The following is a 57,671-nucleotide window of genomic DNA, read 5'->3' on the forward strand; positions in this document are numbered from 1 at the left end:
CGAACACAGTAGTTAAGCTCGTAAACGCCGAAAGTACTTGGCTGGAAACGGCCTGGGAGGATAGGAAGTCGCTGATTTGGATTAGCGAGGGCTAGCAAACGCTAGCCCAGCTAAATACCTTGGTTCTGCTACAAGAATCACTTGACAAAGTATCAACTTTACGTTATACTAATAAAGTCGTAAAGATAGGGGTATAGCTCAATTGGTAGAGTAGCGGTCTCCAAAACCGTTGGTTGTGGGTTCAAGTCCTACTGCCCCTGCCAACTAAATTACATATGACTCAGTAGCTCAGCTGGATAGAGTGTTTGACTACGAATCAAAAGGTCGGGGGTTCGAATCCCTCCTGGGTCACCATCTTATGCGGGAGTGGCGGAATTGGCAGACGCACCAGACTTAGGATCTGGCGCCATTGGCGTGGGGGTTCAAGTCCCTTCTCCCGCACCAATTTAGAAGATAAGCGAATAGTTATATTCGCTTTTTTTGTATATGTATTGTAAATATGGCAAGTACAAGTGTTGGTACAAGGAGGTTGCTATGAAAGTTACAGATTTAAGCTTTTTAGCATCTGCGGTTTCTGGTTTACGTGAAACTCGTTGGAACAAAGAAATATTCAAAGCCTTTTTCTTCGGTCTTACAGTAGGTGCGTATTTAATATATGCAGCCCTTCATTATATTGAAGAATCCACAAATACGGCGATTAAAGAAAACTTAGAATAATCATAAGGGCTATAGTTATCTATAGCCCTTTTCTTATATTTTTGATATATCTATATTACTGGATTCTTTTGTTCACAGTATAGTTTTCGAACTATATTTAGATAGTATTGAAAAATTAATTTTTAGACTTATATAATCCTGCCAAAGTAGATAGAATTCAAATGAAATAAGCTTTGTATTGTGGTTAAGAACTAAATAAGTTTACTAGTGTAGCAAGGGCTACAGTATTATAATTAATCGGAAAGGAAATGGTATATGTCGATGACATATAAACCTGTATTAGATATAGAAGGCACAATGAAAGATACCATAGATGCCTTTTATAAAAAAGGGGCTACGCAAATCTATGGGTTAGGAGCTTCGCAGAAATCGTTTATGTATAGCCAAGCTATGCTACAAGATACACAGCGACCTACTTTGATTGTGACTCATGATAAAGTACATAAGGACATGTGGGAGCGAGATATACAATGTCTGTTACCAGAGGTTAAGGTATTATCGTATCCCATAGTGGATCGAGCGCTTTCACAGTGGACTGCAAAGAGTTTAGATACACAGGCTAAACGTATGGAAGCCTTAGGAAACTTAGCGTTAGGTAAACCAGTGATTGTATTAGCTACTGTGGAAGAGGCAAGTCAGTTTGTAGGTGCACCATCTACTGTATTAGATCGTATGATACCTCTGCAGATAGAACAAGATATAGATCAACAACATCTATTGGAACAATTAGTACAAATTGGATATGAACGAGTGGACCAGGTGGAATATCGTGGTCATTTTAGTGTGCGTGGAGATATTGTAGATATATTCCCTATCCAAAGTGAATTCCCTTATCGTCTAGAGTTTTTTGGCGATACTATCGACACGATGCGCCAATTCAATGTGGATACACAGCGGTCTATAGGGGAAACTGAGGAATGTATGATCTTGCCTATCCATGCAGATAGTGATGAGGAGACCTATTCTATCCTTTCCTATTTAGATAAAAGTTTACTAATTTTAGATGAGCCAAAACGGTTAGAAGAAGCCTTAGGAAAAGTGCATAAAGAAGATTCGACGAATGAAGAGTTATATATGCTGTGGAAAGATTGGAAAGCATCGTCTAAGGCACATACAACTATTTTATTCAGTATGATGCAACGTTCTGCTGGATGGGGGAAGGTGCACACTATCGGTATGATGGGGAAATCCATCGCCTCTTATGAACGGCAGATTCCTATGCTCATGGATGATATTAAGTTTAATGCTTCTTTAGAACGACAAATTGTGTTGGTATTGCACAATCAGCAACGCCGTGAAGCCATAGAAAATGCCTTATTAGAGAATAAGATTTCTTATGTGCATCGTGAGCGATGGGAATGGACAGCACCGGCTGTGCTTATTGTGGACGGTATCCTTTCAGAGGGATTTGAATTACCTCATTCTAACCTGACTGTAATTACGGAAGGAAATATATTCGGCTTTCAGAAGAAAAAAATTCGGAAGAAAGTGGAAAAGGGGCAAGAAATTAAATATTTTACCGATATTAGTGTAGGCGATTATGTAGTGCATAGCATACATGGTATTGGCAAATATCGAGGACTCAAGACCATTGAAACGGAAGGCATTCATCGAGACTATATTGAAATCGACTATGCTGGTACGGATCGGCTCTTTTTGCCAGCAGACCATTTGGACCAATTGCAAAAATATATTGGTAATGAAGGGGTTACACCGAAATTACACAAAATGGGCGGTAAGGAATGGATTAAAACAAAAACGAAAGCTCAAAAATCCATTGATGATTTAGCGGATACCTTGGTGGAACTCTATGCAAAACGTGAGCTTATAGAGGGGTATGCATTCTTACCAGACCAACCTTGGCAACAAGAGTTTGAAGATCAATTCCCTTATGAAGAAACAGATGACCAGTTGCAGGCTATCCAAGAAATTAAAGAATCTATGGAATCTCCACGTCCAATGGACAGATTGTTATGCGGTGACGTAGGGTTTGGCAAAACAGAAGTGGCTATGCGGGCCATGTTCAAGGCTGTCATGAGTGGCAAGCAAGTGGCTATGCTAGTGCCCACAACGGTGCTTTCAGAGCAACATTTTAAAACATTCATGTATCGATTCTCACAATTTGGAGTTCGTGTAGAAGTATTAAACCGATTCCGTTCTGCCAAAGAAAAGAAGGATATCATCAAAGCCGTACAAGACGGACAGGTAGATATCTTAATCGGCACCCATGCCCTATTGAGTAAGCAAATACAGTTCAAAAAGCTAGGACTATTAGTGGTGGATGAAGAACAGCGATTTGGGGTAGCGCAAAAAGAAAAATGGAAACAGTGGGCTACGAATATTGATATTTTAACCCTCAGTGCCACACCGATTCCGCGGACCTTGCATATGTCTTTAGTTGGGGTTCGGGAAATGAGTGTCATTCATACACCGCCAATGGAACGGTTACCAGTACAAACTTATGTGGTAGAGTTTGATATGCAAGTGGTGACGGAAGCGATTCGTCGTGAGCTACAACGAGGTGGACAGGTGTATTTTGTATATAACAAGGTACAGTCCATTACGCATATGGAAGAGCAATTACAACGTGCCATGCCGGACTTACGCATTGCGGTGGCCCATGGACAAATGGCAGGGGCTATGATGGAACATGTGATGCAAGACTTTACAGAGGGGCAATATGATGTACTCTTATGTACCAGCATTATCGAAACGGGTTTAGATATTCCGAATGCGAATACCATTATTATCTACGATGCAGACCACTTGGGTCTTTCACAGTTGTACCAAATGCGGGGACGTGTGGGACGTTCTAGTCAGCGGGCCTATGCCTATTTCATGTATCGTCCCGATAAGGTGTTAAATGAAAGTGCCGAAAAACGGTTGAAAGCCATCCAAGAGTTGACTGAATTGGGGGCAGGATTTAAGCTAGCCATGCGAGATATGGAAATACGTGGAGCTGGCAATTTATTAGGGGCTCAACAACATGGTAATATTGCAGCGGTGGGTTTTGCTATGTATGCTGCCATGTTAGAAGAAGCCATCGCTAAAGCACAGAAAAAAGATATGCCAGAACGGTCATTGCCAGCACCAGTGGTGGATGTGGGCATCGATGCTTTCATTGACAGTGCTTACATTCATGATGAAGCTCGCAAAATTTCTGTGTACCAACGATTATTACAAATTGATACAAAAGATGGTTTAGACGATTTTGTAGATGAATTGATTGATCGTTTTGGATCTCCTACGAAACCAGTGGAACGCCTCATCAAGCTAGCAAGTATTAAAGAACGTGCTCGTGCTTTAGGCATGAAGAGCATCATTCGCAAAGATGGGAATATTCTATTCACTTGGCAAGATGAATCGAAAATGGAAGATTGGGATATGGGCGCCATCAGTGAAACTATTTGGAAACATATGAAACATCGTGGGTCGAATCCTACAGCCTGGGCCTATACGTTACAAACGGGTGATGTAATTCGCCAAGTAGAACAAGTAATGAGTGAGTTTGAACGAAAACTTCCAAAGGAGGGCTAATATGACAGGATTTATGAAAGGAGCTATGATCTTAACCGTAGCAGGGCTACTGGTGAAAGTCATAGGAGCCATTAGTAAGGTCATTGTAGCCCGTATTTTGGGCGGTGAAGGGGTAGGGCTCTACCAAATGGCCTATTCTCTGTATCAGCTTATCATTAGTATTGGCGCAGCGGGTTTGCCGGTGGCTATTTCCATTATGATCGCTCGTAAAGTAGGACAGGAGGACTTTCGAGGGGCACGACATATCTTTAAGGTTGCCTTGACCACTATGGGGATTATAGGTGTATTGCTAAGTATAGGGTTTTACCTAGCCATTCCTTATGTCATAGATGTGGGATTAATTACAGATAGTCGAGCAGAAGGTGCTTTATTAGCGGTAGCTCCTGCTATTGGGATTGTATCCTTGTTGGCGTGTTTTCGTGGCTACTTTCAGGGATTTCAAAATATGTTACCTACCGGTATATCCCAGGTGTGCGAACAGTTAGGTCGTGTCCTTGTGATGGTAGGGGCAGCTATCTATTTCTTGCCGCAAGGTATTGAGCTAGCATCCAGTCGAGCGGCCTTATCTTCTGTCATCGGTGTCGGTTTAGGGCTTGTGGTATTGCTGTATTATTATGGACGAGAATCTAAGCTAGAAGGGCAGGTATACGCTTTAGAATCACCGAGCAAAATCATACAAGAACTAATCGTATTGGCTCTTCCAGTGGCACTAGCTAATATTATGATACCTCTCATAGGAGCTATCGATTTGTGGTTAGTACCACAACAGCTAATGCTATCGGGATATGGCAAGGAAGAGGCGACTACAGCCTTTGGGTATTTAACGGGGATGGCTACTTCCTTGATTAGTTTACCTGTCATCGTGACTATGTCCTTAGCAACAAGCTTGGTACCTGCTATATCTAGACTACATAGAGAACGAGATCAAGAAGAAATTCATCATCGTATGAGGACGGCATTACGGATGACAAATATTGTAACCATCCCTGCCTTTGTAGGATTATGTGTATTGGCTACACCCATCTCTCAGATGATGTTCAACACGCCTAATGCAGGTGGTGCCATTGCGGTCCTTAGCGCTAGTATTTGGTTATTAGGGGTACAACAGGTTACCACAGGGGCCTTACAAGGCTTAGGACATACGGCAATCCCTATGTTTACATTGCTCTTAGGGGCTGTACTGAAAATCTTACTAAATCTCTATTTAACACCGCAATGGGGTATTGAAGGAGCTGCGTGGGCTACCAACGTAGATTTTGGCATAGCGGCAATAGCGAATGTATATATACTGTATCGCAGTACATCGTTTAAGATTTCTTTCATAGAAATTGGAAAAATACTATTCTCGTCCCTAGCCATGGGGGGAGGTACAGTGATGGTTTATAATTTTATAAGTACTATCCTATCGAATACAATGAGTGTGGCACTTTCCATCGTTTTGGGAATTCTATTTTATGTGGTGGCATTAGGTATTACGAAAACGATGGAGTTGAAAGAATTTAAAAGTTTGGCAAAACAAGCCATGAGGAAAGGAGGATCTAAATGAGTGAAAAAGAAATGAGTCCTTTTACATTGGATCCCTTAGTGGACGTATTAGCTGAATTGCGGGGACCTAATGGATGTTCCTGGGACAAATTACAAACTCATAGTTCTTTACGGAGATATTTATTAGAAGAAGTCTATGAAACTTTAGAGGCTATCGACGAAAAGAATATAGATCATTTACGAGAAGAGTTAGGCGATTTGTTGTTACAAATTGTATTTCATGCACGAGTGGCGGAAGAAAATGGACATTTTACTATGCAAGATGTGGTGGATGATATAACGGCAAAAATGATACGACGACATCCTCATGTGTTCCAAAGGGCAGACCGAAAAACTGTAGGAGATACATTAGCCACTTGGGAAGAATTGAAGGCAAAAGAAAAAGGGCATGAACGTACATCTATTTTGGATGGAATTTCTCCTGGCTTACCAGCTCTGTTACGAGCCCAAAAATTGCAAGAAAAAGCAAGTAAAGTAGGCTTTGATTGGCCTACGGAAGAAGGGGTATGGGCTAAGTTTTATGAAGAAATAGATGAATTTAAGCAAGAAATATTCAAAAAAGATGTAGAAAAAGCAGAAGAAGAGGGAGGAGATATACTTTTTTCCTTGATAAATCTGTTTAAATGGTATAAAATAGTCGGAGAAAATGCACTACACCGCACAAACACAAAGTTTATACGGCGTTTTTCATACGTGGAACAAGAGGTTCAACGGAGTGGAAAACAATGGGAGGATTTTACTCTCGAAGAGCTAGATACATTTTGGGAAGCGGCTAAGGTGAAACTTAACTCGAATGATTAAGTTAGAGGATACTATTTTTAAGGGAGGTTCAATCATGAACAAAACTGAATTAATTGCAAGCGTTGCAGCAAAAGCTGAATTGACAAAAAAAGATGCTGAAAAAGCAGTAAAAGCTTTATTCGACACAATTGGCGAAGCATTAGCGAAAGAAGAAAAAGTACAAGTTATCGGTTTCGGTACTTTCGAAGTTCGTACTCGTGCTGAACGTACTGGTCGCAACCCTCGTACAAAAGAAGAAATGATCATTCCAGCATCTAAATCCCCAGCTTTCAAAGCAGGTAAACAATTAAAAGATCTTGTTAATGGACCAGCTGCGCCAGTTCGCAAAAAATAATTCAGGTCATTCCTAAGAGATGTAAATAACGCCACGGTTCCATGCCTATATGGTTTGGAATAGTGGCGTTGTTTTGTATCTCTTTTAATTTGTGATAGAATAGACATAATGTAGTGTTCTAATGAATCCCATTAGGACCAGGTAAATCGTTACGACGCATCTAAAGAAAGGAGGTCTCATGGGACAACGTATTTTAATCGTATCTGCCTCAATTGGTACGGGCCATACGCAAGCAGCGCTAGCTATACAGGAATATTGGCAGCAGAAGGATCCGACTGCTGTGGTGCATCATGTGGACTTCCTTGGAACAGATACGTTCTCTTTTGATAATCTGTTGAAAGAAACGTATTTCAAAATGCTCGACTTTTTTCCCTTCCTCTATGACATCGTGTATCGATGGTCGGGGGCTGAATGGAAAGGTAGTGTAGCACAGACCGTAGTGTCTTGGATGCTGAAAAATCGAATGGAAAAGCTCATTGAAAAGGAAGCACCAGATTTAATTGTCTGTACCCATCCCTTTCCCTGCGGGGCTGCCAGTGTGTTGAAACGGCATCGAAAAATCGATATTCCTATTGCAGCTGTACTCACAGATTTTGCAGCTCATCAATTTTGGCGCTATGATGAAATCGATGCGTACCATGTGGCAACGCCATCCATGGTGTACGAAGTGCTAAATATGGGGGTGCCCTTGGAAAAAATCCATGTGACGGGCATTCCTATTATGCGCCATTTCTTTGAACCTTTAGAGGAACCCTATGGTAGCGATCAGTGTAAGCGTGTATTGCTCATGGGAGGTGGCCTTGGCTTAGGTTGTGTAGAAGAAGCGTTACAACGGTTGGACCATGTACCGGGTATCGATGAAATTCATGTAGTGGCTGGCTTGAATGATGGATTGTACAACTCGTTACACCATATGAAAGATTCCCTGCGTACACCGATTTCTATTTATGGATATACCAATGAGATTCCGCAGTTGATGCGTAAAGCAACCTTGCTCGTGACAAAGCCAGGGGCCCTGACTTGTATGGAAGGGGTCACCATCGGGGTGCCCATGGTATTCTTTAATGCCATTCCTGGGCAAGAAGAAGCCAATGCAGAACTGTTAGAACAAAAGGGCTGTGGTAAGTGGGCACGACACATTGAAAACTTGGATGATGTAGTCGGTGCTTTGTTACAAAATGAGGAACGGTTGCAGGCCATGCATGAAGCGGCCAAAGCTTGGAAAGTTGATGGGGCAGCGGAAATCGTAGCTGCTTGTGAAGAAATGATTGCACATAAGACAGAGAAAAATTAAATACAATAGGAAACTGTTGAGGCTAGAGTAGCAATATTCCCTTATTTATATAAGATGAATAAGAAAGGCTGTCACACCATGTACACAGTACATGGGATGACAGCCTTTTGCTGTATTACTCGCTATAGGAGTCCATTTCAGAATCGTAACGCTCGATGTTTTCATTGCGAATATCTTGCAATGTATCTAGCAGTTCTTCTGCACTTTCCACGCGCAGGAATAATTCTTTCAATTCTTCGCCATTCGGAAGTGTTACGCTCCATTGAAATGTATCATTATCATCATACACAGAAACAATAACTGGGGTATCCATTGAAACAGGAATACGTCCATCCTCATCGGAAACAATGGCATATTGACCGTCTTCTTCCTCGCTACCATCAGATAACTCGTACAATAGAACGTCCCGTTCGTCAACTTCTACAATTTCAAAACCAATATGTTCAAACTCTTGCTGAACCGTGTCAGTGTCCATGACAACCTCCTTATAAAATAATGAATAGATTACTTTCATTCTAATCCATGAAAGTAGGTGTGTCAATGGAGGAATGTGTGTTTACAAAGTGATAGATTTTAGATATGATAATAAAAAAGGAGGGATTACTATGGAAAAGGTATTAGATGTTGCTAAATATATTATTAATCGATATGAAGAAGTGGCAGGAGTCACTATTGATGAGTTAAAATTACATAAACTTCTTTATTTTGTGCAAAGAGAAGCAATAGCCATTACAGGTAATCCTATGTTTAAAGAAGACTTAGAAGGATGGAAGTATGGTCCAGTAAGCCCAGTAGTTAGAAATTATTTTACGGATGATGGCTTATCTTTTATAGATGAAAAAGAAATACAAGAAGAAAATAAATACATTGTTAATAATATCATTCATCAATATGGTGGTTTTGAATCCTGGAAATTGAGTGATTTATCACATCAAGAGTATTCTTGGAAACAGGCCCGTATAGGAGTAGCACCATTAGAAAATGGAAATCATATTATAAAAATTGAAGATATTTGCAAGGATGCTCAAAAAATTAGACCTTATGACTCAGTATATGATATGTATTATGATGAATTTGAGGATGCGGAGGGCATGTGATGGTTGGAGATTTTTGTTTAGCAATATTTCCATATTATGATGTGAGAGTCAAAAAAAATAAATTTAAATATCGTCCTATTCTTGTCATTGCAGAAGCTGGACAAAATGATTGGGTAACATTACCAGTATCTAAGATTTCTCATAAAGAATGTATTGATTTAGAATATGATATCAAAATAGAACCTATAAACTATCCGTTAATGAACTTGGCATGCGTTTCTTATATAAGAACACATAAACAAACCGTTACGCATCGTGCATCGATTACGAAGGTAATTATTAATGTAAAGAAAATGTATCCTGCCTTATATACTAGGGTAATAGATAAAGTTGAAGAGAAGTATAAAAGAAATATAATCGAAGCAAGAAGCTAACACTTTGCTATATTGATATATAAATTTTTAGTTTTAGGTACCAATTATTATTAATTGGTACCATTTTTTAATCTGTAAATATATAAGTTATTATCACAAGTATGATAATTGAAAGGAAACATATGAACATTTTAACATTACATAACATAGAAAAATCCTATGGCACACGGTTATTATTTAAAGAAGTAAATGTAACCATAGCATCGTATCATCGCATTGGCTTAATTGGTGTCAATGGGACAGGAAAAACAACTTTATTACAGGTCTTAGAAGGAACGCAAGAACCAGATAAGGGCAGTATAGAACGGAATGGGAAGGCTACCATCCATCGACTGGAGCAAGATCCGTATATCGATGAAACAAGCACATTGCTAGATAATGTATTATTAGGGGACCATCCTAAACTTTCATTAGTACGAGATTTTGAAAGAGCTTTACAAGATCCAGAATCACCGCAGTATATGAAATTATTAGCGCGCATGGATGAAGAAGATGGCTGGGTTGTAGAACAAGAAGCAAAAATGATATTGACACGCCTTGGCTTTCATGATGTACATGGGCCAGTAAACTCATTATCTGGGGGACAACGCCGAAGATTAGCATTAGCTAGAGCCTTGGTCTATCCTTGTGATTTATTATTGCTTGACGAACCTACGAATCATTTGGATGAGGCCACCATTGAATGGCTAGAACTATATTTAAAAGATAGAAAAGGGGCTGTATTATTGAGCACCCATGATAGATATTTCCTAGATGCCGTATGTAACACCATATGGGAACTATCGAATCAGACTATATATGAATTTCAAGAGACCTACGAAACCTATGTATCGTTGAAAGAAGAACGAGAAGCACAGTTAGATGCCATTGAGGAAAAGCGCAGAAAACTGATTGCCAGTGAATTACAATGGGTGCGCCGTGGTGCGAAGGCGCGTACCACGAAACAAAAGGCAAGATTGCAACGGTTCGAGCAATTGAAAGCTATGGAAAAACGACAAAAAGTAGGTACTGTGGATCCCGTAGTATTAGCCTCTCGTTTAGGAAATACCATTTTTGATATAGAGCATTTGTCCTTTGCGTATCCTACAGGACGAGAAGTGATTAAAGACTTTACGTACCATATGGTACGTCATGACCGAATTGGTGTGGTAGGACCTAATGGGATTGGTAAGACTACGTTGATGAAGCTATTCCAAGGGTCCCTAGAACCGACAGGTGGGACTATGGGGCGTGGAGAAACAGTTCGCATTGGATATTTCTCGCAACAATTGCCGACCTTTAAAGAGGACCAACGGGTGTTGGACTATATTCGAGAAAATCGCTCGTATTTGCACTTGCCCAATGGCAGTTCCTTAAGTGCAGGTCAATTATTGGAACGTTTTTTATTTTCTCCATCCCACCATGGTTTGCCAATCCGTAAACTGTCTGGTGGGGAAAAGCGAAGATTATTTTTACTTCGCATCTTAATGGATGCCCCCAATGTGCTACTCCTAGATGAGCCTACCAATGATTTAGATATTCCAACCTTAGAAGTCTTAGAAGAGTTCTTAGATTCTTATAGTGGTATTGTCATCACCGTGTGTCATGACCGGTACTTTTTGGACAGAGTGGTAGATAAACTCTTTGTATTCACTGGAGCAGGTCATATCGAGATATACCATGGTGGTTACTCTGATTATGAAGCGGATACGAATCTAACGAGCGGCATGGGTGGTGATACAAAACGTGGTGTCCTACGCCATGCAGTGCAGGTACAGGGTGGATCCGCTGGTTCTAGGGGGCAGAATGCGGAACAACATGCCAATGATGAGATGGTAGTAGATGCTGAAAGTGGAGGTGTACAAAACCTATCACGTGATACAGGCATAGATGTGAATACTAGTATAAATCCAGAAGCAATAGATACTACGGTGGATAACAACGAAGGTGGCAAAAAGAAACTGACATTAGGGGAGATGAAAGAACTTGAACAATTAGAATTTCGCATTGCGGAACTAGAAGGTCTAGTGAAAGCCTATGATGCTATGATTGCTCAAGGGGGTAGTGACTATGAAGCCATTGAAAGTACCATCAAAGAACGAGAACAAGTGGTAGAAGAGTTGGACATGAGTACTTTACGTTGGTTGGAATTGGAGGAGAGAAAATAGCTTATTATCGGTGTTTTAAACAAAATGTATTAGACATCATAGAGGGATATCGAAAAAAATAGTTGTACTTTCTTTAAATTTATGGTATCATACAAAAGTCTTTTCAATACATTTAAGTAAATGGATATAACAAAATTTTGTAGAATACATATATAAATCATAGATATAAATTACTAGAGGGAACATGGAGACTCTATTAAAAATATAAAGATGAATTGTATATGTAGAATAAATTTTGTTATATGATTCAGAAAAGATTAAGTAATTTTATGTTTTTAGTAAGAGGTACTAACAATGAAAAAACATTTAGCAGTATTAGCTGCAACAGCAGTATTGGGTGTAACTTCTGCATTCGCAGCAAACCCATTCTCCGACGTAACTCCACAAGATTGGGCATACCAAGCAGTAGCTCAATTGGCTTCCCAAGGTATCGTTAACGGTTACCCAGATGGCACATTCAAAGGCCAACAAAACATCACTCGTTATGAAATGGCTCAAATGGTAGCAAAAGCTTTAGTTCGTCAAGATCGTGTTGACGCTGAACAAAACGCTATCATCAACCGTTTAGCTAACGAATTCTCCGCTGAATTGAATAACTTAGGCGTTCGTGTTTCTACATTAGAAAACAAAGTGGGCAACTTCAAATTCACTGGTGATGCACGTGTTCGTTACCAAGGTTCCAATACTGTAGAAAATGCATATGTAAATGATATTACATTTGGTGATGCTGAAGAAGCAGATGTTGATGCAGCTGATGCAGCTGATGTAGCTGATGTAGATGTAAACGATGAATCTTTAGCAGTAGATGAAGATAATGTAAAAGCAGTTACAAAAAAACGTTCTAAAATTGACTACCGTGCACGTGTACAATTCGAAGCTACTGTAAACGACAACACTAAAGCAGTAGTTCGTTTAGCAACAGGCGATAAAGAATTCGGTTCTAACGACAGCGTAGGTGCTTCCTTAGATCGTATCTATGTACAACATAACTTCGGTAAATACGCGACTGCTTCCGTAGGTCGTCAAGATATCTTAATCGGTAGCGGTTTGACTTATGACAGCGCATTCGAAGGTGCAAAAGCAACTGTAGGTAAAGATAAATTGAATGCAACAGTAGCGCATGGTTACATGGTTGGTGGTGACTTCGAAAACCTTTCCCGTGAAGATCGTTACCAAACAACAGTTTACCAAGTAAATGCAAAATTAGGTAAACATGTTGATGCAAAAGGTTACTATGTACAAGACCATGGTCAAAACTCTGAAAACTACTTTGGTGGAGCATTAGATACACACTTCGGCGCTCATAATAAAATTTGGGTTGGCGGTGAATTCGCTAAATTCGAATCCTTCGGTAAAGAAGGAAATGCTTGGACTGCAGGTATCGGTTACGGTGCATACGATATCTCCAAAGCCGGTTCTTGGAATGTAAAAGCTCAATATTTCCGTAATGGAGAAATGAGCCCTGTAACTATTCCATCCTCTAAATTACCTAAAGCTTCTACAGATGACTTCAAAGGTTGGTTAGGAACTGTTAACTATACAGTAGCTAAAAATGTTGGTTTAACAGCATATGCACAATTACGTGGTAAACATCTTGATGGTTATGAATTACCTGACTACTACCGTGCAGACCTTAACTACAAATTCTAATTTGAAAGTTAATTATAAAAAAGAACTCCTTCGGGAGTTCTTTTTTATATGATAAATGATAGATTGTAAATAGGATTGCTCCATATACTTAGGTAGTGTGTTAAAAGTATGGGTAAATATATTCAATTTTTATTTGCAATTTAAGTGAAACTTGGGGCTAAGTAAGTATTCATTTATTATCTCGATCTAGGAGTTTTAAAGGTCTAAAATGCTGTAAGAAAAGATTGGAATAATACATGTTATAGCAAATAGTTAGATATGGTTATTAAAAGTATATATATTTTGCGTGCGAAAATAAACGAAACGCTTATTTATTGGGAAGTATTTGCTTTATATGGATATCCTATGATATGATACTTTCGAGTCAAGTATGTTTGCTATGATTTAGATTATAGGTATGTCATTACTGAATGTTGAGGAAACATGGACACTCCATGAAAAGTAATGCGATGATATAATCAGTCAAGCTATACGTATGAGACGATGTATATTATTTTATTTTATTTTTCATTGAGAGGTAATTATCATGAAAAAACATTTAGCAGTATTAGCTGCAACAGCAGTATTGGGTGTTACTTCTGCATTCGCAGCAAACCCATTCTCCGACGTAACTCCACAAGATTGGGCATACCAAGCAGTAGCTCAATTGGCTTCCCAAGGTATCGTTAACGGTTACCCAGATGGTACTTTCAAAGGCCAAAACAACATCACTCGTTATGAAATGGCGCAAATGGTTGCTAAAGCATTAGTTCGTCAAGATCGTGTTGACGCTGAACAAAATGCAATCATCAATCGTTTAGCTAACGAATTCTCCGCTGAGTTGAACAACTTAGGCGTTCGTGTAGCTACATTGGAAAACAAAGTGGGCAACTTCAAATTCACTGGTGACGCTCGTCTTCGTTACATTGGTTCCAATGATGCACGTGATTCTAAATTTGACTACCGTGGTCGTGTAAAATTCGAAGCAACTGTAAATGATAATACTAAAGCAGTGGTTCGTTTAATGGGTAGCAAAGAGTTTGGCGCAGCAGGTAACCCTAATACAGCTATCGATCGCGTATATGTGCAACATAACTTCGGCAAATATGCAACTGTAACAGCTGGTCGTCAAGATTTAGTAGTTGGTGCAGGTCTTGCATATGATGATGTATTTGAAGGCGTTGTAGCTAACGTTGGTAAAGATAAATTAAATGCGTCTGTTGCATTTGGTTACTTACAAGCTGGCGAAGCTTATGGACAAAAACTTAATAAAATTGGTCGTAAAGCAGACGAACAAAACCCTAACACAAATGAACAACTTTCTGTATACCAATTAAACTATAATCCAACAGCAAAAGTTGCAGTAAAAGGTTTCTATGCTGATGTTCATGAAGAAAATCTAGACAATGCATATGGTGCATCCCTTGACCTTATGCTTGGCAAAAAAGTTTGGGTTGGCGGTGAATATGTTAAAACTGAAACTTTAGGTGCTAATGGTGAAGGCTGGACTGCAGGTTTAGGCTATGGTAACTACAACATGGCAAAACAAGGTACTTGGAGTGTGAAAGCTCAATACTTCGACATCAAGAAAGATGCTCCTGTAGTATCCACTACTTGGAACTTGATTGAGAAAGATCAAAAAGGCGTATTGGCAACAGCTAAATATGCTGTTGCTAAAAACGTAGGTCTTGCTGGTTATGCAACAATTGACACTAAAGGTCAAGATGACAAAGCTAAAGCAGAAGCTTACCGTGCAGAACTTAACTACAAATTCTAGTTTGACAGTTAAACATATAAAAAGAACTCCTTCGGGAGTTCTTTTTTTTGTTCAAAATTAAACGAATTGAGTAAAAAACGGAAAAATATTGTTGAGTTTTATAATTTCTTGTGTTATGATGGTCTCAAGTCAAATATAGAAGAATTAGATTCGATTACAGACATGTATTGCTTATATGTGAGGAAACGTGGACACTCCATTGAAAAGTAATGCAATGATATAATTCAATCTGACTCATTATAGGAGACGGTTTATATTATTTTATTTTCATTGAGAGGTAATTATCATGAAAAAACATTTAGCAGTATTGGCTGCCACAGCAGTATTGGGTGTAACTTCTGCATTCGCAGCAAACCCATTCTCCGATGTAACTCCACAAGATTGGGCATACCAAGCAGTAGCTCAATTAGCTTCCCAAGGTATCGTTAACGGTTACCCAGATGGCACTTTCAAAGGCCAACACAATATCACTCGTTTTGAAATGGCTCAAATGGTAGCAAAAGCTATGGCTCGTCAAGATCGTGTTGACGCTGAACAAAATGCTATCATCAACCGTTTGGCTAACGAATTCTCCGCTGAATTGAACAACTTAGGTGTTCGTGTTTCTACATTAGAAAACAAAGTAGGCAACTTCTCTTTCACTGGTGATGCTCGTCTTCGTTACCAACACTCTAAAGTAGAAAATGAAGATAAATCTGAAACTTATAAATCTAAATTTGATTATCGTGGTCGTGTGCAATTTGCGGCAACTGTAAATGACAATACTAAAGCAGTAGTTCGTTTAGTTGGCGAAAAAGAATTCGGTGCAGCAGGTAATCCAGAAACTAGCCTTGACCGTGTATATGTACAACATAACTTCGGTAAATATGCAACAGCTACAGTAGGTCGTCAAGATTTAGTAGTTGGTAATGGCCTTGTATACGATGATGCATTTGAAGGTGCAGTAGCGACAGTTGGTAAAGATAAATTAAATGCATCTGTTGCCTATGGTTACTTACAAGGTGGTAGCTATATTAATGAAGCTGGTAAAAAAGTAGAATTTGATAAAGCTGAACGTAAAGATAATTCTCAAGTAACAGTTTATCAATTAAACACTATGCCAACTGAAAAATTAGCGGTAAAAGGTTTCTATGCTGATGTTCATGAAAAAGGCGTAAATAGTGTATATGGTGCATCTGTTGATGCTAAATTAGGCTCCAAAGTTTGGGTTGGTGGCGAATATGCTAAACAAGAAACTAAAGGTGCAGCAGGTGAAGCTTGGACTGCAGGCCTAGGCTATGGCGAAGCTGATATGGCTAAAGCTGGTACTTGGGGTGCAAAAGTTCAATACTTCGACTTGAAAAAAGCAGCTCCAGTAGTATCCAATACTTGGAACTTGAATGATCAAAACCAAAACTACAGAGGTTACCTAGCAACTGTAGACTACACTGTAGCTAAAAACGTTGGTCTTTCTGCTTACGCTACATTCGACAGCAAGAAAAAAGATGACAACAATAAATCTGTTAACTTGCCAGAATACTACCGTGCAGAACTTAACTACAAATTCTAATTTGATAGTTACACATATGAAAAGAACTCCTTCGGGAGTTCTTTTTTTATGTAGTTATATGTGTTATGAACGATTGATATAATAATACTTTGTCAATGACTTTAACAGGAATAAGAAGCTTTTACAATCTCTACATTACAATCTACAGGAACCATGATATAATAGAAAATAATTTATCTCTTTGTTAGGAAATGGAAGGTGTTATAATGAATGATTGGTTGTTCTCGCTTATCAATGGTATGGCCAACCACAGTGTGATAGTGGATGCATTGATGATATCGATTTCTAAACTAGTGCCATACTTATATATACTTATATTGGCTTGGTTATATGTGAAAGGTTTCTGCACAGGCAGCTTTAAGCTTCGTGGTGAAAGCTTCGCTACGGCTGTGTTATTGGTCATCTGTCTGATTGGTAGTTTCATTCTAGGATCCATGTTCTATGAAAATCGTCCTTTTGTGGATCATCCAGATGCTGTCTTAATTTTAAATCATGCAGCGGATGCTAGTTTTCCAAGTGACCATGCAGTAGGAACGATGGCCATTGCTTGCGGGATCTTATTTTATCGTTGGAATCAAGGTACATGGATGGTATATGGCTCTATCTTAGTGGGATTCTCTCGTGTGTTTGTGGGAAATCATTACCCTGGGGATATACTAGGGGCTTTCATCCTCGTGTGGATTTTGACTGCTATCTATAATAAAACCATACGTCGTAGCGTGGTACGAATGTATAGAGGATTAGATGCACGACTTATGCGAGAGTATGTAAGACGATTTCAAAAACAAAGAACCGTGTAGGAATATAGGAGGTTATCATGGATTTTCAAAGTTCTGCAGGTCCGAATCAATATAGTGATTCTGTGTATGAAGTAGTATTTACACCAGTGTTAGAGCGTCCAGAGTATCAAGGGGAGCCATTGCATTCTTTATTGTTAGAATTGCGTGAGAAAATGGGACAATCCGACTTTGATCAATACATCAATAGTTTAATTTCTATCAAATATAATGGGACAGCTTTGTGGTTGATTACGAAAAGTGAACGAAATCGTACATTGATTGAAGGTCGATTTCTACCATTGTTGCGTGAAGTATTCAAGGTCGCAGCACCACGGATTATTTCGCAACCATAAGTGTGCGTTAACTAGTTAAGGTCTGATAATAGATAACAGCTTCTATTGTCAGACCTTTTCAGTATGTATAGTATACGATTTAAGGATGAGAAATACATCTTTATCAAATGCGAAGGCTAGCCACATATAGGTACTTTTAAGAGTTAATATAAAGCTGTATATGCCTAGTATAAACTTCTTTCAACAATCTTAATAACTGAGAAAAATTATCATTGACATAATGCAAAACGTGACGTATGATAAGTATTAAGAAGTGTGTTTATGTAACCCAACAAACAAGGAATTAATATGGAGGCATATATGAATCAACGTGGTATTGTGTTAGCAACATTTGGATCTATCTACGGAGATGCGGTGGAAGCATCTGTAGGAGCTATGGAACGACGGATTACAGAAATGTATCCAGGCGTCGAAGTGCGCCGTGTATTTTTATCGGATGCATTAGTAGATAAATGGAATGAAAAATATGATGCGCAAGTCTATACATTAACAGGTGCTATTGAAAGCTTGGCAAGTGTAGGGGTAACAGATATCTTTGTACAACCATTTGCTTTAGTATGGGATCAATGTTATGTACAAATGCGCAAAGAAGTGATGAAAGAAGCTCACGATCGTGGCTTGCGTGCTACGGTGGGTAAACCATTGTTGAACTCCTTAGGCGTGAAGAACTATGCTGACGATTATTCCGATACCATAGAAGCCATCATCAAACATATTAATATACGTGCTTTAAATAAAACAGTGTTATTAATGGCGAATGGACAAAATCAATTAGAATACAGTGCGTTGCAATTGAAATGCTTGTACGGGGCGGGACAAAATGTAGTAGTATTTACCGCTAATGGATTCCCTAATTTCAAACAAGCTTTGACGTTGTTGGAACGATTGGATCATCAAGAAGTATTGGTGGTGCCATTGGCGTTGATCGGCTCAGCTCACTTAATGGACTACTTAGGTGGCGAGCGTTCAGACTCCATTGCAACCTTGTTAGGCCAACAAGGCTATGGCGTATCTATTTGGAACGAAGGCTTAGGAGAAAATCCGTACATCCAAGAATTATTCGTGAAACATTTATCCCAAGTGATTCGAAGTGCAGAACGTCGCACCTTGCGTCAACGTGAAACAGGAGAAGGCAAACCTGTTGTGAAACATGGGGCTTTCAGAACCGCATAAGAAAATAAGAACTATCGCATATCATGATGTATCATGGTATGCGATTTTTTGATTGTTATGGGAATTTGGAGTATAATGGAAAGTAATAATAGTTGAACGATGACGATATTCTGTCACAACAGATATCGATACAATTTGTAATAAGGGGAGTACACACATGGGACATACAAAGCTATCTAACTGGATACATGGACTACAGTTAGATGTAAAAGGATTAGTTTGGTTCTCCGCACTATTCATGGTGTTTCGGATTGCCTTTATCGGGCTCTTTCAAGATCAACTAGGAGAAGTAGGTGCCGGGGACATTCTTGAGGCTTTATGGTTAGGATTTCGGATTAGCTTAAAAACAGCGGGGGCTATCGTACTGCTTACGTTAGTATTTTCTACATTACCTGGTATATGGGGGAGTTGGAAATGGTATTCACCTTGGACGATTCGTCGTTGGATATACGGTATTAGCACGGCAGTGTTTACGTTTTTATTTTGCTTGCGTATACCTTATTTTACGATTTTCCATGCTACTTTCAATGCCATGATTATCAACGGGGCTCATGACGACATTGGTGCCACCTTACAAACAGGGATTTCTGAATATGGATTGCTATGGCGTGTGCCCTTAGCTATTGTATTCTGTGTAGTGATGGTCTATATATTTATGAAAGTTTATACGAACCGTACGTGGGCGATACAGATACATGGTAAAGGCAAACAAATTGCCGCAGTACTAGGATCCATCCTATTGGTTGTAGCCGTAGGCATTGGATTGCGATTTGGTGGGGCTTTTACCTATAATGGTTCCATCCATTGGGAAAATGCAGCACGGACGAAATCCAATCTATTAAATGAAGCAATTTTAGATGATGGACAAGCGTTGAAACGGGTATCCACCATTTATGAACGGTCTAAACAAGCGAAGAAAATTACCATTACTGGTGCTGAGCTGAAAGATATCATCCAATCTGTGGGAGGTAATCCAGAGGCAAACACCATTGATGAAGCGTTCACACGGACCATTACAGAAGAAAAATTACCTACTCAGCCGAATAATGTTATCTTTGTACTAGGTGAAAGTTACGGCTTATGGCCGTTTTTACCAAACTATGAAGAATTAGGTACTTACATTGTACAAGAAGGTAAGGCGATTCAAAATTCACCAAAGGCGATGCACACGAAGTATATGCTAGCCCATGGTACAGGAACTATGCCAGCGATTAATGGATATGTTACTGGCTTAGCCGATGTGGGTTTATATCCAAATTATGAAGGGCAGTCCTATAAAGCGAAATATGGTACTGGTATTGCGCAAATGATGAAACATTTTGGTTATAAAACAGTGTTCTGGTATGGTGGATTTGGGACTTGGCAAGACGTGGAACGATTTGCACTAGCACAAGGGTTTGACGAGTTTCATGGTGCGACTAGTTTCCCTTATGAAGGTGGTAATGCTTGGGGCGCTCCTGATGGAGATTTGTTTAAGGCCATAACCAATTATGTAAAAGGGGAACAACCAGGCGAAAAAGTGTTCCACTTTATCATGACATCTTCTAACCATCCACCATACTCGGTAGATTTAGCAAAAGCTGGTTTTGATGCCTCCAAAGTAATTGGCAAAGGTGATGACTCTATTAAAAAGGATGACAAAACGGTGAACGAAATCGGCCATTTCTGGTATGCAGATATGACAATGGGGAAAATGATTCATGATGTAGAGAAATTGGACCCTACTATGCTGGCCTTGATTACAGGCGACCACTCTGAACGCTTTAGCTTTGCTACTCAAGTGGATATTCCGACATTCTCGGCGATACCATTCATTGTCTATGGACAAGGTGTCAACCCTAATTGGCTGAGTGAAAGTAGCTTCGGTAGTGCCTTACAAATTAATCCTACCTTGGCAGAGCTAGTAGGCCGTAAAGGTGATACGTACATGAGTTTAATGCCAAGTCTATTTACACAACCCAAAATGGGCTTTAATCATCGATTGTATGTAGATACTAGTGGTATCCATGAACAAGGTCAAGCTATGCCAGAAGAATATGCGAAGTATATTAAGGCATTGCGGACAATAAGCGTGTGGCGGATCGTGAGAGGGAATACGATGGAGTAGGGAGCTTATTTAGATGAATGCTCCATATTGACTGTAGATATGTATATATGTTATAAAATAAGTAGTAAAACGGTATCGTCATAGAACATACCACCATGCCCGCTACTTATGTAGCGGGTTTCTTTTGTATAGGAGAGTATATGAAAATCCTAGTTACAGGCGGTTGTGGTTTTATCGGTAGTCACTTCTTACGATATATGATGAATGCCTATCCAGATGATTCTTTTATCTGTTTAGATGCCTTAACCTATGCAGGGAATAAGAACAATATAGTAGATTTCTTACATCGTTCACGGTTCACTATGGCGGAAGGCAATATTCGAGATACTGTTTTTGTAGATGCTTTGTTTGCTACGTATAAACCAGATATAGTAGTACATTTTGCAGCAGAGACCCATGTAGATCGGAGTATTACAGGTCCACAAGTATTCTTAGAGACGAATGTTATTGGAACAGGAATTTTATTAGATGCTTGTTTACGATATGGCATAGAACGATTTCATCATGTATCTACTGATGAAGTATATGGCACATTACCCTTGCAAGGAGGGAGTCCATTTACGGAACAAAGCCCGTTACATCCCACGAGCCCTTATGCAGCTTCAAAGGCGTCTTCAGATCTATTAGTATTGAGTTATTATAAAACCTATGGATTGCCAGTAACAATATCTAGATGCTCTAATAATTATGGAACTCATCAGTATCCTGAAAAATTAATTCCTCTTATGATACAAAAGGCGTTACAAGGGAAACCATTGCCAGTCTATGGCGATGGATTAAATGTACGAGATTGGATTCATGTTGTGGACCATTGTAAAGCTATTGATTTCACTCTACAAAGAGGTACAGTGGGAGATGTCTATAATGTTGGGGCTGGTGAAGAGATTCCTAATATCAAGTTAATAAAACAAATTCTAGACGCGTTGGGAAAACCTTATGAATTAATTACGTATGTACCAGACCGATTGGGTCATGATTTACGATATGCCATAGATAGCAGTAAGCTAGAATCATTGGGATGGAAACCAGAATATACTATGAAGGATACTTTAAAAGGGATTGTGGAATGGTATAGGAAACGATTGTAACGTTAAATCTATATTCGGGATAGCAGTTCAGTGGATTTTAGATAGTATAGACATAGAAAATAGGGAGGATGTATGTCAGAACTCTTATTATCGGTAATAATACAGTATCTTTTTTAATATATTATGGTGAATTATGGAACTCTCAATTTTACAAGGATTACAACAAGATATAAAAATATTTTTGTTAAGTCCCATACTATGTGCTATCTTTAGATTTTTATTTATCTACTTTTTTGCACCTAATAAGACTTATAAAGGGCAGGAAAAGAAATGGTGTTCCTGCTTTAGCTATGGATTTTGGTGGGGGATGGATTTTAATGCCTATGTGTTACTATTTTTATTTTTACTAGTAACATTACCTTCAATAGGTATGGAATCTGTTGATAGGCATAGTGATTTAATTAGAACAATTTTGGGAACTTTATATTTTTTTGTAGTATATATAGCGTTTCTAGGAAAGCTAATCTTTTATTATCACTATAAGGATACCTATAATTCCAGTTTAAGATTAGGGAAAAATGCAGACAAAAGGAATTTACTAGATATTTTCTTTAACCAAAATCATGGATGGTGGATTTTGGTATCCTTGCCAATCTATGCAGTAGGAATGTATTACTTCCTTAGTTGGCTATTAGCTTTAGGAACTATTGCTGTACCGACCGTTTATTCAGGGTATATGTATTATACATATAATACTGTAATTGTTATAGCTACAGTGGTTGTATATTATTGGTTCCGTTATGGTGGCACATTTAAGCATCGTAATAAGCCTGAATGGGATACCGTACCTGAAGTGGTTAAACGAGATATGTTTTTTGCTAAAGCTTGTATCGATGATTTGATTGCTTTTGAATTAGCTATTCGAACAAAACCGCAAGAAATACTAGCGCATAGTGATGCGGAAACTATCCAAATTTTAACGCCTTTAATTAAGGTTGAACAGGATTTAGTAGGTACAATCTGGAACTCTATGCGAAAAAAAGCAGCAGGACCTCGAATCAAAAAGCCTAAAAAGATATTTTTAATCGTAGAAGAAAGTTATAGTCAGTTCGCATTTGATGATATATATAAAGATATACCCATTGCTAATGCAGGCCGATTAATTCGTGAACAAAGTAGTACAATTTCTATTGACAATTTTTTGGCAGGTGGCTTAATATCTCAACCATCTATTAGCTCCATGTTGAATGGTATTTACGATGTTAATTTAGAATTAAATGAAAAAGCATATTTTTGGAATCACCAACTACCGACATCATTGGGAAAACAAATTTCAGAGTTAGGGTATACATGTTCGCTGTGGTATGGGGGATCCTTATCCTGGTCTAGCTTAGGTCTATTTGCTAAAGGAAATGGGTTTCATAATATATATTCTGGTTTTGATATTACATCTAATGATACACCACATACTTGGTTGGGTGTATATGACCATTTATTTTTAGAGGGGATACAACAAAAGTTAGATGAGAACAATACAGATAACTATGAGTTTCATTTTATTTACACTACCTCAAATCATGGACCATACACGATTCCAATTGAAAAGTATGGCTTTGAAAAAGAAGCGTTGTTAAAAGAACTGCCAGATTATTTACATAAGCATACTGAGGATATTGGCACCTATGCATATTGTGATTATTATTTAAGTCAGTTTATTCGTTATATCCAAGAAACCTATGAAGATAGTTTAGTTATCGTAACGGGTGACCATACAAGAAGATTACCTATGCCAAGTCAAGATAGTAACAGAATACATAGCTTACGCGAAGATATAAGTACAGCATTTTATATGTTACATAAGGATTTTGACAAAGATTTATTAAATGGTGTAAGGATAGGAACGCATATGAACATTCTGCCAACTATTATGGAATTAGTAGCGCCTAAAAACCACGAATATACAAGCTTATTTCCATCGTTATTTGTACCACAAGAGCTTATTGTAACCCCATATCATTGGCTCAGTAATAGTCATATTGGGTTCTTCAAAGATCAACATGTAGAGACTTTAGATGGAACTCCTGTATATGATTATAATTTAAAAGATGTAGTTGCTTTACAACGAGCCTATATGGAAGTAACGGGGGCTATTGTACGACATCAACTATAACCTACTGTTGAATACAAGGCGTAAACTTGATACAATAAAGAATGAATAAAAGACTATCACGTAAGGTGATAGTCTTTGTCATATGTGGATAAATAAGAGGAAGTTTATGAATACAGTTAGTGTGCTAATTTTAACAAGAAATGAAGAACAGAATATTAAGGATTGTATAGAAAGTTGTCAACCCTTTGCAGATGAAGTGATTGTTATCGATGATGGTAGTGAAGATAATACAGTATCCATTGCAGAGTCACTAGGTGCAAAAGTCGTGAATCGTTCAATGAATGGTGATTGGGGAGCTCAACAAACATTTGCTATAGAACAAGCCTGCAGTCATTGGATATTCTTTATTGATGCAGATGAACGATGTAGTTCAGAGTTATGTAAAGAAATTAAATTAGCTATACAAGGAGAGGATTTAGCATACTGGATACAACGATATAATCGCTTTCATCATAATGTAGCCACTCATGGAGTACTACGTCCAGATTATGTATGCCGTTTGATGCCCAAAGAAGGTTCGTATGTAGAAGGATATGTTCATCCTGCGATTATTACACCTTATGATAAGAAAGAATTAACAGCACCTATGTATCATTACACCTACGATAATTGGGAGCAATATTTTAATAAATTCAACAAATATACAACCTCATCAGCAGAAAAATATAAAAAGGCTAATAAATCGGTCTCCTTTTTGAAAGATATTGTATTTCGACCATTCTGGGCATTTATTAAAATGTATCTTTTACAAGGTGGTATATTAGATGGGAAAATGGGATGGGTATTGTCTGTGAACCATTATTTTTACACCATGACAAAATACGTGAAGTTGTATTATTTATATAAATCCAATGGTAAGTTGTAATTAAAGTATTATAAGGTTGCAGTAAGGAGTTTCTATGCGAGTTGCCATATTAGAAAGTATTATCATGCCAGCTGGTCATGAAGTAGAATTTGATAGAATCCTTGTGAATGAAATGAAGCAACAAGGACATGAACCTATGTTTTTTGTGCCAGAAAAGTTTCCTTTTAAAGTTGATTATGGAGTTCCTGTTCATGAGTTACAAGGTGGCGAAGTTGTGACGTATGCAGGAGCTACTTGGTATCAAAAACTGTGGCGATCCATACAACGTGAGAAACGACGTATAGCTTGGTTTAATAGTGCTTATGAATTAGCAAAACAAGGAGCTTGTGATGCCATAATTATTCCTACAGCAACCTATCGGTATATTAAATCTTTGTTAAGAAGTAAATTAAAATATTCACCAGTTCCTGTACATATTATATTTCATGGGATTAATCCTAAGGAACAGCCTAAGTTTGAAAAACAAGCTAAACGAATACAAGCGTATAAGAATGTTAAGTTGCATGTCATTACATTGCGAAATGATTTTGCTAATAGCGGGTTAACCAATGTTCAATTAGTGGCTCCACCTGTGTTTAAGCCAGTATATAATGAAAGTTATATTATAAAAGATAAAGAAGAACCACTACGTATTGGTTTTTTTGGACAATTCCGTAAAGAAAAAAATCTAGAACCATTTATACAAGCTTTTATCCATGCAAAGTTTTCAGTACCTGTTGAATTAGTAGTACAAGGTGCAACTGCAAAGCCTGAGGATACAACATTATTTAATTCGCTTATAGAAAAGTATAAACATATTACCAATATTGTATTTAGACATGAAAATCTAATTGGTAAAGATTGGGAAGAGGCTTTGCTATCTGTGGATGCTATTGCAATGCCGTATGCGGCAGAGCGATATAGATACCATTGGGGAGCGATGCTATTTACTGCAATTGGATATAACAAACCGGTATTAGTATCACCAGAATTAAATCCTGAAGTACTAGCGCAGTTTCCTATCGGTTGTGTGATACAATCATTAAAAGAATCAGATATTATTCATGCCTTGCAAGAGTTAGTAGATTTATTAAGTACAAAAAAAGCACAAACAGAAGTGGCATTAAAACAGGCAAATGAGGCATATAGCCATGAGGCACTAATTCGAGAGGTTTTAAGAGGGCGGTAATATGAAAATTTTGTTAGCCAATTTTACCAAAATGGTTGCAGATAGTGGTGGATTAGCCAAGGTAACTTGTGCGTTTGCTAATGAAATGAACCGACGAGGTCATGAGGTTGTATTAGTATACAGCGATGAACAATCTGGAGAATTTTATTATCCGATTAATGGAGATATCTTGCAATATGATTTACGGAATATGGATGGAAAAAGGGTGACCTATCCGCTCATATTACGTCTCAAACGTGAATGGTATCGTATGTTTAATAAGCAAAAAGCGAGAACTGTTAATAATGATTTTGCTGAATCGTATTTATTAAGACCATTGCAAAGTATATTGGAAAAGACACAACCAGATGTTATTGTAAGCTTTCAACCAGCAGCCACAAAACTGTTGGTTATGGATTTAGAGACTTCCATACCAGTTGTAACAATGAGTCATGGTGATCCAGAAGATTATTTTCACTTTTATCCAAAAGCAGAAATACCAGCTGTAGAGAAGTGTGCAATGAATCAAGTTCTTTTACCATCCTTTAAGGAACATCTGTTATATCATTTACCGAATGCTAAGGTGACTGTAATTGGTAATGCGATTCCACAATACAAGGAACAAGTAGATTTAACTAGACTAAAAGAATTTTATAGAATTGGTTTTTTAGCGAGATTATCAAAAAATCATAAACAACCACACTTGTTAATTGAAGCATTTTGTAAATTGGCAAATGATTTTCCAAACTGGGAGCTAGTTTTATGGGGGGCAAAAGAAGGCGAGTCCTTTTTTAAGCAAATGGAATTAATGATAGCTGCACATGGATTACAAGAACGGATTCGTTTTGCAGGCACTACAAATGACGTAGAAGGTGCATTAGCAAGTTGTGATATTTTTGCTTTTCCAAGTGCATATGAAGGATTTGGACTATCCTTAGGGGAAGCTATGAGTAAAGGCTTACCAGCAGTTGGCTTTGCATCTTGTAGTGCTGTTAATGAATTAATCATTGATGGCTATAATGGAATACTATGTGAAGATAGTGCTGAGGGGTTAGCTAGAGGATTAAAGAAATTAATGGGGAATCAGGCATTACGTGTAGAATATGGAGCAAATGCCAATACAAGTATGAAAGCGTATGCACCGGATAAAATATGGGATGAGTGGGAACGGTTATTAAATAACATTAATATAAAATAGGAATTGCTAAGGTAATAATATGTACAAAAAAGTTGTAATGAGTCGATTTGGTGGTTTAGGGGATATGGTGATGCTTACCCCTATATTGAGAGGAATAAAAACGCTCTTGCCAGAAACTAAACTAATAGTAGTAGGGGAAGAAAATGCTAGAGCCCTAATGGAGGGATGTCCATTTGTAGACGAATATCTAGGATTTGATAAAAGCTATAAAAGTTCTTGGAATATTATAAAAAAACTATGGAGAGCTGATATTGTATATTTGATGGATACGTTGTATCGTATCTCTATAATTTATTGGTTAGCGAGAGTAAAGAAAAGAATTGGTTTTCCTCACAAAAGAAAGTTTTTTTTAACGGATCTTATTTCTGCTAAATCATGGATGAATTATGCCTATGAACCAGTAGTGTATGCGGACTTTGTAAAAGATATACTACAAATTGATATTACACAAATACCAGAATGGGATAGTCTTTTCTATCCAGAGGGAAGTGAATTAGAGAAGAAGAATGTAATTGAATTATTACAACATAGACGTTATAAAGATTTTATTGTTTGTAGTTTAGAAACAGGTGGATATCCTAAAGATTGGCCTATTGAACACTGGTTGGAACTATTTAGAGAATTAGAAAAAATAGAAAAGAGTGTGGTTATTATTGGCGTTCCGTCAAAAAAATATAATGATATAGAATTTCCTGATAATGTTCTTGATTTAAGAGGAAGAACAAACCTCCTTGAAACAGGAGAAGTTATACGATTAGCAGATATGGTTGTTAATGGATGTAGTTTTCCTATCCATGTAGCAAATGCTGTTAATACTCCAGTCATTGGTCTATATGGCTCAGAGCCTGATTGGCGATGTAGACCACAACGTATATTTGCTAGTATATGTGCTGAAATGGATTGTTCACCGTGTGATTATATGTTTAAAGGACCTGGTTGGTGTGAGAATCCAATATGCATGAAGCAGATCTCTGTAAAAAGAGTTATCACAGAAATTCAAAGATGCTATGATGAAGGAAAACCTTTGGGAGAATATCGATTAATAACTGGAGAAAATGATGGATAATGATTTAATTGAGAAATATGATATTTCTAAAATGGATGCGTATTTAGCAGAAATGGTTTATAGAATCAAGGGTAGCAGAATTTGCCCAGAATATGTCTATAAATTATCATTAAAAAAATATGGATTTAAAGATAATTTGGGAAGATATTATACAGAAAAATATTCAGGAATTCCTGTTGGCAAATTCACTTGGGGATATAAATATATACGGGATGATATTATCAAGTCTATTGGAGCATATTGTTCTATTGCGATTGACCAATTAGTAGTTCCGAATGGACATAAAACTGATTATGTTACTACGTGGCAGTCAGAATTGGAATATCGGAATGAATTACCTATTAACAAAAGTACAGTCATTGGTAATGATGTTTGGATTGGTGCACGGTGTACAATTTTAAATAACCTTACAATTGGTGATGGAGCTGTTATTGGTGCAGGTAGTGTGATAACAAAAGATGTACCACCATATGCCATTGTAGTAGGTGCTAATAAAATTATTAGATATCGTTTCCCAGAAGAGATAATCCAAAAATTGCTTATCATGAAATGGTGGGAATGGGAAGATGAAAAAATACGTTCCTCTTACAAGTTATTTGAAGATCCTGTTGCTTTTGTAGATGCGTATTATTTAAAGTAGAGTAAAATATGAGAATACTAGAAATATTATCAGGTCCATCATACGATTCGGTCATTGCCTATAAAGATGCGGGGATGTTATTGTATGAATTGAATAAATCTTTTAATTACACAGCTAATTATTGTGGATGTAATAGTAGTGAGTATGAAGCAGAGTGGAATCCTCAATTTTTAAGATCTGTGTGTGTTAATAAAGTTTCAGAAAGCTTAGAATTCAGGAAACAGGTATTAGACATAAAAAAATATATAGTAGACCATATAAAAAATTATGACGTAATTATATTTTTTAATTATGGAAGTACTGTATATAAATTAGCTAAACTTTGTAAGAAAATTAATCCTAATATCACTGTATATTCTAAGCTAGATATGGGACAAGGTGGATTTTCCCACTTTTCTCCAAAGCGAAACTTCTCGAATTTACGCAGTCGTCTTGAGGTTTTTAAAAGTAGGTATATTGATTTTTTTACTGTAGAAACAAAAGAGTATTATAATACTTTAAAAAATAGCCCAATGTTTAAAGATAGGTTATATTACTTACCAAACGGTGTATCTACATTAGGGATCGATGATGCCACAGTAAATATAGATCAAAAAGAAAATATTGTGATTACTGTTGGTAGACTTGGCATTTATGAGAAAAATACTGAATTATTTTTGAATAGTATATTAGAAATTCCTGATAAAATACGTAGTCAATGGAAATTCTACTTTGTGGGACCACAAACAAAGGAATTTTCACAGTATATCACGAAATTTTTAGAAGAGAATCCAAGGCTTGTATCTAATATAATTCAATTAGGAAATATAACAGATAGAAATGAATTAGCTGACCTATTAAAACAATCAAAAATAATTTGTATGCCTAGTAGAACAGAAGGGGCGTGTATTGCAACTTTAGAAGGTATGTATTTTGGTTGTGTACCTATTATTAGCCGGTATAGCTCTTTTGTAAGAGATACAACAAATAATGAAACTATTGGTAAGGTAGTGGATGACTATACATCTAATGGTTTTGCAAATGCAATGGTAGAATATATGAATGATGAACATCTTATAAAATCTGAAATAGAAAAAGCGATAAGCTATGCAAGAGATACATTCGATTATAAAACTATTGGTGCTGAATTAAATCGATTGTTGATGTTGTATAAAAAAGATTAGTAAAATAAATAGCGACACTTATAATGGATTGCTAAAATTTATGTTATAATCTATCATTGAATGCATGGTGTAAAATTGATACAATAGAAAATGAATAAAAGACTATCACGCAAGATGATAGTCTTTGTTATATGTGGATAGATAAGAGGAAGTATATGAATACGGTTGGTGTGTTAATTTTAACAAGAAATGAAGAACAAAACATCAAAGATTGTATAGAAAGTTGTCAAGCTTTTGCTGATGAAATTCTTGTCATCGATGATGGCAGTGAAGATAATACAGTATCTATTGCGGAATCGTTAGGAGCAAAAGTCTTGCAACGATCAATGAATGGAGATTGGGGAGCACAACAAACATTTGCGATAGAACAAGCTAGCAGTCATTGGATATTCTTTATTGATGCGGATGAACGATGCAGCCCAGAATTATGTGCAGAAATTAAGCTAGCTATACAAGGAGAAGATTTAGCGTATTGGATACAGCGACATAATCGCTTTCATCATAATGTAGCAACGCATGGAGTATTACGTCCAGATTATGTATGTCGGTTGATGCCCGCTAAGGGATCTTGGGTTAAAGGATATGTACATCCACAAATTATTACACCTTATGAAAATAAGCGTCTAGAATCACCAATGTACCATTATACCTATGATAATTGGCAACAATATTTTAATAAGTTTAATAACTATACGACATTAGCAGCTAATCGTTATAAAGATGAAGGAAAATCGTGCTCTTTTTTAAGAGATATTATATTACGACCAATGTGGGCATTCTTTAAAATGTATATATTGGATCGTGGATTTTTAGATGGAAAAATAGGATTTATCTTATCTATTAATCATTATTTTTACACGATGACAAAATATGTAAAATTATATTATTTACTTAAATCTAATGGTAAGTTGTAAGAAATTATAAAATACTGGAGATACGAATGAGAGTAGCTATATTAGAAAGTATAGTTATGCCCGCAGGGCATGAAGTAGAATTTGATAGAATTTTAGTTGAGGAGTTGAAAAAGCAAGGGCATGAACCAGTGTTCTTTGTTCCAGAAAACTTTCCCTTTAAAGTTGATTATGGAGTAGACATAGAATATCTAGAGGGTGGCGAAGCGATTTCTTATGCAGGTGTCAGTCGTTGGAAACGGATCTGGCTTTCCTTACTTCGAGAAAAAAGACGAAAAGCTTGGTTTAATTCTGCATATAAAAAAATACTCGATGGAAAATGTGATGCTTTAATTATTCCTACTGCAAGCTTTAGGTTTGCTAGGTCTATTGTTCGTACTGAATTGAAACATTCTCCAGTTCCTATTATTATGCTATTTCATGGAATTATGGAAAAGGAACGAGAGCGATTTGAGGCACATGCTAAAAAATGTGAACCTTATGAAAACATATACTTGAAAGTATTGACTTTTAGAGATGAGTATAATGATGGAAATAAGAAAAATATTACATCTGTAGTCCCTCCAGTGTATACTCCAAAAGAAGGAGTAGTAAGAAGTAGTAGTGATGAGCCATTGACAATAGGGTTCTTTGGACAGTTTAGAAAAGAAAAACAACTAAATCAATTTTTAGATGCCTTTATAGAGGCTAAATTTGATTGTCCAGTGAGTTTACTAGTGCAAGGAGCAACGGTTACCCCTAGTGATTCAGAACTATTTGAGTCTATGATGAAAAAATATAGTACATATGATAATATTCGGTTCTTACATAAAAACTTAAATGGTAAAGAATGGGATGAACAGTTGATTAATGTAGATGCATTATTATTGCCATATGGAGCAGAACGATATCGCTATCAATGTAGTGCCATTTTATTTACAGCTATAGGATTTAATAAACCAGTGCTAGTGTCGGAAGAAATTAACCCTGAAGTGTTAGAAAATTATCATATTGGGCATACGTTAGATTTGACATCTAACGAAACAATTGTGAAAGGGCTAGAGGAGTTTGTACATGTGATGAGTTGCCGACCAGAGGTATTTGAGATGGGATTAAAAAAAGCTAACGACGTATATAGTCAAAGTCGCTTAGTAGAGGAAATTTTAGAGTTATAGATAGTTTTTCTGTACAACATTAGCTTTGTATAGGAGTTTATGTTTGTCAATTTAACGATGTATATTGATATTATTAGGCTAGCAATTTTGTATTAGTTTAGTACTAAAAGTAATGAGAAAGAATATGAACAAAATAAGGAAGGGTCTATTCCAAAAGTAAAATATTTTGTTTGGTTTGGTAATAATCCATATCCTACTAAAATAGAAGAATGTATGAAATCCTGGGAAAAATTAGAAGGTTATACTCTAAAAAAATGGGATGAATCAAACTTTCCGTTTGAACAATATCCGTTTGCAAAAAAAGCTTATGAAAATAAAAAGTGGGCATTTGTTTCAGATGTAGCACGATTACATGCGGTATATATAGAGGGAGGGATTTACCTTGATTCTGATATAGAAGTGCTAAAGGATTTTGATGATTTATTGAAATATGATGGATTTTTTGGGATAGAAGATTCTAGAATGATTAGTAATGCAATTATGGGAAGTAAAAAAGGCAATCCTTTAATTGGCCTTTTATTAAAATGGTATGATGTTATTTCTTATAAAACAGCTTATATAAGAATGACTAATACTCGTATTGTTACTAAAATTATCCGAATCATATATGGTATCAAAGTAAATAAGCAAGGTTTTATGCTGCCATTTAATACTAAAGTTTTAAAGGATGTTGGATTGGTTTGCACACCTAATATAACAGATACTTTTTATCCAACAAAAGATACGTATGCGATTCATCATATTACAGGATCTTGGGGAGATACCTACATTCCTAAATTTGAAAAATAAGGTATATTATGAAGATTGCAATTATGGCATTTGGAATCAATAGTATAAGTAACATTTCAGGTATGGAACGAGTCTTTGTAAATATGTCAAATGAAATGTCTAGGCGCGGTCATACAGTGTATATGATCTGGAAGGGTGATGAGGGAGAAGAACCATTTTATAAATTTGATCAATCTGTTCGTAAATATAATCTAGGCTTAGGAAATATTAAGGTTCCATATATATAAGATCGAAAGAGAAATTACTAGATTTTTAAGGCTTTCGGTTATTAATAAAGTTGATCAATATAAATATGAGCAAATAAGTTCAGCAATTACCAAGGTTATTAATATCGATGAAATAGATATATTTATTTGTCATGAGTTAAATAGTGTTTTTGTTGCTCAACATTTAACTAATGGATGTAAGCCCATTATAGGAATGGTTCACGGAAATGTTGAAAGAGAGTTTCATAGAATATCTATCAATCAAAAAAATCATTATCTAAATTAGATTTATATCAAGTTTTAACACCGTCCTTTAAAAAAGACTTAGAGAGAGTTTTGGGGATTCCAGTAGTAGTGATTCCTAATGCTGTAGAACCGACAAAGTTGTCAAAAATAGAAAGAGGAGTAAAGTCTAGTTATACTCTATTATCTGTTGGAAGAGTTGAAGGGGAGAATAAACGCCCTTTTATTACGATACAAAGTTTTGCTGAAATTTGCCATAAATATCCTAATTGGTTTTTAGATTTTTATGGGCCAGTAACAGATGAAGCTTATATGCACGAAATTCAGATGTTTATTAAAACGCATAATTTAGAGAATCGTATAAGGTACAAAGGTGTATCAAATAATTTACAACCAATTTATGAAAATGCTGATATTTTAGGGTTTCCTTCAAAGTACGAAGGATTTAGTGTAGTTATGGCGGAAGCTATGGAATCGGGATTGCCTGTTATTGGATTTAAAGACTCTCCAGGAGTTAATGAAATGATAATTGATAATTATAATGGATTTCTTGTAGGTTCCATAAAAGAATATACCGAAAAGTTAGAAGTTTTGATGGCAAATTATAATATACGAAATAAAATGGCATTACAATCGCATAAATCAGTAGAGAATTTGTCAAATGGGGAAGTATGGATTCGTTGGGAATATGTTATGAAACAATTAATTGATAGGTATAATGATAAAAAGGTAAGATGAAGCATGAAGTCTAGCAGACTTTATAAGGGCTCTATACCCAATGTTGGGGCTACTCATATAAGAGTAGTCACCAACATTTTTTGTTGCAATAAAATAGACATATACAAATGTGTCCACATTGTGGAGCGCTCCCTAGAAAGTCTAAAGGTAAAGGACCTAGATAGGTTAAATTTGACGCTGCACAGCATTATTCAGTGACTGTAACCTATTTACAAAGACGTTACAAATGTCAGGAATCTAATCACACTTTCATAGAAAAGCATTCTTTTGTTTGCCGTTATTTATGACTTAGTAAAACTAATATGGAATATCTATTTAGACAACTTGGCGAAAAAGGATCCTTCACTGAGATGGTTAAATGTAGTAATGTTTCTGTCTCCACTATTTAAGTTAGTGATGCAAACTATGTTCCCTCATGTACATATTGTGGCAGATTGTTACCATTGTGTGTCGCTTGGTAGATTGGGATCTCGAGCGAGTACGCAAGCGTGACAAAAAACAATTAGTAGCGCACTCTAGGATGCTCAAATATAACCGAAGGATTCTTATGAAGAATCCAGATACATTAACTGAAGACGAGCGAGAATTGTTAATGCCTTTGTATTACCCTATTCCAACGGTTTACAGAAGGCTGTAATAATATTAAAGTGTTAAAAAGAATAAGTTATGAGTTACGTCATTTTGAACACTTCAGAGTTCGTATACTTCTATTAAGCAAAAAGAATAGCTAGTGCTAAGAACTTTTTATATTAGTAGCTCCTGCATTTGACAAAGGGGCTTTAAAGTTATAGTTACTTATATAATGTGCTATAATAATACATAATATTTTGGGTAAAATTTGCAAGGAATTAAATTCAGATATAGGAGACTTAATTTGTCTTGACAAAGAAAGATAGGTGATATGATGCTGGAAGGTGTAAAACATAATAAATTCAATGCACTTACCCCTGAAGTGTTAGAAGAAAACGAGCAAATATATACAGAAGCACTTGATTATGCTTTTAGCAATAGTAGTATAAAAAATATTGCTATTACCGGCATATATGGTGCTGGAAAAAGTACAGTATGGAATACCTATGTTCATGAAAAGGAATTAAGAAATATAATTACAGTTTCTTTGGGTAAATATAAAAATAATATTAAAGATGATGACGATAGACTAAAAGAAGCATCTTCGACGAATGCTTTAAATTCAGGGGTTGATGGTGCTAAAAATAAGTGTAGTAATGAAAATCAAAAAGCAGAGGATATAGGCGATGACAATAGGGTAGAAAGACAACTCATCAATCAAATATTATCTCAGATAGAATCAAAGAAAATACCACTTAGTAAATATGGTTTTAAATCAAATAAAAGCATCTTTAGCATATGCATGGAATCATTGGCATTTCTTTCAATAATTTGCTCAATACTACTTTGGATAATAAAAGATAATTTTATATCGTTTGTTAATGAGTCGTATAAAAATTTTAATGGCATATCTTTGATGTTTATATGTGCCTTGTTGTTATTTGCACCATTGTTTTATTATTTGTATATATTCAATAGAGGGAACAAATTTAAAATTTCTAAAATAACATTCAAAGGTGCGGAAGCAAATATTAATGATAATAATAGCGATGAGTCAGTATTAGATAGAGATATTAAAGAGTTGGTTTACTTACTGAGAAGTTCTGATTCAAAGATTGTTGTTTTTGAAGATTTAGATAGATATGATAATGCGTCCATTTACACAAAGTTAAGAGAGCTGAATTTTCTGTTAAACAAATATGTAAAAGTAAACGATGAAAGGGAAACTCTGATAAGATTTGTATATATGCTTAAGGATAGTTTATTTTACTCTAAAAACAGAACTAAATTCTTCGATTTCATTTTACCTATAGTCCCTGTGGTAGACTCAAAAACATCAGAAAATGCACTTATTGAACTTTTGAAAAAAGTAGAGAATACCCCTGATAGAAGTTTATTGACTGATATTTCTTTATATGTGGATGATATGAGGCTTCTAAAAAACATAGTTAATGAGTATATTGTGTACTCTAAAATTATACCAATAGGAAAGATTGACTTGGAGAGTAATAAACTATTTGCACTTATTACTTTAAAAAATATATTCCCAAATGAGTTTGATCTTTTGCAGGAAGATAAAGGCTTTATAAGGGCAATATTTGATGAATTGGAGTCTAATAGGAAAAAAATTGTTAGTAATTTTAAGCAGGATCTAGAGAAAATCGAGGATAATATTAAATTTATAAATAGTAGGATTGCGAATGATAAGTTTGAAGCAATGGCATTGATGATATCGACTGATGTAAGACCAAATAATAATCAATTTAAAACAATGCCGCAGTTTCTAAAAGATTGGAGTCAAAACCCTGATAATATTTTTTACATTGAGTATCCAAGCGGTACTGAATGGATTAATTATAATGATTTTTTGAATAAGTATGTTTTAACTGATAATGAAAAAAAGGTATTAGTTAAAAAATTACCAGAAGATTTTTCTGTTGAAATGAATAAACTTAATTTAGATAGAGAAAAAATAAAAAAGCAGATTAAAGATATTGAAATATATAGCTATAAAGAGCTTATATCTAAAATGAACACTGAACAAAGGAATAAATTATTTTCAATTGATGGATTTGATATTGTAGAAAGTCATTATTTTCCTCTAATTAGATTTTTAATTGTAGACGGATTATTGGATGAAACATATTGGTACTATAAGGGCAACTTTAATGTGGATACATCAAATATATTAAAGAAAAATGACATGATCTATATGAAAGGATTAAAGGAAGGTAAAGCTCTAGATATTTTCTTGGATGTTGAAACGCCTAATGAGATAATAAGAAGATTAAAACTATCTGATTTTAGTCGTTTCAATGTATTGAATAAGAAAGTATTAAATACTTGTTTAGAGCAAAAACAAACTGAAAATGTATTAGCTATTGTTGATTCAGTTGACATAAATGACAAGTATAAGGATTTATTAAAAATTTTAAACGAGTTTGACTTAGATATAGTAAGAATCTATTCTAATATGTTATTGAAAAATAATGTGGATAGCCTTGTTAGAACTTTGGAATTTTGCGAAGATGAAAATATTGATACTTTTAAGAATATACTGATTTCAGTTTTAACAAATAAAACTATAGATTTAGCTAACTTAGTAAAATTTAAGGAATATATAGAACAAAATGAGAACATAATATCTTTAATACCTGAAGAAGAGTTTGATGTTTTTGTCGATAATATTCGTTCTGCGAGCATCGAGTTTGAAGATGTGTCAGAAGCAAATTGTGATAAAGTGAGATTGGCTGGTGTTGAGCAGGTTCATGCATATAAGCTAAACGTTAGAAATTTATTGTTTATAACTGAAGCGATATTAGAAAAGACTATAAACTATGGTAGTTTGTTAAGTGAGATTTACCACTCTTCTCAGTTATCGTCAAGCAAAGAGTATATTGAGGATAATTTTTCGATCGTTATATCCGATTATATAGATGAAAACAAGAATGAAAAAAACTATACTAACAGTGAGGAGATACTATTAAGAATTCTTAATTCTGATATTTCTGATAAATATAAATTAGAGTATGTAGAGAAGAATGAAACAGCAATTTCAAAGTTAACTGATCTACAAGATAACTCTGTAACGACTGGAATGCTTGATTGTTTATTACGAAAAAATAAAGTTCAGTTCTGCTCAGATAATATAGCTTCATATTGGAATATGATTGAAAAATATAGTGATGATTTCGTTGAATATCTAAATGACAACTTGGATGAAGATAATAATGAAGATATATTAAAAAATAATATTTCTGTCTGTAATACCTTTATAAATAGTTCATTAGTAAGTGATAAGGTTTTTGGATTCGTCATAAAATATGCGAATGAACCAATAAGTAATATCAATCATGAACTAACACAAAATAGAGTTAATACTTTAGTTCACCAGAGATTAATTGAAGTGACAGAAAAGAATATTGAGACATTATGGAATAACTCATATTATGCCGAATTGATTTTGATGGCAGATTATGGTGACGATGTGGCAGAGGAACTTGTTATAAATATGCTTTTAAATTATGAGCTTTCTGATGAGTTGATATATGGTTTAGTTAATAGTGATATTGCAGATGGTAATTCTATGAAGCTAATAGATTCAATAAAAGATAGTGTCTTAGTTGAAAAGATACATCAAACTAAAAAAACTATCATAGAATATATTATTAAGGGAGATTTATCTTCGGTAAATATTAACTATATATGTAAATCCTTTAAGATGTTTGAGTTAAAAGATGAGTTTATAAAGTCATTAGATGATAAAGACAAATTGGAAGATTTGGAAGATGAAAATCTCAATGAAGTTTTTATGCAATATGTACTAAGCTCACCAGATATCAAATTAAGTACCAAAGTATCTTTGGTGTTAACTAAGATTAAAAATGGATTGAGTGTTAATATTCTGAAAGGTTATATATCCTCTGTAAAAGAAATCTCAGAGTTATCTAATGTTTGGGAGAATAAACAGCCTTTGTTGGATGATTCTTATAAGGATAAAGTGGGACAGGCATTAATAGAATTTGGCTATGTTAAACCACGTAAAAATAAAGGTTATCCTAGAATCATGCTTTCGAGGATATAAAATAAAACAAAGATAGATGATTATTTGCTGTAAATAGTTTGTAAGGAGATGGCTATCTCTCTATCTCCTTGCCATATAAATTCCATAGTTCTTTCGTATTTGATAAAGTTCGTCCATAGTAGATTTTGTAGAAGGGGCTGTAACTAAAATGCAAAAAAGTACATTTTGTTACAGCCCCTTTTTATTAACTTGAATTTATAATCTAAGTGCAACTAAAAAAATATACTTTAGAAGGAGGACTATTGCCATCCCTAAAAAGTATATTATAGAACTAAAAACAGCAAATCGTTTTTCGACTTGCTGTTACTAAAATTATTTAATTGGTGGGATGCGGGGGATTTGAACCCCCAGCACAAATCTATGTTAAATGTAATTCTTCAATCTATGTTTCTTTTTTCATATGGAGCCATCCCGAAAAGTGCCGCATCCATCCATATTTCTTATCATTTCCATAATAAGTCCTCCCTTTAACATGATTTTAAAATCACCAGTTTCGGTAAGTTTCTTTGTTAGGCTGACAGAAACACATGAAAATAAGATTGAAATTACATGTAACAATACAAAATAATTTCTGAACACTTTTAGTATACTATATTTTGTAATCTATTGCACTATCTTCGTAATAGCGGTTTCTCTATTTACCTTTGCATACCCTTTTTCCTGCATATACCTTTCTATGTCAAACTTACGATTATTGACAGCATCATATGTCATTCATAGTATAATTCATGTATTGTAGATTATTATTGATATAAAGGTAATCTAGGTATGTAATTAAGATATAAAGGAGGGATATAGTGAATGATTTAGAAAATAAAGAGCTGAAAAAAACAGAGATAATTGTAAAGCTTAGTTATGAGCCTAATTGGCCAACGCGAATAATATTTATTAGATTAATTATTACAATTGTATCCGCACTCATTATATTTACTGATATTAGTGAAGGAACAAGTTTTTTTAGATCTTTATTTATTTTTTGTTCATCTATCCTTTTTGCGACAATAGGCATTAGTAGTTTCGGTTGGAAGCAGAAGCTACATAATGTAATTCACTTTGTATTATATATGTATATTACAATTGCGGCTTTGGGGCTATTTAATCTACTGCAAGTTATGACAGTAGATGGTAAGGGATATGTTTACTTCAACCCTATGGGGCCGATGCCTTTGATACATGTATCGACTAATGTGTTGTTTTATATCTTAGTGGTTGTAATTATATTATTATCATGTATTCAATATGTGAATTCGTATGAACCAGATGTAAGGAACCTAGAAAAAGAGGAGGCGAGATAATATGTTTACATTATTTATTATTATAGTCTCGGCTTGTTATTTTGGCGTTGTTTTTGGTGCAATTATTAAATTTAAAGAAAAAAATGTCTGTACTGTATCTACCATTTTGTTTTCCTTTATTTTACCATTTGAACATTTTTTTCTATTTCCTAAGCATTATTTTAAAGATAAGAAGAATATTAGCTTGTACAAGCGTATACGTATTGTTTTAACAACCGCAGAACTACTACCGATTATTATTACTGGATTGGCTGAAACACTAGTTATGAGTGGCTATACACAAGTAGATGAAGAAAAACAACCTCGTGTATTAGAAGGTATTGCTAAAAATCAATATGATGAAATATATGGAACCCTGTGTCCTCATTGCGTATAATGATAGGACATAATCGTGATAAACGGTAGGTTATAGAATAAAAAGGAACTGTAAAATATAGCTTTAATTAAAATAAAGAAAAGTGACTAAATTGTATAATAATAAAAAGCGCTCCAATTAGGAGCGCCTTTTCTTTTTTACCCCAAAGGATAATATAAAGTTAGTTTTGGGAATCATAACCCAATTTGTATTTTTATTGTATAGTTACTGTTATAGAATGTCAATCGTATCTCACTCAGTATCACTACTTAAATTGTATTTCCCCTTCTTCTCGTGTATAATAACAACTATAAAGATTTTTAAGGATAAAGAATTAAACAGGAGGCATGGAATGAATCGATTCCAAATGGAACTTGCTGGTCGCACGTTATCGATTGAAACTGGCGAGTTGGCAAAACAAGCAAGTGGTTCTGCATTAGTACAATATGGTGATACGGTTGTATTGGTTACAGCAACGGCATCAAAAGAGGCAAAAGACATTGACTTCTTCCCATTAACAGTGGATTATGAAGAAAAAATGTATGCTGTTGGTAGATTCCCAGGTGGTTTTATTAAACGTGAAGCACGTCCACCAGAGTCTGCTATTTTAAATAGTCGTTTGATTGACCGTCCAATCCGTCCTTTATTCGATAAAGGTAGCCGTAATGAAGTACATGTAGTAGCTACTGTATTATCTGTTGATCATGACCATGCACCTGAAATCTGTGCATTGATTGGTGCGTCTGCGGCATTATCCATTTCCGATATTCCATGGGCAGGTCCTATTGCGGGCGTGCGCATGGGTCTTGTAGATGGCAATATCGTAGTCAACCCAACTGAAGTACAATTAGAAGCAACTACATTAAATATGGTTGTAGCTGGTACGAAAGATGCGATTTTGATGGTAGAAGGGGAAGCAAACGAAATTCCTGAAGACATCATCTTAGAAGTAATCATGACAGCTCACGAAGAAATCAAAAAAATCGTAGCGTTCCAAGAGTCTATGGTAGCTGAAATTGGACATGCGAAACGCACATTCCCAATTAAAGAAGTAGACCCAGTGGTAGCAGAAGCAGTTCGTGCCTATGCACATGATAAATTAGATGCAGCTGTACGTTGCGCAGATAAAGTGCAACGTGAAGAGCAACAACAAGCTGTATTCGAAGAAGTGTTGGCTCATTTTGCTGAACAATTCCCAGAACAAGCGGGTGATATTTACGCTACATTAGAAAAAATGGTGAAAGAAATTGTACGTCATATGATTACGGTAGAAAAAATCCGTCCAGATGGCCGTCAATTAGACGAAGTTCGTCCTATTTCTTGTCGTGTTAACGCCTTGCCACGTACTCATGGATCTGGCTTGTTTACACGTGGTCAAACACAAGTGTTAAACATTTGTACCTTAGCGCCATTATCTGAAAAACAAACTATCGATGGCATTGGTTTAGATACAGAAAAACGCTACATTCATCATTACAATTTCCCATCCTACTCCGTAGGGGAAACTCGTTCCTCTCGTGGTCCTGGACGTCGTGAAATTGGTCATGGTGCATTAGCTGAAAGAGCATTATTAGCAGTGCTTCCAACAGAAGAAGAATTTCCATATGCTATGCGTTTAGTATCTGAAGTATTAGAATCCAACGGATCTAGCTCTATGGCCAGCGTATGTGGTTCCACTTTATCCTTGATGGACGCAGGGGTGCCGATCAAAGCGCCAGTAGCTGGTGTTGCAATGGGTCTTGTCACACAGGATGAACATTACACAATCTTAACAGATATTCAAGGTATGGAAGATGCCTTAGGAGACATGGACTTCAAAGTAGCCGGTACTACAAAAGGTGTGACTGCGATCCAAATGGATATTAAAATTTCCGGTCTATCTCGTGAAATTTTAGAAGAAGCATTAGCACAAGCTCACAAAGGTCGTATGCACATCATGGGTAAAATGATGGAAGCTATCCAAGCACCACGTGAAGAAATGTCTAAATGGGCTCCTCGCATTGTAACGATGAAAATTGATCCAGATAAAATCCGTGACGTTATCGGTACAGGCGGTAAAGTCATCCGTGGCATCATTGAAGAAACTGGTGCTAAAATTGACATCGAAGATGATGGCACAATCTCCATTGCTGCAGTAGAAGCGGAAGCAGCTGAAAAAGCAATCCAAATCATTACGAACTTGACAAAAGAAGTGGAAGCAGGCGAAGTGTACATGGGTAAAGTCACTCGTTTGATGAACTTCGGTGCTTTCGTAGAAGTATTGCCAGGTAAAGAAGGTTTGGTTCATATTTCTCAATTAGCAAGAGAACGTGTGGAAAAAGTAGAAGATGTAGTGAATGTAGGCGATGAAATTATGGTCAAAGTTATCGAAATTGATGACAAAGGTCGTATTAACTTGTCTCGCAAAGAGCTATTGAAATAATCGAGGTGCACTATGGATATTCGTGGATTTGAAGTAGTGTCTGCTTTTGAAGGGCAAGGCATCAATTTGCCGAAGCGTAAGACTTCTGAAAGTGCAGGCTATGATATTGAATGTGCAGAATCTGTTGTGGTAGGTCCTAAGGAAACGGTATTGATTCCTACAGGACTGAAAGCGTTCATGCATTATGATGAATATTTGGCGATCCACGTTCGCTCGAGCATGGCTATTAAACGAGGTTTGATGCTCACAAATAGTACAGGGATTATTGATTCTGATTACTATAACAATGAAGATAACGAAGGTCATATTATGATTGCTGTGTACAATATCACAGATGCTCCTGTTGCCTTGGAAAAAGGGGAACGAGTAGCACAAGGTATCTTCTCTAAATACTTACTGACCAATGATGACGATGCGCGCGGTATTCGTACGGGTGGTATCGGTAGTACAGGCAGTAAATAACAACATATACTAGGGAATGTAATAACATTTCTTTCACTAGAGAGTTTTAAGCGGTAGTCTTAGGACTCTCTAGTTTTTTATGAAACTAGACTTTCATAGAAAATGCTATGACCTATGAGGGGTACACATTGAATTTCATTGTTAAAATGGAGTATAATATAGCTTGATATAGTCTATCCTAAGGAGGATGTACCGTGTTTACATATGCAAAACAACAATGGGAATTAGGTAAAAGAATCTATGGATACCATAGCTGGCGTGAAAAACGACGTATCTTTTTGTTCACCGCCCGTTCCTATAAAAATAAATCTCAGCTGAAACAATTAGAAGCATATTTTGCAAACTATCGTTGCTATTCTAATTTGCTACAAGATCAAGAAGGGATTTGGGAGATTATTAACCGTGTATTCTTGTATAAAGAATCCACGGCACAAGAGCGTTTGACATGCATTATGCAACATTTTGATGCGTTACCAAAATATTTTACAGATGGCGCGATTCGTGCTTTGTACAGTCCTTCTGAAAGCGGCATTCGAGTATGGCATTCCGAAGAATTAGCTCTAGAAGCTACCTTACAATATATGCCTGGGCAACGTAAAGAAGGATTACTTAGTTTGCTCCTAACCTACGAAGGAGATGGTATTTATCATATCAACTTCCGATTAGGTGTGGATCCATCGGGACAACCATGTATTTGGGTTGGTACTATTCAGGGATATAAAGAGGGTTTAGATAAGGCGAAAAAGCTAACGAAAAAAATGCATGGCTACCGTCCTAAAAACTTTATGTTCTTTTTATTACGCCAATTAGCCACTTGCTTAGGTATTGAGACCTTGTATGCAGTGTCCGACGAAGGGTTCTATACAAATACACATTTAATTCGTTTCAATCGTCATAAATTAGTGAAATTTGATGACTTCTGGGAAGAATTAGGTGGTCACGTATGGGAGAAAGATTCTAGGTTCTTTGTGATTCCTTTAGCAGAGGAACGTAAAACTTACGAAACGGCGAAAACACATAAACGAAATATGTATCGCAAACGCTATGAAATGTTAGATACTTTTATAGAAGAAATTCAACAGCAAGGAAAGACCTTCTTGCACAACCAATAGGAGGATACGGTATGAAATGTCCTTATTGTCATCATGATGAAATCAAAGTGACAGACTCACGGTCTACGGACGATAATAATATTCGTCGCCGTCGCGAATGTATGAGCTGTGGGAAACGGTTCACGACCTATGAAGTCATTGAAGATTTACCGATTATGGTGATTAAACGAGATCAGAAAAAAGAATTATTTGATCGATCTAAATTGATGAATGGCTTGTGGAGATCTTGTAGTAAACGAGGGATTTCTACGGATCAATTAGAATCGATTGTGAATGAAACAGAAAAACAAATTCGTATGGAAGTAGAGCAAGAAGTGACTACGGAACGAATTGGTGAAATTGTTTTATCCTTGTTGAAAGATGTGGACCAAGTTGCCTATGTGCGATTTGCCTCTGTGTATCGACAATTTAATAATGTAGAAAGTTTCTTACAAGAATTACACGACTTATTGGACAATCATGGAAAGGATACAACACATGAGTGAGTTACATCCAACTATTAGTGCCCGCTTTTCAGATCATGTAGACACATTGAGTGCTACTTATGAAGTAATGGGTGTTATTGAAGCTATGGCGGAGCGTTGTAAAGCAGCGCTAGCGGCAGGCAATAAAATTTTATTTTGCGGTAATGGTGGATCCGCTGCAGATTCTCAGCATTTAGCAGCTGAATTAGTGGGACGTTTTCAGAAAGAACGCCGTTCCTTTGCATCCATTGCGCTGACTACAGATACGTCTATTTTGACAGCAGTAGGCAATGATTATGGATATGATGAAGTATTTGCCCGACAAGTAGATGGGCTAGGCCGTTCCGGAGATATTTTGATTGGTATTTCCACATCTGGGAATAGTAAAAATGTAGTGAAAGCCGTAGAGTCTGCCCGTAATATCGGTATGCATACCTTTGCCTTTACTGGTGAAGGTGGTGGAAAGATGGCAGAATTATGTGATTTAACGTTTGCAGTGCCATCAAAAGTGACAGCCCGCATTCAAGAAATGCATATTTTAGCGGGTCATATTTTATGTGAATTGGTGGAAGAAGACTATGCCTAATCGTACATTACAATCCTTTTTACTTCGTGATTTACCACAGTTACAAGTAGGGGTTATTGGAGATTGCATGTTAGATCGCTATATTTTTGGTGATGTAAGTCGCATCTCTCCAGAATCTCCGGTGCCTGTGAATTTAGTCCAACGTGAAACGGAAGTTTTGGGCGGTGCCGCTAATGTGGCGAATAATTTAGCGCAATTAGATTGCCAAGTGCATATGGCATCCCGCATTGGCGATGATACACATGGTAAAATTGTACGCCAACTATTAGCGGATAATGGCATCCAATGTACTGGCGTTTTTACAGAAGATTCCATTCCGACCACAACCAAAACACGTATTTTAGGGGGACAACAGCAAATGATTCGCTTAGATTATGAAGTGAATCAGCCCTTGTCCAGTGATAGTGAAACAGCGATACTTACTTGGCTAGATGAGTTGTTACGCAAAGGGTTACAAGGTCTTGTAATTTCCGATTATGGGAAAGGTATTTGCCAGCCCTCCTTGCTAAGCCAAGTGTTCAGTAAAACTCGAGCTGCTGGCATTATGACTATTGTGGATCCAAAAGGTTCTGATTGGTCAAAATATAATGGTGCTACTTGCATTACTCCTAATGTGAAGGAGCTTAGTGAAGCCGTAGGTTATGAAGTGCCGAATACAGATGAAGAAGTTGTGAAGGCAGCGCACCATATTTTACATAAGATGGAACTAGATTTTATCATTGTTACTCGTTCGGCTAAAGGGATTACCTTAGTTCGTAAAGATGGTAATGTATGGCACAATGCAGAGACAAAACAGCAAGATGTATTCGATGTGAGTGGTGCCGGTGATACGGTTGTAGCTATGATGCTTACTACATTAATTGCGGGCTTATCTATCCGAGCTGCTTTAGTGGCAGCCAATGCAGCAGCGGGTGTAGTAGTGTCTAAAGTTGGTACATATCCGATCCATCGTCAAGAACTATTAGATTTATTGTCTTCTATGAAAGCTAAAAAAGAAGATAAAGAAAGTGTCTATTCTGTAGAAGCATTAGCCCAAAAGATCCGGTTTTGGCAAGATCGGGGCGAAGTGGTTGTCTTTACGAATGGGTGCTTTGATATTTTACATCGTGGTCATTTGACCTACTTGAAAGAAGCAGCTACATTGGGTGATCATTTGGTGGTGGCCCTCAATTCAGATAGTTCTGTGCGCCGTTTAAAAGGGGATAGTCGTCCTATCAACCATGAACTAGATAGAGCTTTGTCGATGAGTTCTTTAAGTTTTGTCGATGGTGTAGTTCTTTTTGAAGAAGATACACCGGCAGAGGTACTTTCACAGTTGCGACCAAATATATTGGTCAAAGGTGGAGATTACAAGCCAGAAGAAGTGATTGGCAAAGAGTTTGTAGAAGAAGTGAGAATCTTGCCATTCCAAGATGGATATTCCACAACAGGAATTATTAAACATATTCAAGAATTAGTAAAGGAAGGAAAATTATGATTATTGTTACAGGTGGTGCTGGGTTTATTGGATCCAATATTGTAAAACAGTTGAATAATAAAGGTCGCAATGACATTTTAATCGTTGATGATTTGACGGATGGTCGTAAAATCAAAAATATTGAAATGTTGGATTTTGCTGACTATATTGATTATGAAGATTTTGATATTGCGGTAGAGCAAAATACTTTCGATTGTGGTCCTATTGAAGTAGTATTCCACGAAGGTGCTTGTACAGACACTATGGATTACGATGGCAGATATATGATGAAAAATAACTATGAAGGGTCTAAAAATCTCTTTCATTATTGCCAAGAACGCCGAGTTCCTTTCATTTATGCCTCTTCTGCATCCACCTATGGGCATGGTACCAATGGATTCCGCGAAGATCCAGCCTGCGAACAAGCATTAAACCCATATGCGTATTCTAAATTGTTGTTTGACCGTTATGTGGCAAAATTTAGAAATCAATTGCAATCTCAATGTGTAGGTTTGCGCTATTTCAATGTATTTGGACCGAATGAAACACATAAAGATAAAATGGCATCCTTGGTGCGCCAAATGTACTATAAATTGATGGAGACTGGTGAAATTACCTTGTTTAAAGGCATCGATGGATATGGTGACGGTGAGCAAACACGTGATTTTATCTATGTCAACGACGTGGTTAATGTGAACTTCTATTTCTGGGAACATCCTGAAATTAGTGGCGTATTTAACTGTGGTACAGGTCATGCTCATACATTTAATGAGTTTATGAAAGCTGTCATTTCCTTCGCTGGAAAAGGTGAGATTCGCTATATCGATTTCCCAGAAGTATTAAAAGGTAAATACCAAAGCTATACGCAAGCAGATACTACAAAATTGTTAGCTGCTGGTTATGACAAAGGGTTTACCCCATTAGAACAAGCAGTTCATGAATATTGTGCATTATTACGAGATAATGAAGGATATGTAAAATAATGGAAACTAGAAATGTATTGTTTTTAGACCGTGATGGGGTTATCAATGTCGATGTAGGATATTTGAGCGACCCTGCGCAATTGGAATTTATTCCTGGCGCTATTGAGGCTATGAAAGAAGCCCAAACACGTGGGTATGACATCATTGTGGTGACAAACCAAAGTGGTGTGGCCCGTGGTTATTATACAGAGGAAGACGTGCAAGCGTTACATGCTGAAATGTCTCGCCGTTTGGAAGCAGAAGGTGTACATATATTAGCCTACTATTACTGCCCACATCATCCAGAAGGAACAGTGGAAGAGTACAAGAAGGCTTGTGATTGTCGCAAACCGAATCCAGGTATGCTAACAAAAGCCATTGAAGAGTGGCATGTAGATGTAGATGGCAGTTTCCTTGTAGGTGACAAACCATCTGATGCGCAGGCTGCTGAGTCCATTGGCATGCGTGCGTACCCATTTGAAGAAGACAACTTAATGACATTCTTAGAGCCTATTTTTGCCTGGGAAGAAGGCAGAAAGCTATTGGGGCTGTAATGGTAGAACGAACACTTGTATGAGGCACCTCATAAGGTGTTCGTTTTCTTGTAGTGTAAGAAAAGTTACATTTTATGATTGACGGAATAGCTGATTTGTACTACTCTATACGAGGAACTAACTGTATAGTCTGTATCAAGAAGAACAGAACTGAGTTCCATTTTTTAGTATTGGTTCGACTTATATCCTAAGGGAATAAGAACGGAGGAAAACATGGAAAAAGAAACAGCGTTGCAAACACAACCATCGCAAAAATTTACGGTACGTCAATTAACGATTATTGGCTTATTGGCAGGGATTACGATTGTACTTGGCATGACAGGATGGGGCTTTGTGCCAATCCCACCAATTAGTGGGACCATCTTGCATATTCCAACCCTTTTAGGTGGTATCGTAGAAGGTCCTAAAGTGGGGATGTCAGTAGGGTTCTTATTTGGTGCTTACAGTATGGTACGAGCGTATATGTCACCGAATGTTTTATCTTTCGTGTTTATGAATCCAATCATTTCTATATTACCAAGAATGTTGATTGGTTTAGTAGCAGCGTTGGTATATATGTACTTGCCAGTTAAGGTAAGAGCTATCCGTATTGGTGTAGCCGCTTTCTTAGGAAAAGTCACAAGTACTATCCTTGTATTGACTGGTATTTATACAATCTATGGTGTAGAATTTGCAAAGGCAACACACATTTCACAAGAAGCTGTATTTGATGTGGTGATGGGTATTGCATGGTCTCATGGTATTCCAGAAGCACTATTAGGAGTAGCCGTTGTAACACCTGTGGCACTAGCTGTCATCAAAAAATTTAAATGATAATGAAATTGAGTGTATAGACTGCTCATGCATTCAAGTACGGATTTTTTAAATCGGATATAATCAAGAAGTGAATTAGCAAAGACTGATCACTTCTTGTTTTTTTATGTGTTAGGAGGAGTATACTCATGAATTGGAAAAACGATTAATCTACTTTGTGGGTGATAAACCTTCTGATGTACAGGCTGCTGAAGCGATTGGAATGCGTGCCTATCCATTTGAAGAAGAAAATTTAATGACATTCCTAACACCTATCTTCGCTTGGGAAGAAGGCAGAAAATTGTTAGGTTTGTAAATTAACAACGAACACTTTTATGAGAGTCTCATAAGGTGTTCGTTTTTTATAGGATCTATTAATACATGTTGGGACAAGTAGTCGCTACATTTGACAAAGAGCCTTTTTATAACTGTAAGAAAAATTACATTTTATGATTGACAGAACCGCTGATTTGTACTACTCTATACGAGGAACTAACTGTATAGTCTGTATCAGGAAGAGCAGAACTGAGTTCCATTTTTTTATTATTGGTTCGACTTATATCCTAAGGGAATAAGAACGGAGGAAAACATGGAAAAAGAAACAGCGTTGCAAACACAGCCATCGCAAAAATTTACGGTACGTCAATTAACGATTATTGGTTTATTGGCAGGGATTACCATTGTACTTGGTATGACAGGTTGGGGCTTTGTGCCAATTCCACCAATTAGTGCTACTATCTTGCACATCCCAACTATCTTAGGTGGTGTTGTGGAAGGGCCTAAAGTAGGTATGTCAGTAGGTTTCTTATTCGGTGCGTACAGTATGGTACAAGCTTACATGGCGCCTAATATTTTATCCTTTGCATTTATGAATCCTATTATTTCTGTATTGCCAAGAATGTTGATCGGTTTAGTGGCAGCGTTGGTGTATATGTATGTACCAATTAAGGTGAAAGCCATCCGTATCGGCTTAGCTGCATTCTTGGGAACAGCTACTAATACAATCCTTGTTATGACTGGTATTTACACAATTTATGGTGTAGAATTTGCAAAAGCTACACATATTTCACAAGAGGCAGTATTTAATGTTGTGATGGGTATCGTATGGTCTCATGGTATTCCAGAAGCCTTGTTAGCAGTAGCTGTTGTAACACCAGTGGCAATTGCGGTGATCAAGAAGTTTAAATGATAATGATATTGAGTGTATAGACTGCTCATGCATTCAAGCACGGATTTTTTAAATCGGATATAATCAAGAAGTGAATTAGCAAAGACTAATCACTTCTTGTTTTTTATGTGTTAGGAGGAGTATACTCATGAATTGGAAAAAACGATTAACCTATTTTGTACTAGGAGCTACTATGGTGGCTACTGCAGTAGGTATTGCTGGGTGTGGCAGTGATACAAAACAAGCAGCACCAGCTGAAAAAATGAAGGTCGTTACTACCGTGTTCCCTGTATATGATGTAGCGAAACAAGTAGGGGGAGACAAAGTTGATGTGACTTTATTAGTACCTCCAGGAGCAGAACCACATGATTGGGATCCAACTGCAAAAGATTTAAAAGAAATTGGTACTGCTAAAGTGTTCTTATATAGCGGTGCAGGTTTGGAACCAACAGAAAAGATTTTAGAAAAAGATGTGCTACAAAAAGCGCAACCTGTAGAATTGTCTAAATCTGTTACTTTGTTGCCAGCTCCAGATGAAGATGAAGACGAACATGATCATGACAAAGATCATAAAGATGACAAAGATCATAAAGACGACAAAGATGACCATAATAAAGCTCAAAAAGAAGATAAACATGAGCACGAACATGAACATGGCGAGTTTGATCCACATGTATGGTTAGATCCAATGAATGTTGCTAAAGAAGTAGATGCCGTTGTAGAAGCCTTCTCTAAAGCAGACCCTACGAATGCAAAATACTATGAAGCTAACGGCAAAGCATACAAAGAAAAATTACAAGCTTTGCATGCTAAATATGAAGAATTTGGTAAAACACAACACGACAAACATTTAGTAGTTAGCCATATGGCATTTGGGTACTTAGCAAACGCATACGGTTTTGAACAATTGGGTATTATGGGAGTATCTCCAGATGCTGAACCAACACCAGAACGCATGGCAGATATCGTGGCTTTCATCAAAGAACATAATGTAAAAGCAATCTTCAGTGAAGAATTGGTAAGCCCTAAATTGGCTAATGCTATCGCTGCTGAAACTGGCGTAAAAGTGTATGTATTAAACCCTGCAGAAGGTTTAACAGAAGAACAAGCACAAAAAAATGTGACATACCTTGACATCATGGAAGAAAACCTTAAAACATTGAAAGAAGCGTTAGCTCACTAATTCCTATGCCTTTTGCTTGCTTGAAACGGTATTAGATGATAATATATAAGAGTAAGTTTGTGCTTAGGAGGAATGAAGATGTCTAAACGTATTCGTACAATTAACACTGAATCCCTACAAAAAACTGCTAAAACAGGCGGCTGCGGCGAATGTCAAACATCCTGCCAATCTGCTTGCAAAACTAGCTGTACAGTAGGCAACCAAGTGTGCAAACAAAAATAATCATTGGATTAGCAACAAGCTGTTCACCATTCGGTGGACAGCTTGTTTGCTTTATATTGTATTTAAGAGTATACAAAAAAATCCCCCTAGATGTGCATGATCTAGGGGGATTCTGTATGCTAACCCTTTATATCTTTAGCCTGTCTAAATTATAATACATGTGCTTTAAAAGTACAATTTTTTGCATACTATAATTTTAGAAAAAGTATACCCTATATTGATAGCTTTCTATACGTTATACGTATAAAGTGATATAATACAAGTTAGACTTTAGTAAGTTAATGGAGGTATGAATGTTAGAATTACAACCGATGATTCATAAATTTAAAATGAAAGATAAGTTCTTTCTACTAGACGTGAATAGTGGCATTATCCATGTTATCGATGAGCTTATCGATCGCGTGTTAGATATCTATAATGGCACAAACCGTGAGGCGGTACATAGTGCACTAGATGCGACAGAGGATGCAGCAGAATTAGACGAAATTATGGATGAGTTAGATGAGCTCATCAAAGAGGAAATGCTCTTTGCTCCTATGTCTGCAGAGTTCAAACTTGTGGTGGATGAAAAGCCAATCGTCAAAGCTCTTTGCTTAAATATTGCTCATGATTGCAACTTAGCTTGTAAATATTGTTTTGCCAGCCAAGGTGATTACGGCGGAGTGAAACGGGAATTAATGAGTTTTGACGTGGCGAAACGTGCCGTAGACTTCTTAATTTCCATGAGTGGTCCACGCCAACATTGCGAAATCGACTTCTTCGGTGGTGAGCCTTTGTTGAACTGGGATGTAGTGAAACAGACCGTAGAATATATTGAATCGATTCAAGACAAACATGGAAAGATTTTTAAATTGACCTTAACCACCAACGGTGTGTTGCTTACACAAGATAAAATCGATTATGTGAATGAACATAACATGAGTTTAGTTCTTTCCTTAGATGGTCGTGAAGATGTACATAATAGCATGCGCCCTAGTGCAGGTGGCAGAGATACGTACCAAACGGTAGCAAAAAACTTGGTCAATGCCGTACAGCAACGTGATGGCCGTGAATATTATGTGCGTGGTACGTATACGCATAATAATCTAGACTTCTGTAAAGACGTAGAAGCTATGTCCGACTTAGGTTTCGAGCATTTGTCTATGGAACCAGTAGTTGGGGAAGACGGTGCTTATGTATTGCGTCCAGAAGATATGCCAATTATTGAAAAAGAATATGAAAAATTGGCAGACTTATATTTAGAACGTCAATTAGCTGGTTGGGGTGAGAAGTTTAACTTCTTCCACTTCCGTATGGATTTATATCGTGGACCATGTATGGCAAAACGTTTACGTGGTTGCGGAGCGGGTCATGAATATATGGCGGTTGTACCAAATGGAGATATTTATCCATGTCACCAATATGTAGGTAAAGATGGGTATGTGATCGGTACTGTTTTCGATGGTTTGAAAAACTACGATATACCAACACAGTTTAGAAACACTCACGTATTTACGAAAGAAACATGTGCTAATTGCTGGGCAAAATTCTTCTGCTCTGGCGGTTGCCATGCAAATAATGAAACATTAGGTGGAGACCTTAGCACACCATACGAAATGGGATGTAAATTACAGAAAAAACGTATTGAATGTGCTATTATGATCCAAGCTGAACTTGATGCAGCAGGGATCCGACAAGAAAATCACTAAAATTATATAACAGAAGGGAGGCGGGTTCTATGAAGGCATACACCATACATGTAACGGGCATTGTACAGGGCATAGGATTCCGCCCCTTTGTGTCTAAACTAGCTCACGAATTAGGAATCGTGGGCACAGTAAGAAATGACACGAGCGGTGTGGAGATACACATACAAGGTGTGGATGCAGATTGCCAACTGTTTGTAGAGCGATTGCAGTCTGAGTTACCTATACATGGACGTATCGATACCTTACAAATGGAACCGACGGAATTACAGACTTTGGATGATTTTACCATCATCCTTTCTCATGGTGTGAAAGGACATGCCTTTATTGGGGCTGATATGGCGCCTTGCGAGGCGTGCTTGCAAGATATACAAGACCCTGAGAATCGACGCTTTCACTATGGGTTTACGAATTGTACGAATTGCGGTCCAAGGTATACGATTATTGAAAGTACCCCTTACGACCGTGACAAAACATCAATGAAAGTATTCCCTATGTGTGAAAACTGTCAGAAGGAATATGACGACCTAAACGGTCGGAGATACCATGCAGAGCCCAATGCTTGCGAGCACTGTGGCCCTATGTTTACATTGAAAGGCGCAGATGGAACGGTACTCACCACTGGGCTGGATGCGATAGAACAAGCCAAAGAGCATATACAAAATGGTTCTATCGTGGCACTAAAAGGCGTGGGAGGCTATCACTTGGTGTGTGATGCTTTACAAGAAAACGCAGTACAATCCTTAAGACAGCGCAAAGGACGACCTCGAAAACCATTAGCGGTCATGGCAGGGTCTTTGGAAATAGCAAAACAATATGTACATATATCTGAAAAGGAAGAAGAACTGCTATTGAGTCCTGCAAGGCCTATTGTGTTGTTGCAAAAGATAACAGAGCGTACTATAGCCCCTAGTGTAGCTCCTGGCATGGCAACGTTGGGCATTCTTTTACCTTATGCACCGTATCATTATAGCTTGATACCGTCTGAGGCTTTGTGGGTGATGACCAGTGCCAACCGCAGTGGAGACCCTGTGCTATATGATGATGTACAGGCAGCGGAAGAGCTACAGGGCATTGCAGAGTATATATTGACTCACAATCGGGAGATTATTTCTCCCGTGGACGATTCGGTGGTGCAAGTGGTTCAGAATGAACCGATTCTAATCCGCCGTAGCCGAGGATACGTACCGTTGTCCATTCTTGTAGTACCATTAGAAAAGAGTCCTACCATGCTTGCCATGGGGGCAGATATGAAAGCCTCTTTTGGTATGAATCGTGGGTCTCATGCGATCCTTAGTCCCTATATGGGAGATATGGAACATCAGCGAGTGCAAGATTTATTGTGGATTACGACGAAACGTTATGAAGACTTATTTCAGTTACAGCCTACTCAAGTTATTGTAGATGCCCATCCGAATTATTATACTTCGCAGTGTGGTAGAATCTATGCAGAGAAGCATCAATTACCTGTCATAGAAGTGCAGCATCATCATGCCCATGTGGCAGCGGTACTGGCGGAGCATAACATTCAAGATCCTGTGCTAGGAATCTGCTTTGATGGGACAGGATATGGCACAGATGGCACTTTATGGGGTGGTGAATTTTTATATTGCCACAAAGAATATATGGAACGGATGGCACATTTGAGTTATGCCCCTTTGCCAGGTGGTGAAATAGCCGTACGAGAACCGTGGCGCCAAGCCTTGTGGTATGTGAATCAGCTCTATCCAGCAGGAGCGCCTACAGTGCTAGAACAGTGGAAAGAATCACTGCCTAAAGGCTGGCAATTGTTAGAAAAAATGATGCCCCATATGCAGATGATACAGTCTTCTAGTGGTGGTCGTTTATTTGATACCGTAGCATCTTTGTTGGGGTTAGGTTATGAGCATCTCTATGATGCGCATCTTGCTATAGAGTTAGAGCAATTGGCGCTTTCAGAGAAGGGCAGTATCCTAGATATGAAGATGGATGAAACTGTATTAGATACGATGAGTTTAGTACGTTCTGTCATAGAACAATTAGAATGTGGTGAAAGTGTAGCAAAAATCTCAGCGAACTTTCACAGAACTTTGATATATTATATAGGACAGATGGCGAAACAATGTTGTGAAAAACGACAGATTTCGCACATTGTTTTGTGTGGAGGAGTATTCCAAAATCGCATTCTCCTAGGAGGAGTAATGCAAGAATTACAGGGATATAAGGTCCACGTTCCAACCCAAAGCCCTATGAATGATGGCGCTATCGCCTTGGGACAATTATGGTTAGGAAGTTATATAAATAGATAGGAGATACTATGTGTTTAGCAGTACCTGCACAATTGGTGCATATTAATGAAACCATCGGTACCGTGGAATTAACAGGGGTGCAACGAGAGTGCAGCCTGTTATTGGTGCCGGAAGCAAAAATTGGAGATTGGTTATTAGTCCATGCGGGCTGTGCCGTACAAATTGTAGATGAGGAGGAAGCGCGTTTGACCCTTGAGGCATTCCGCGAATTAGAAGAACTTGAACAAGATTACTTTAACGGAAAAATCGAAAGTCGCAGCTAGTTTACTAGAGCGCATTCACGAATTACATAATCCAGAGGAAACGGTACGATTCATGGAAGTCTGTGGGACCCATACAGTGGCTATCTTTCGTGAAGGGATTCGTCAAATGTTGCCGAAAGGCATAGAATTAATCAGCGGTCCTGGATGTCCTGTGTGTGTGACAGACCAACAATATATGGATCAAGCCTTGGCGTATGCGGCTCGAGAGGATGTAGTCATCGCTACCTTTGGAGATATGCTGAAGATTCCTGGTACAACAGGTAATTTATGGCAGTCAAAAGAAAATGGGGCTCATATTGAAATTATTTATAGCCCTATGGAAGTGATTGGATTGAGTGAACAATATCCAGATAAAAAGATTATTTTCTTAGGCATCGGCTTTGAAACGACTATCGCTGTCATTGCGGCCACTATTCAGGCAGTACATGCTAAGGGATTAAAAAATGTATTTTTCTTGATTTCTCATAAATTGGTGCCTCCTGCATTACGTGCATTATTGAGTAATCCAGAGCATCAAATTGATGGATTTCTGTTGCCAGGCCATGTAAGTGTTATCATTGGGGAACAGCCGTATCAATTCTTGGCCGATGAATATCATATGCCAAGCTGTATTGCTGGTTTTGATGGTGTAGAAATTTTGGCGGCTATTGTGAATTTGTTGGAACAACGAAAAGAACAAACATTTTATGTAGGTAATACGTATCGTTCTGTGGTAGCAAAAACGGGCAATTCTGTAGCACAACAGTTGATGGATACTTTATATGAACCGTCCGATGATGGTTGGCGAGGTATCGGTGTATTGCCAGCATCGGGTTTAAAATTGCGCGGAGAATGGTCTGCCTATGATGCGTTGGTACAACTACCTTTAGGAACATTTACAACCAGTGATGGGCCGAAAGGATGCCAATGTGGATCTGTCATTCAAGGAATGATTCATCCGGATGCATGTCCTTTATTTGGTAAACTTTGTACACCAGAGCATCCAGTGGGGGCTTGTATGGTATCGGTAGAAGGCAGTTGTTCAGCTTGGTATAAATATGGTTTTTCCAGTGGTGGAATGACCTGGGAGGAATAAATGGAACGTATTCGCTTAGTCCATGGTAATGGCGGTAAATTTAGCCATGAATTGGTGGACCAATATATTGTGAAATATTTTTCGAATCCAATATTAAATGAATTACATGATGGCGCTGTATTTCCAGTCACAACGGGACGTA

Annotated in this window: 51 protein-coding genes, 3 tRNA genes and 1 pseudogene (1 of these 55 running past the window's edge); 54 read left to right on the plus strand and 1 reads right to left on the minus strand. The window is 37.0% G+C overall.

All coding sequences use genetic code 11. The features are described from left to right. The first annotated feature begins 187 nt into the window (after nt 1-187). From EO127_RS07300 to EO127_RS07340, 9 genes are all read left to right on the plus strand, one after another. Nucleotides 188-263: transfer RNA gene (locus tag EO127_RS07300), tRNA-Trp, on the plus strand. Nucleotides 264-277: 14 nt separating this feature from the next. Further along, a tRNA-Arg gene (locus EO127_RS07305) sits at nt 278-354 on the plus strand. Between the two features lie 6 nt (nt 355-360). Then, nucleotides 361-444, plus strand: a tRNA-Leu gene (locus EO127_RS07310). A gap of 90 nt (nt 445-534) precedes the next feature. Then, on the plus strand, nt 535-717 hold the full coding sequence (locus EO127_RS07315) for a hypothetical protein (protein WP_009353527.1): 183 nt from the start codon (nt 535-537) through the stop codon (nt 715-717). Nucleotides 718-972: 255 nt separating this feature from the next. Further along, nucleotides 973-4,254, plus strand: coding sequence for a transcription-repair coupling factor (gene mfd, locus EO127_RS07320; RefSeq protein ID WP_127448759.1), 3,282 nt, complete (start codon nt 973-975; stop codon nt 4,252-4,254). A gap of 1 nt (nt 4,255) precedes the next feature. Then, the gene (locus EO127_RS07325; protein WP_127448760.1) at nt 4,256-5,800 is read left to right on the plus strand and encodes a polysaccharide biosynthesis C-terminal domain-containing protein; all 1,545 of its coding nucleotides are present in this window, start codon (nt 4,256-4,258) and stop codon (nt 5,798-5,800) included. Further along, a complete protein-coding gene (gene mazG / locus EO127_RS07330; RefSeq protein WP_127448761.1) occupies nt 5,797-6,600 on the plus strand; it encodes a nucleoside triphosphate pyrophosphohydrolase in 804 nt (267 codons plus the stop codon). The genes EO127_RS07325 and mazG overlap by 4 nt, the downstream gene beginning before the upstream one ends. A gap of 34 nt (nt 6,601-6,634) precedes the next feature. Continuing rightward, complete coding sequence (locus EO127_RS07335; RefSeq protein WP_127448762.1) at nt 6,635-6,934, plus strand: HU family DNA-binding protein; 300 nt, start codon at nt 6,635-6,637, stop codon at nt 6,932-6,934. Between the two features lie 178 nt (nt 6,935-7,112). Continuing rightward, a complete protein-coding gene (locus EO127_RS07340; RefSeq protein WP_127448763.1) occupies nt 7,113-8,228 on the plus strand; it encodes a glycosyltransferase in 1,116 nt (371 codons plus the stop codon). Nucleotides 8,229-8,343: 115 nt separating this feature from the next. Here EO127_RS07340 and EO127_RS07345 read toward each other — a convergent pair whose 3' ends face one another. Further along, complete coding sequence (locus EO127_RS07345; RefSeq protein ID WP_127448764.1) at nt 8,344-8,703, minus strand: hypothetical protein; 360 nt, start codon at nt 8,701-8,703, stop codon at nt 8,344-8,346. A gap of 130 nt (nt 8,704-8,833) precedes the next feature. Here EO127_RS07345 and EO127_RS07350 point away from each other — a divergent pair, with 130 nt between their 5' ends. The 45 genes and pseudogenes from EO127_RS07350 to hypE form a co-directional block, all read left to right on the plus strand. Continuing rightward, the gene (locus tag EO127_RS07350; RefSeq protein ID WP_127448765.1) at nt 8,834-9,325 is read left to right on the plus strand and encodes a Panacea domain-containing protein; all 492 of its coding nucleotides are present in this window, start codon (nt 8,834-8,836) and stop codon (nt 9,323-9,325) included. Further along, entirely contained in the window at nt 9,325-9,699 is a 375-nt protein-coding gene (locus EO127_RS07355) for a hypothetical protein (RefSeq protein WP_127448766.1), read from the plus strand. The genes EO127_RS07350 and EO127_RS07355 overlap by 1 nt, the downstream gene beginning before the upstream one ends. Nucleotides 9,700-9,821: 122 nt before the next feature. Further along, the gene (locus EO127_RS07360; protein WP_127448767.1) at nt 9,822-11,846 is read left to right on the plus strand and encodes an ABC-F family ATP-binding cassette domain-containing protein; all 2,025 of its coding nucleotides are present in this window, start codon (nt 9,822-9,824) and stop codon (nt 11,844-11,846) included. A 294-nt stretch (nt 11,847-12,140) separates the two neighbouring features. After that, nucleotides 12,141-13,496 (plus strand): putative porin, encoded by a 1,356-nt coding sequence (locus EO127_RS07365; RefSeq protein WP_127448768.1) that lies wholly within the window; start codon nt 12,141-12,143, stop codon nt 13,494-13,496. 523 nt (nt 13,497-14,019) lie between these two features. Next, the gene (locus EO127_RS07370; RefSeq protein ID WP_164742321.1) at nt 14,020-15,252 is read left to right on the plus strand and encodes an S-layer homology domain-containing protein; all 1,233 of its coding nucleotides are present in this window, start codon (nt 14,020-14,022) and stop codon (nt 15,250-15,252) included. 286 nt (nt 15,253-15,538) lie between these two features. After that, nucleotides 15,539-16,801, plus strand: coding sequence for an S-layer homology domain-containing protein (locus EO127_RS07375; RefSeq protein ID WP_127448770.1), 1,263 nt, complete (start codon nt 15,539-15,541; stop codon nt 16,799-16,801). A 206-nt stretch (nt 16,802-17,007) separates the two neighbouring features. Continuing rightward, nucleotides 17,008-17,601 (plus strand): phosphatase PAP2 family protein, encoded by a 594-nt coding sequence (locus EO127_RS07380; RefSeq protein ID WP_164742316.1) that lies wholly within the window; start codon nt 17,008-17,010, stop codon nt 17,599-17,601. 17 nt (nt 17,602-17,618) lie between these two features. Beyond that, nucleotides 17,619-17,933, plus strand: coding sequence for a hypothetical protein (locus EO127_RS07385; protein WP_127161313.1), 315 nt, complete (start codon nt 17,619-17,621; stop codon nt 17,931-17,933). A 300-nt stretch (nt 17,934-18,233) separates the two neighbouring features. Continuing rightward, entirely contained in the window at nt 18,234-19,106 is an 873-nt protein-coding gene (locus EO127_RS07390; protein ID WP_240646049.1) for a sirohydrochlorin cobaltochelatase, read from the plus strand. Nucleotides 19,107-19,263: 157 nt separating this feature from the next. Continuing rightward, entirely contained in the window at nt 19,264-21,213 is a 1,950-nt protein-coding gene (locus EO127_RS07395; RefSeq protein ID WP_164742317.1) for an LTA synthase family protein, read from the plus strand. A 140-nt stretch (nt 21,214-21,353) separates the two neighbouring features. Then, a complete protein-coding gene (gene rfbB, locus EO127_RS07400; protein WP_127448773.1) occupies nt 21,354-22,301 on the plus strand; it encodes a dTDP-glucose 4,6-dehydratase in 948 nt (315 codons plus the stop codon). 577 nt (nt 22,302-22,878) lie between these two features. Then, nucleotides 22,879-24,411 carry an LTA synthase family protein gene (locus tag EO127_RS07405; protein WP_164742318.1) on the plus strand — a complete coding sequence of 511 codons (1,533 nt, stop codon included), beginning with the start codon at nt 22,879-22,881 and terminating at the stop codon, nt 24,409-24,411. A gap of 106 nt (nt 24,412-24,517) precedes the next feature. Next, complete coding sequence (locus EO127_RS07410; protein WP_127448775.1) at nt 24,518-25,276, plus strand: glycosyltransferase family 2 protein; 759 nt, start codon at nt 24,518-24,520, stop codon at nt 25,274-25,276. 34 nt (nt 25,277-25,310) lie between these two features. Further along, entirely contained in the window at nt 25,311-26,444 is a 1,134-nt protein-coding gene (locus EO127_RS07415; protein WP_127448776.1) for a glycosyltransferase, read from the plus strand. A 1-nt stretch (nt 26,445) separates the two neighbouring features. Next, a complete protein-coding gene (locus tag EO127_RS07420) occupies nt 26,446-27,621 on the plus strand; it encodes a glycosyltransferase (RefSeq protein ID WP_127448777.1) in 1,176 nt (391 codons plus the stop codon). Nucleotides 27,622-27,640: 19 nt separating this feature from the next. Further along, nucleotides 27,641-28,687 (plus strand): glycosyltransferase family 9 protein, encoded by a 1,047-nt coding sequence (locus tag EO127_RS07425; RefSeq protein WP_127448778.1) that lies wholly within the window; start codon nt 27,641-27,643, stop codon nt 28,685-28,687. Further along, nucleotides 28,680-29,327, plus strand: a complete 648-nt coding sequence (locus EO127_RS08890; protein WP_127061269.1) for a CatB-related O-acetyltransferase — start codon at nt 28,680-28,682, stop codon at nt 29,325-29,327. Before EO127_RS07425 ends, EO127_RS08890 begins: the two co-directional genes overlap by 8 nt. Nucleotides 29,328-29,335: 8 nt before the next feature. After that, nucleotides 29,336-30,490, plus strand: a complete 1,155-nt coding sequence (locus EO127_RS07435) for a glycosyltransferase family 4 protein (RefSeq protein ID WP_127448779.1) — start codon at nt 29,336-29,338, stop codon at nt 30,488-30,490. Between the two features lie 155 nt (nt 30,491-30,645). After that, complete coding sequence (locus tag EO127_RS07440; RefSeq protein WP_127448780.1) at nt 30,646-31,404, plus strand: glycosyltransferase family 2 protein; 759 nt, start codon at nt 30,646-30,648, stop codon at nt 31,402-31,404. A 26-nt stretch (nt 31,405-31,430) separates the two neighbouring features. After that, nucleotides 31,431-32,555, plus strand: coding sequence for a glycosyltransferase (locus EO127_RS07445; protein WP_127448781.1), 1,125 nt, complete (start codon nt 31,431-31,433; stop codon nt 32,553-32,555). A 117-nt stretch (nt 32,556-32,672) separates the two neighbouring features. Next, a pseudogene (locus EO127_RS07450) lies at nt 32,673-33,344 on the plus strand (glycosyltransferase family 32 protein); the annotation flags it as partial. An 8-nt stretch (nt 33,345-33,352) separates the two neighbouring features. After that, the gene (locus tag EO127_RS07455; protein ID WP_127448783.1) at nt 33,353-33,571 is read left to right on the plus strand and encodes a hypothetical protein; all 219 of its coding nucleotides are present in this window, start codon (nt 33,353-33,355) and stop codon (nt 33,569-33,571) included. 315 nt (nt 33,572-33,886) lie between these two features. Further along, nucleotides 33,887-34,531, plus strand: coding sequence for a glycosyltransferase (locus EO127_RS07460; protein WP_164742319.1), 645 nt, complete (start codon nt 33,887-33,889; stop codon nt 34,529-34,531). 415 nt (nt 34,532-34,946) lie between these two features. Then, a complete protein-coding gene (locus EO127_RS08945) occupies nt 34,947-35,168 on the plus strand; it encodes a transposase (RefSeq protein WP_127448785.1) in 222 nt (73 codons plus the stop codon). A gap of 264 nt (nt 35,169-35,432) precedes the next feature. Then, a complete protein-coding gene (locus tag EO127_RS07475; protein ID WP_240646050.1) occupies nt 35,433-39,185 on the plus strand; it encodes a hypothetical protein in 3,753 nt (1,250 codons plus the stop codon). Nucleotides 39,186-39,982: 797 nt separating this feature from the next. Next, the gene (locus tag EO127_RS07480; protein ID WP_127448786.1) at nt 39,983-40,480 is read left to right on the plus strand and encodes a hypothetical protein; all 498 of its coding nucleotides are present in this window, start codon (nt 39,983-39,985) and stop codon (nt 40,478-40,480) included. Nucleotide 40,481: 1 nt separating this feature from the next. Further along, the gene (locus tag EO127_RS07485) at nt 40,482-40,856 is read left to right on the plus strand and encodes a hypothetical protein (protein WP_127448787.1); all 375 of its coding nucleotides are present in this window, start codon (nt 40,482-40,484) and stop codon (nt 40,854-40,856) included. 331 nt (nt 40,857-41,187) lie between these two features. Further along, the gene (locus EO127_RS07490) at nt 41,188-43,257 is read left to right on the plus strand and encodes a polyribonucleotide nucleotidyltransferase (RefSeq protein WP_127448788.1); all 2,070 of its coding nucleotides are present in this window, start codon (nt 41,188-41,190) and stop codon (nt 43,255-43,257) included. A 12-nt stretch (nt 43,258-43,269) separates the two neighbouring features. Next, nucleotides 43,270-43,719 carry a deoxyuridine 5'-triphosphate nucleotidohydrolase gene (locus tag EO127_RS07495; RefSeq protein ID WP_009353037.1) on the plus strand — a complete coding sequence of 150 codons (450 nt, stop codon included), beginning with the start codon at nt 43,270-43,272 and terminating at the stop codon, nt 43,717-43,719. 194 nt (nt 43,720-43,913) lie between these two features. Beyond that, the gene (locus EO127_RS07500; protein WP_127448789.1) at nt 43,914-44,831 is read left to right on the plus strand and encodes a DUF535 family protein; all 918 of its coding nucleotides are present in this window, start codon (nt 43,914-43,916) and stop codon (nt 44,829-44,831) included. 11 nt (nt 44,832-44,842) lie between these two features. Then, entirely contained in the window at nt 44,843-45,316 is a 474-nt protein-coding gene (gene nrdR, locus EO127_RS07505; RefSeq protein ID WP_009353036.1) for a transcriptional regulator NrdR, read from the plus strand. Continuing rightward, nucleotides 45,309-45,881: a D-sedoheptulose 7-phosphate isomerase gene (gmhA, locus tag EO127_RS07510; protein ID WP_127448790.1), complete on the plus strand. Its 573-nt coding sequence runs from the start codon at nt 45,309-45,311 to the stop codon at nt 45,879-45,881. Before nrdR ends, gmhA begins: the two co-directional genes overlap by 8 nt. Then, nucleotides 45,874-47,358, plus strand: coding sequence for a D-glycero-beta-D-manno-heptose-7-phosphate kinase (rfaE1, locus tag EO127_RS07515; protein WP_127448791.1), 1,485 nt, complete (start codon nt 45,874-45,876; stop codon nt 47,356-47,358). Before gmhA ends, rfaE1 begins: the two co-directional genes overlap by 8 nt. After that, a complete protein-coding gene (gene rfaD, locus EO127_RS07520) occupies nt 47,355-48,320 on the plus strand; it encodes an ADP-glyceromanno-heptose 6-epimerase (RefSeq protein WP_127448792.1) in 966 nt (321 codons plus the stop codon). The genes rfaE1 and rfaD overlap by 4 nt, the downstream gene beginning before the upstream one ends. Further along, complete coding sequence (locus EO127_RS07525; protein ID WP_127448793.1) at nt 48,320-48,853, plus strand: D-glycero-beta-D-manno-heptose 1,7-bisphosphate 7-phosphatase; 534 nt, start codon at nt 48,320-48,322, stop codon at nt 48,851-48,853. Before rfaD ends, EO127_RS07525 begins: the two co-directional genes overlap by 1 nt. 213 nt (nt 48,854-49,066) lie before the next feature. Further along, nucleotides 49,067-49,666, plus strand: a complete 600-nt coding sequence (locus EO127_RS07530; RefSeq protein WP_062401874.1) for an ECF transporter S component — start codon at nt 49,067-49,069, stop codon at nt 49,664-49,666. A gap of 133 nt (nt 49,667-49,799) precedes the next feature. Further along, on the plus strand, nt 49,800-49,961 hold the full coding sequence (locus tag EO127_RS07535) for a hypothetical protein (RefSeq protein ID WP_009353045.1): 162 nt from the start codon (nt 49,800-49,802) through the stop codon (nt 49,959-49,961). A gap of 273 nt (nt 49,962-50,234) precedes the next feature. After that, nucleotides 50,235-50,834 carry an ECF transporter S component gene (locus tag EO127_RS07540; RefSeq protein WP_009353027.1) on the plus strand — a complete coding sequence of 200 codons (600 nt, stop codon included), beginning with the start codon at nt 50,235-50,237 and terminating at the stop codon, nt 50,832-50,834. A gap of 127 nt (nt 50,835-50,961) precedes the next feature. Beyond that, nucleotides 50,962-51,996, plus strand: a complete 1,035-nt coding sequence (locus tag EO127_RS07545; RefSeq protein WP_009353031.1) for a metal ABC transporter solute-binding protein, Zn/Mn family — start codon at nt 50,962-50,964, stop codon at nt 51,994-51,996. Between the two features lie 78 nt (nt 51,997-52,074). Next, a complete protein-coding gene (gene scfA / locus EO127_RS07550; protein ID WP_009353042.1) occupies nt 52,075-52,218 on the plus strand; it encodes a six-cysteine ranthipeptide SCIFF in 144 nt (47 codons plus the stop codon). Nucleotides 52,219-52,511: 293 nt separating this feature from the next. Continuing rightward, nucleotides 52,512-53,906, plus strand: a complete 1,395-nt coding sequence (scfB, locus tag EO127_RS07555; protein ID WP_127448794.1) for a thioether cross-link-forming SCIFF peptide maturase — start codon at nt 52,512-52,514, stop codon at nt 53,904-53,906. A 29-nt stretch (nt 53,907-53,935) separates the two neighbouring features. After that, nucleotides 53,936-56,191 carry a carbamoyltransferase HypF gene (gene hypF / locus EO127_RS07560; protein ID WP_127448795.1) on the plus strand — a complete coding sequence of 752 codons (2,256 nt, stop codon included), beginning with the start codon at nt 53,936-53,938 and terminating at the stop codon, nt 56,189-56,191. A gap of 8 nt (nt 56,192-56,199) precedes the next feature. Continuing rightward, the gene (locus tag EO127_RS07565) at nt 56,200-56,454 is read left to right on the plus strand and encodes a HypC/HybG/HupF family hydrogenase formation chaperone (RefSeq protein WP_126939224.1); all 255 of its coding nucleotides are present in this window, start codon (nt 56,200-56,202) and stop codon (nt 56,452-56,454) included. Then, complete coding sequence (gene hypD / locus EO127_RS07570; RefSeq protein WP_127448796.1) at nt 56,411-57,529, plus strand: hydrogenase formation protein HypD; 1,119 nt, start codon at nt 56,411-56,413, stop codon at nt 57,527-57,529. The genes EO127_RS07565 and hypD overlap by 44 nt, the downstream gene beginning before the upstream one ends. Further along, nucleotides 57,530-57,671, plus strand: partial view of a hydrogenase expression/formation protein HypE gene (gene hypE / locus EO127_RS07575; RefSeq protein WP_127448797.1) — the beginning only. 866 nt of this gene lie beyond the right edge of the window; the window shows 142 of its 1,008 coding nt (coding positions 1-142); its start codon is at nt 57,530-57,532; its stop codon lies off the right edge, out of view. It begins immediately after the preceding gene.

The sequence above is a fragment of the Veillonella sp. 3310 genome, from assembly GCF_003999875.1.
GTDB lineage: Bacteria > Bacillota > Negativicutes > Veillonellales > Veillonellaceae > F0422.

What these genes read in the sequence shown, in the direction of transcription:
- EO127_RS07565 (WP_126939224.1), top strand. Translation starts at nt 56,200, where the DNA reads ATGTGTTTAGCAGTACCTGCACAATTGGTGCATATTAATGAAACCATC.
- EO127_RS07345 (WP_127448764.1), bottom strand. Translation starts at nt 8,703, where the DNA reads ATGGACACTGACACGGTTCAGCAAGAGTTTGAACATATTGGTTTTGAA.
- rfaD (WP_127448792.1), top strand. Translation starts at nt 47,355, where the DNA reads ATGATTATTGTTACAGGTGGTGCTGGGTTTATTGGATCCAATATTGTA.
- EO127_RS07485 (WP_127448787.1), top strand. Translation starts at nt 40,482, where the DNA reads ATGTTTACATTATTTATTATTATAGTCTCGGCTTGTTATTTTGGCGTT.
- rfbB (WP_127448773.1), top strand. Translation starts at nt 21,354, where the DNA reads ATGAAAATCCTAGTTACAGGCGGTTGTGGTTTTATCGGTAGTCACTTC.
- EO127_RS07385 (WP_127161313.1), top strand. Translation starts at nt 17,619, where the DNA reads ATGGATTTTCAAAGTTCTGCAGGTCCGAATCAATATAGTGATTCTGTG.
- EO127_RS07435 (WP_127448779.1), top strand. Translation starts at nt 29,336, where the DNA reads ATGAGAATACTAGAAATATTATCAGGTCCATCATACGATTCGGTCATT.
- EO127_RS07375 (WP_127448770.1), top strand. Translation starts at nt 15,539, where the DNA reads ATGAAAAAACATTTAGCAGTATTGGCTGCCACAGCAGTATTGGGTGTA.
- EO127_RS07495 (WP_009353037.1), top strand. Translation starts at nt 43,270, where the DNA reads ATGGATATTCGTGGATTTGAAGTAGTGTCTGCTTTTGAAGGGCAAGGC.
- EO127_RS07365 (WP_127448768.1), top strand. Translation starts at nt 12,141, where the DNA reads ATGAAAAAACATTTAGCAGTATTAGCTGCAACAGCAGTATTGGGTGTA.
- EO127_RS07540 (WP_009353027.1), top strand. Translation starts at nt 50,235, where the DNA reads ATGGAAAAAGAAACAGCGTTGCAAACACAGCCATCGCAAAAATTTACG.
- EO127_RS07325 (WP_127448760.1), top strand. Translation starts at nt 4,256, where the DNA reads ATGACAGGATTTATGAAAGGAGCTATGATCTTAACCGTAGCAGGGCTA.
- EO127_RS07355 (WP_127448766.1), top strand. Translation starts at nt 9,325, where the DNA reads ATGGTTGGAGATTTTTGTTTAGCAATATTTCCATATTATGATGTGAGA.
- EO127_RS07335 (WP_127448762.1), top strand. Translation starts at nt 6,635, where the DNA reads ATGAACAAAACTGAATTAATTGCAAGCGTTGCAGCAAAAGCTGAATTG.
- gmhA (WP_127448790.1), top strand. Translation starts at nt 45,309, where the DNA reads ATGAGTGAGTTACATCCAACTATTAGTGCCCGCTTTTCAGATCATGTA.
- EO127_RS07350 (WP_127448765.1), top strand. Translation starts at nt 8,834, where the DNA reads ATGGAAAAGGTATTAGATGTTGCTAAATATATTATTAATCGATATGAA.
- EO127_RS07340 (WP_127448763.1), top strand. Translation starts at nt 7,113, where the DNA reads ATGGGACAACGTATTTTAATCGTATCTGCCTCAATTGGTACGGGCCAT.
- scfB (WP_127448794.1), top strand. Translation starts at nt 52,512, where the DNA reads ATGTTAGAATTACAACCGATGATTCATAAATTTAAAATGAAAGATAAG.
- mfd (WP_127448759.1), top strand. Translation starts at nt 973, where the DNA reads ATGTCGATGACATATAAACCTGTATTAGATATAGAAGGCACAATGAAA.
- EO127_RS07445 (WP_127448781.1), top strand. Translation starts at nt 31,431, where the DNA reads ATGAGAGTAGCTATATTAGAAAGTATAGTTATGCCCGCAGGGCATGAA.
- rfaE1 (WP_127448791.1), top strand. Translation starts at nt 45,874, where the DNA reads ATGCCTAATCGTACATTACAATCCTTTTTACTTCGTGATTTACCACAG.
- EO127_RS07455 (WP_127448783.1), top strand. Translation starts at nt 33,353, where the DNA reads ATGAAGATTGCAATTATGGCATTTGGAATCAATAGTATAAGTAACATT.
- EO127_RS07425 (WP_127448778.1), top strand. Translation starts at nt 27,641, where the DNA reads ATGTACAAAAAAGTTGTAATGAGTCGATTTGGTGGTTTAGGGGATATG.
- EO127_RS07410 (WP_127448775.1), top strand. Translation starts at nt 24,518, where the DNA reads ATGAATACAGTTAGTGTGCTAATTTTAACAAGAAATGAAGAACAGAAT.
- EO127_RS07315 (WP_009353527.1), top strand. Translation starts at nt 535, where the DNA reads ATGAAAGTTACAGATTTAAGCTTTTTAGCATCTGCGGTTTCTGGTTTA.
- EO127_RS07490 (WP_127448788.1), top strand. Translation starts at nt 41,188, where the DNA reads ATGAATCGATTCCAAATGGAACTTGCTGGTCGCACGTTATCGATTGAA.
- EO127_RS07525 (WP_127448793.1), top strand. Translation starts at nt 48,320, where the DNA reads ATGGAAACTAGAAATGTATTGTTTTTAGACCGTGATGGGGTTATCAAT.
- EO127_RS07360 (WP_127448767.1), top strand. Translation starts at nt 9,822, where the DNA reads ATGAACATTTTAACATTACATAACATAGAAAAATCCTATGGCACACGG.
- hypF (WP_127448795.1), top strand. Translation starts at nt 53,936, where the DNA reads ATGAAGGCATACACCATACATGTAACGGGCATTGTACAGGGCATAGGA.
- EO127_RS07395 (WP_164742317.1), top strand. Translation starts at nt 19,264, where the DNA reads ATGGGACATACAAAGCTATCTAACTGGATACATGGACTACAGTTAGAT.
- nrdR (WP_009353036.1), top strand. Translation starts at nt 44,843, where the DNA reads ATGAAATGTCCTTATTGTCATCATGATGAAATCAAAGTGACAGACTCA.
- mazG (WP_127448761.1), top strand. Translation starts at nt 5,797, where the DNA reads ATGAGTGAAAAAGAAATGAGTCCTTTTACATTGGATCCCTTAGTGGAC.
- EO127_RS07420 (WP_127448777.1), top strand. Translation starts at nt 26,446, where the DNA reads ATGAAAATTTTGTTAGCCAATTTTACCAAAATGGTTGCAGATAGTGGT.
- EO127_RS07545 (WP_009353031.1), top strand. Translation starts at nt 50,962, where the DNA reads ATGAATTGGAAAAAACGATTAACCTATTTTGTACTAGGAGCTACTATG.
- scfA (WP_009353042.1), top strand. Translation starts at nt 52,075, where the DNA reads ATGTCTAAACGTATTCGTACAATTAACACTGAATCCCTACAAAAAACT.
- EO127_RS07440 (WP_127448780.1), top strand. Translation starts at nt 30,646, where the DNA reads ATGAATACGGTTGGTGTGTTAATTTTAACAAGAAATGAAGAACAAAAC.
- EO127_RS07530 (WP_062401874.1), top strand. Translation starts at nt 49,067, where the DNA reads ATGGAAAAAGAAACAGCGTTGCAAACACAACCATCGCAAAAATTTACG.
- EO127_RS07475 (WP_240646050.1), top strand. Translation starts at nt 35,433, where the DNA reads ATGATGCTGGAAGGTGTAAAACATAATAAATTCAATGCACTTACCCCT.
- EO127_RS08890 (WP_127061269.1), top strand. Translation starts at nt 28,680, where the DNA reads ATGGATAATGATTTAATTGAGAAATATGATATTTCTAAAATGGATGCG.
- EO127_RS07415 (WP_127448776.1), top strand. Translation starts at nt 25,311, where the DNA reads ATGCGAGTTGCCATATTAGAAAGTATTATCATGCCAGCTGGTCATGAA.
- EO127_RS07390 (WP_240646049.1), top strand. Translation starts at nt 18,234, where the DNA reads ATGAATCAACGTGGTATTGTGTTAGCAACATTTGGATCTATCTACGGA.
- EO127_RS07380 (WP_164742316.1), top strand. Translation starts at nt 17,008, where the DNA reads ATGAATGATTGGTTGTTCTCGCTTATCAATGGTATGGCCAACCACAGT.
- EO127_RS08945 (WP_127448785.1), top strand. Translation starts at nt 34,947, where the DNA reads ATGTACATATTGTGGCAGATTGTTACCATTGTGTGTCGCTTGGTAGAT.